Source organism: Bradyrhizobium sp. MI1.3 (assembly GCF_055811695.1).
Genome location: NZ_JBVVPQ010000002.1, coordinates 153662 through 210643, shown reverse-complemented (window position 1 = coordinate 210643; position 56982 = coordinate 153662). Strand labels below are relative to the sequence as shown.

At 64.4% G+C, this 56982-nt stretch carries 51 protein-coding genes and 1 pseudogene (2 of these 52 only partly in view); 25 read left to right on the top strand and 27 right to left on the bottom strand.

From position 1 onward, the window contains the following. The 4 genes from kynA to AC0L3A_RS02140 form a co-directional block, all read right to left on the bottom strand. Nucleotides 1–307: the 5' portion of a tryptophan 2,3-dioxygenase gene (gene kynA, locus AC0L3A_RS02155; RefSeq protein WP_007591854.1), read on the bottom strand. Its footprint begins 533 nt before the window's first position; 307 of the gene's 840 nt are visible here — the first part of the coding sequence; its start codon is at nucleotides 305–307; its stop codon lies off the left edge, out of view. 33 nt (nucleotides 308–340) lie between these two features. After that, nucleotides 341–1150, bottom strand: coding sequence for an alpha/beta hydrolase (locus AC0L3A_RS02150; protein ID WP_007591860.1), 810 nt, complete (start codon nucleotides 1148–1150; stop codon nucleotides 341–343). Between the two features lie 244 nt (nucleotides 1151–1394). Further along, a complete protein-coding gene (locus AC0L3A_RS02145) occupies nucleotides 1395–2672 on the bottom strand; it encodes an ArgE/DapE family deacylase (protein ID WP_007591861.1) in 1278 nt (425 codons plus the stop codon). 54 nt (nucleotides 2673–2726) lie between these two features. Then, nucleotides 2727–3452, bottom strand: a complete 726-nt coding sequence (locus tag AC0L3A_RS02140; RefSeq protein WP_007591862.1) for a pyridoxamine 5'-phosphate oxidase family protein — start codon at nucleotides 3450–3452, stop codon at nucleotides 2727–2729. A 74-nt stretch (nucleotides 3453–3526) separates the two neighbouring features. On the opposite strand from AC0L3A_RS02140, the gene pdxR reads away from it, so the two are divergent. Continuing rightward, complete coding sequence (pdxR, locus tag AC0L3A_RS02135) at nucleotides 3527–4999, top strand: MocR-like pyridoxine biosynthesis transcription factor PdxR (RefSeq protein WP_473253523.1); 1473 nt, start codon at nucleotides 3527–3529, stop codon at nucleotides 4997–4999. Nucleotides 5000–5066: 67 nt separating this feature from the next. Next, entirely contained in the window at nucleotides 5067–5315 is a 249-nt protein-coding gene (locus AC0L3A_RS02130) for a DUF6719 family protein (protein WP_007591866.1), read from the top strand. A gap of 3 nt (nucleotides 5316–5318) precedes the next feature. Here the strand turns inward: AC0L3A_RS02130 and AC0L3A_RS02125 are convergent, their stop codons facing one another. Both AC0L3A_RS02125 and AC0L3A_RS02120 read right to left on the bottom strand, forming a co-directional pair. After that, a complete protein-coding gene (locus tag AC0L3A_RS02125; protein ID WP_007591868.1) occupies nucleotides 5319–5681 on the bottom strand; it encodes a hypothetical protein in 363 nt (120 codons plus the stop codon). A 35-nt stretch (nucleotides 5682–5716) separates the two neighbouring features. Then, nucleotides 5717–5881, bottom strand: coding sequence for a hypothetical protein (locus AC0L3A_RS02120; protein WP_007591870.1), 165 nt, complete (start codon nucleotides 5879–5881; stop codon nucleotides 5717–5719). Between the two features lie 418 nt (nucleotides 5882–6299). On the opposite strand from AC0L3A_RS02120, the gene AC0L3A_RS02115 reads away from it, so the two are divergent. Continuing rightward, the gene (locus AC0L3A_RS02115; protein WP_219684780.1) at nucleotides 6300–6509 is read left to right on the top strand and encodes a hypothetical protein; all 210 of its coding nucleotides are present in this window, start codon (nucleotides 6300–6302) and stop codon (nucleotides 6507–6509) included. Between the two features lie 53 nt (nucleotides 6510–6562). Here AC0L3A_RS02115 and AC0L3A_RS02110 read toward each other — a convergent pair whose 3' ends face one another. Further along, complete coding sequence (locus AC0L3A_RS02110) at nucleotides 6563–7111, bottom strand: CreA family protein (RefSeq protein ID WP_007591873.1); 549 nt, start codon at nucleotides 7109–7111, stop codon at nucleotides 6563–6565. 209 nt (nucleotides 7112–7320) lie between these two features. Here AC0L3A_RS02110 and AC0L3A_RS02105 point away from each other — a divergent pair, with 209 nt between their 5' ends. The 4 genes from AC0L3A_RS02105 (at nucleotide 7321) to AC0L3A_RS02090 (ending at nucleotide 11347) form a co-directional block, all read left to right on the top strand. Continuing rightward, entirely contained in the window at nucleotides 7321–8934 is a 1614-nt protein-coding gene (locus AC0L3A_RS02105; protein WP_473253538.1) for a L,D-transpeptidase, read from the top strand. Between the two features lie 92 nt (nucleotides 8935–9026). After that, complete coding sequence (locus AC0L3A_RS02100) at nucleotides 9027–9596, top strand: glutathione peroxidase (protein WP_473253522.1); 570 nt, start codon at nucleotides 9027–9029, stop codon at nucleotides 9594–9596. Between the two features lie 165 nt (nucleotides 9597–9761). Then, entirely contained in the window at nucleotides 9762–10787 is a 1026-nt protein-coding gene (locus AC0L3A_RS02095; RefSeq protein WP_007591880.1) for a polysaccharide deacetylase family protein, read from the top strand. A gap of 8 nt (nucleotides 10788–10795) precedes the next feature. Next, the gene (locus AC0L3A_RS02090; RefSeq protein ID WP_473253521.1) at nucleotides 10796–11347 is read left to right on the top strand and encodes a dihydrofolate reductase; all 552 of its coding nucleotides are present in this window, start codon (nucleotides 10796–10798) and stop codon (nucleotides 11345–11347) included. A gap of 11 nt (nucleotides 11348–11358) precedes the next feature. On the opposite strand, the gene AC0L3A_RS02085 is transcribed toward AC0L3A_RS02090, so the two are convergent. Both AC0L3A_RS02085 and AC0L3A_RS02080 read right to left on the bottom strand, forming a co-directional pair. Next, nucleotides 11359–11811, bottom strand: coding sequence for a DoxX family protein (locus AC0L3A_RS02085; protein ID WP_219684776.1), 453 nt, complete (start codon nucleotides 11809–11811; stop codon nucleotides 11359–11361). A 322-nt stretch (nucleotides 11812–12133) separates the two neighbouring features. Further along, nucleotides 12134–14443 (bottom strand): NADP-dependent malic enzyme, encoded by a 2310-nt coding sequence (locus tag AC0L3A_RS02080; RefSeq protein ID WP_007591886.1) that lies wholly within the window; start codon nucleotides 14441–14443, stop codon nucleotides 12134–12136. 245 nt (nucleotides 14444–14688) lie between these two features. On the opposite strand from AC0L3A_RS02080, the gene AC0L3A_RS02075 reads away from it, so the two are divergent. After that, nucleotides 14689–16659: a hypothetical protein gene (locus AC0L3A_RS02075; protein ID WP_473253519.1), complete on the top strand. Its 1971-nt coding sequence runs from the start codon at nucleotides 14689–14691 to the stop codon at nucleotides 16657–16659. Between the two features lie 157 nt (nucleotides 16660–16816). Here AC0L3A_RS02075 and aspS read toward each other — a convergent pair whose 3' ends face one another. Beyond that, on the bottom strand, nucleotides 16817–18589 hold the full coding sequence (aspS, locus tag AC0L3A_RS02070; RefSeq protein ID WP_473253518.1) for an aspartate--tRNA ligase: 1773 nt from the start codon (nucleotides 18587–18589) through the stop codon (nucleotides 16817–16819). Nucleotides 18590–18783: 194 nt separating this feature from the next. Here aspS and AC0L3A_RS02065 point away from each other — a divergent pair, with 194 nt between their 5' ends. The 5 genes from AC0L3A_RS02065 (at nucleotide 18784) to AC0L3A_RS02045 (ending at nucleotide 24444) form a co-directional block, all read left to right on the top strand. Further along, nucleotides 18784–20262 carry a protein adenylyltransferase SelO gene (locus tag AC0L3A_RS02065; RefSeq protein ID WP_007591895.1) on the top strand — a complete coding sequence of 493 codons (1479 nt, stop codon included), beginning with the start codon at nucleotides 18784–18786 and terminating at the stop codon, nucleotides 20260–20262. A 169-nt stretch (nucleotides 20263–20431) separates the two neighbouring features. Beyond that, nucleotides 20432–21283, top strand: coding sequence for a phosphodiesterase (locus tag AC0L3A_RS02060; RefSeq protein ID WP_473253517.1), 852 nt, complete (start codon nucleotides 20432–20434; stop codon nucleotides 21281–21283). A gap of 1 nt (nucleotide 21284) precedes the next feature. Beyond that, nucleotides 21285–22235: a carbohydrate ABC transporter permease gene (locus AC0L3A_RS02055; RefSeq protein ID WP_035992818.1), complete on the top strand. Its 951-nt coding sequence runs from the start codon at nucleotides 21285–21287 to the stop codon at nucleotides 22233–22235. Beyond that, nucleotides 22232–23101 carry a carbohydrate ABC transporter permease gene (locus AC0L3A_RS02050; protein WP_007591903.1) on the top strand — a complete coding sequence of 290 codons (870 nt, stop codon included), beginning with the start codon at nucleotides 22232–22234 and terminating at the stop codon, nucleotides 23099–23101. Before AC0L3A_RS02055 ends, AC0L3A_RS02050 begins: the two co-directional genes overlap by 4 nt. A gap of 11 nt (nucleotides 23102–23112) precedes the next feature. Next, entirely contained in the window at nucleotides 23113–24444 is a 1332-nt protein-coding gene (locus tag AC0L3A_RS02045; protein ID WP_007591904.1) for an ABC transporter substrate-binding protein, read from the top strand. A 101-nt stretch (nucleotides 24445–24545) separates the two neighbouring features. Here the strand turns inward: AC0L3A_RS02045 and AC0L3A_RS02040 are convergent, their stop codons facing one another. Further along, nucleotides 24546–25544, bottom strand: a complete 999-nt coding sequence (locus AC0L3A_RS02040) for a zinc-dependent alcohol dehydrogenase family protein (RefSeq protein WP_007591905.1) — start codon at nucleotides 25542–25544, stop codon at nucleotides 24546–24548. Between the two features lie 103 nt (nucleotides 25545–25647). Between AC0L3A_RS02040 and AC0L3A_RS02035 the strand changes: the two genes are divergently transcribed. Beyond that, nucleotides 25648–26547 (top strand): LysR family transcriptional regulator, encoded by a 900-nt coding sequence (locus AC0L3A_RS02035; RefSeq protein WP_473253516.1) that lies wholly within the window; start codon nucleotides 25648–25650, stop codon nucleotides 26545–26547. A 373-nt stretch (nucleotides 26548–26920) separates the two neighbouring features. Further along, nucleotides 26921–28072 carry a ribonuclease D gene (gene rnd / locus AC0L3A_RS02030; RefSeq protein WP_007591909.1) on the top strand — a complete coding sequence of 384 codons (1152 nt, stop codon included), beginning with the start codon at nucleotides 26921–26923 and terminating at the stop codon, nucleotides 28070–28072. Between the two features lie 188 nt (nucleotides 28073–28260). Here the strand turns inward: rnd and AC0L3A_RS02025 are convergent, their stop codons facing one another. From AC0L3A_RS02025 to AC0L3A_RS02005, 5 genes are all read right to left on the bottom strand, one after another. After that, complete coding sequence (locus AC0L3A_RS02025; protein ID WP_007591914.1) at nucleotides 28261–29643, bottom strand: aspartate aminotransferase family protein; 1383 nt, start codon at nucleotides 29641–29643, stop codon at nucleotides 28261–28263. A 158-nt stretch (nucleotides 29644–29801) separates the two neighbouring features. After that, nucleotides 29802–29972 carry a hypothetical protein gene (locus tag AC0L3A_RS02020; protein ID WP_007591915.1) on the bottom strand — a complete coding sequence of 57 codons (171 nt, stop codon included), beginning with the start codon at nucleotides 29970–29972 and terminating at the stop codon, nucleotides 29802–29804. A gap of 30 nt (nucleotides 29973–30002) precedes the next feature. Next, on the bottom strand, nucleotides 30003–30566 hold the full coding sequence (locus tag AC0L3A_RS02015) for an isochorismatase family protein (RefSeq protein WP_007591916.1): 564 nt from the start codon (nucleotides 30564–30566) through the stop codon (nucleotides 30003–30005). Nucleotides 30567–30591: 25 nt separating this feature from the next. After that, the gene (locus AC0L3A_RS02010) at nucleotides 30592–31212 is read right to left on the bottom strand and encodes a GNAT family N-acetyltransferase (RefSeq protein ID WP_007591919.1); all 621 of its coding nucleotides are present in this window, start codon (nucleotides 31210–31212) and stop codon (nucleotides 30592–30594) included. Next, the gene (locus AC0L3A_RS02005; protein WP_473253515.1) at nucleotides 31199–31816 is read right to left on the bottom strand and encodes a hypothetical protein; all 618 of its coding nucleotides are present in this window, start codon (nucleotides 31814–31816) and stop codon (nucleotides 31199–31201) included. Before AC0L3A_RS02005 ends, AC0L3A_RS02010 begins: the two co-directional genes overlap by 14 nt. A gap of 71 nt (nucleotides 31817–31887) precedes the next feature. Here AC0L3A_RS02005 and AC0L3A_RS02000 point away from each other — a divergent pair, with 71 nt between their 5' ends. Next, nucleotides 31888–32928 carry a LysR family transcriptional regulator gene (locus tag AC0L3A_RS02000; protein WP_219683173.1) on the top strand — a complete coding sequence of 347 codons (1041 nt, stop codon included), beginning with the start codon at nucleotides 31888–31890 and terminating at the stop codon, nucleotides 32926–32928. A 79-nt stretch (nucleotides 32929–33007) separates the two neighbouring features. Here the strand turns inward: AC0L3A_RS02000 and AC0L3A_RS01995 are convergent, their stop codons facing one another. Continuing rightward, a complete protein-coding gene (locus AC0L3A_RS01995; RefSeq protein WP_473253514.1) occupies nucleotides 33008–34168 on the bottom strand; it encodes an autotransporter outer membrane beta-barrel domain-containing protein in 1161 nt (386 codons plus the stop codon). A 377-nt stretch (nucleotides 34169–34545) separates the two neighbouring features. Here AC0L3A_RS01995 and AC0L3A_RS01990 point away from each other — a divergent pair, with 377 nt between their 5' ends. Then, complete coding sequence (locus tag AC0L3A_RS01990) at nucleotides 34546–34752, top strand: cold-shock protein (RefSeq protein ID WP_007591938.1); 207 nt, start codon at nucleotides 34546–34548, stop codon at nucleotides 34750–34752. A 95-nt stretch (nucleotides 34753–34847) separates the two neighbouring features. On the opposite strand, the gene purN is transcribed toward AC0L3A_RS01990, so the two are convergent. Then, nucleotides 34848–35501, bottom strand: a complete 654-nt coding sequence (purN, locus tag AC0L3A_RS01985; protein ID WP_219683175.1) for a phosphoribosylglycinamide formyltransferase — start codon at nucleotides 35499–35501, stop codon at nucleotides 34848–34850. Next, nucleotides 35501–36574, bottom strand: a complete 1074-nt coding sequence (gene purM, locus AC0L3A_RS01980) for a phosphoribosylformylglycinamidine cyclo-ligase (RefSeq protein ID WP_473253513.1) — start codon at nucleotides 36572–36574, stop codon at nucleotides 35501–35503. The genes purN and purM overlap by 1 nt, the downstream gene beginning before the upstream one ends. A gap of 155 nt (nucleotides 36575–36729) precedes the next feature. Between purM and AC0L3A_RS01975 the strand changes: the two genes are divergently transcribed. The 4 genes from AC0L3A_RS01975 to ppx all read left to right on the top strand — a co-directional run bounded on the left by AC0L3A_RS01975 (nucleotide 36730) and on the right by ppx (nucleotide 41905). Next, nucleotides 36730–37272 (top strand): CDP-alcohol phosphatidyltransferase family protein, encoded by a 543-nt coding sequence (locus AC0L3A_RS01975; protein ID WP_027517558.1) that lies wholly within the window; start codon nucleotides 36730–36732, stop codon nucleotides 37270–37272. A 116-nt stretch (nucleotides 37273–37388) separates the two neighbouring features. After that, entirely contained in the window at nucleotides 37389–38066 is a 678-nt protein-coding gene (locus AC0L3A_RS01970) for a P-loop NTPase family protein (protein WP_354163462.1), read from the top strand. 128 nt (nucleotides 38067–38194) lie between these two features. Continuing rightward, entirely contained in the window at nucleotides 38195–40387 is a 2193-nt protein-coding gene (locus AC0L3A_RS01965; protein ID WP_007591948.1) for an RNA degradosome polyphosphate kinase, read from the top strand. Nucleotides 40388–40402: 15 nt separating this feature from the next. Then, complete coding sequence (gene ppx, locus AC0L3A_RS01960; RefSeq protein ID WP_473253512.1) at nucleotides 40403–41905, top strand: exopolyphosphatase; 1503 nt, start codon at nucleotides 40403–40405, stop codon at nucleotides 41903–41905. A 59-nt stretch (nucleotides 41906–41964) separates the two neighbouring features. On the opposite strand, the gene AC0L3A_RS01955 is transcribed toward ppx, so the two are convergent. Both AC0L3A_RS01955 and ndk read right to left on the bottom strand, forming a co-directional pair. Then, nucleotides 41965–42825: a TerC family protein gene (locus AC0L3A_RS01955; protein ID WP_473253511.1), complete on the bottom strand. Its 861-nt coding sequence runs from the start codon at nucleotides 42823–42825 to the stop codon at nucleotides 41965–41967. Between the two features lie 44 nt (nucleotides 42826–42869). Then, nucleotides 42870–43292, bottom strand: a complete 423-nt coding sequence (gene ndk / locus AC0L3A_RS01950; protein ID WP_007591953.1) for a nucleoside-diphosphate kinase — start codon at nucleotides 43290–43292, stop codon at nucleotides 42870–42872. Between the two features lie 310 nt (nucleotides 43293–43602). Here ndk and AC0L3A_RS01945 point away from each other — a divergent pair, with 310 nt between their 5' ends. The 3 genes from AC0L3A_RS01945 (at nucleotide 43603) to AC0L3A_RS01935 (ending at nucleotide 46187) form a co-directional block, all read left to right on the top strand. Next, complete coding sequence (locus tag AC0L3A_RS01945) at nucleotides 43603–43860, top strand: sulfur globule protein precursor (RefSeq protein ID WP_219683178.1); 258 nt, start codon at nucleotides 43603–43605, stop codon at nucleotides 43858–43860. A 219-nt stretch (nucleotides 43861–44079) separates the two neighbouring features. Beyond that, a complete protein-coding gene (locus AC0L3A_RS01940; protein WP_007591955.1) occupies nucleotides 44080–44253 on the top strand; it encodes a hypothetical protein in 174 nt (57 codons plus the stop codon). Between the two features lie 71 nt (nucleotides 44254–44324). Beyond that, entirely contained in the window at nucleotides 44325–46187 is a 1863-nt protein-coding gene (locus AC0L3A_RS01935) for an ABC-F family ATP-binding cassette domain-containing protein (RefSeq protein WP_473253510.1), read from the top strand. Between the two features lie 156 nt (nucleotides 46188–46343). Here the strand turns inward: AC0L3A_RS01935 and AC0L3A_RS01930 are convergent, their stop codons facing one another. The 6 genes and pseudogenes from AC0L3A_RS01930 to AC0L3A_RS01905 all read right to left on the bottom strand — a co-directional run bounded on the left by AC0L3A_RS01930 (nucleotide 46344) and on the right by AC0L3A_RS01905 (nucleotide 55849). Further along, nucleotides 46344–47798 carry an HlyD family type I secretion periplasmic adaptor subunit gene (locus AC0L3A_RS01930; protein WP_473253509.1) on the bottom strand — a complete coding sequence of 485 codons (1455 nt, stop codon included), beginning with the start codon at nucleotides 47796–47798 and terminating at the stop codon, nucleotides 46344–46346. Beyond that, a complete protein-coding gene (locus AC0L3A_RS01925) occupies nucleotides 47785–49917 on the bottom strand; it encodes a type I secretion system permease/ATPase (protein WP_473253508.1) in 2133 nt (710 codons plus the stop codon). The genes AC0L3A_RS01930 and AC0L3A_RS01925 overlap by 14 nt, the downstream gene beginning before the upstream one ends. Nucleotides 49918–49946: 29 nt before the next feature. Then, nucleotides 49947–52792: pseudogene (locus AC0L3A_RS01920) on the bottom strand (beta strand repeat-containing protein). Between the two features lie 437 nt (nucleotides 52793–53229). Then, complete coding sequence (locus AC0L3A_RS01915; protein WP_198288228.1) at nucleotides 53230–53724, bottom strand: hypothetical protein; 495 nt, start codon at nucleotides 53722–53724, stop codon at nucleotides 53230–53232. A gap of 166 nt (nucleotides 53725–53890) precedes the next feature. Next, nucleotides 53891–54343, bottom strand: coding sequence for a DNA polymerase III subunit chi (locus AC0L3A_RS01910; protein WP_007591963.1), 453 nt, complete (start codon nucleotides 54341–54343; stop codon nucleotides 53891–53893). Nucleotides 54344–54349: 6 nt separating this feature from the next. Next, a complete protein-coding gene (locus AC0L3A_RS01905; RefSeq protein WP_473253507.1) occupies nucleotides 54350–55849 on the bottom strand; it encodes a leucyl aminopeptidase in 1500 nt (499 codons plus the stop codon). Between the two features lie 339 nt (nucleotides 55850–56188). On the opposite strand from AC0L3A_RS01905, the gene lptF reads away from it, so the two are divergent. Next, nucleotides 56189–56982, top strand: partial view of an LPS export ABC transporter permease LptF gene (gene lptF / locus AC0L3A_RS01900; protein WP_007591970.1) — the 5' portion only. 376 nt of this gene lie beyond the right edge of the window; 794 of the gene's 1170 nt are visible here — the first part of the coding sequence; it begins with the start codon at nucleotides 56189–56191; the stop codon falls past the right edge of the window.

The window sequence follows — 56982 nt, the reverse complement described above, 5'->3', positions numbered from 1 at the left end:
GCAGCACGTCCCAGGCGCCGTTGAGCTGCTCGAAGATACGCGACATCCGTGCCAGCATCTTCATCGCAGGCTGCACCTCATCCTTCGCGATCGAACGGCGTGCGGCGCTGAGCTCGTGGATGGCGAGCCGCATCCACAGTTCGGTGGTCTGATGCTGGATGATGAACAGCATCTCGTCATGCGCTTCCGACAGCGGATGCTGCGCGCCGAGGATCGCGTCCAGCGCCAGATAGCTGCCATAGGACATGCGCCGTGCGAAATCGGTCTCGGCGCCTTCGCTTGCGGGATCGTATTGGCTGGACGTCATGGCAGGCCCTTTCGATCGATCTTTGAGGCCTGGTCAGTCGAGGCCGATCAGGCGCGCGGTAATTGGCGACGACGGATCCTTGAGAGCGTCGATCACGGTGAAATGGTTCAGTCCGGGATCGACGACAAGACGCGTCGGCACGTCGAATCCAGTCCAGACATTGGCCATCAGATCGGACTGGCGGATGAATTCGGGCCGCTCGTTGCCGCCGACCCAGGCGGTCACGGGCGAAGGCCCGCGCGGTAGATGCAGCGCGGCGCTTTCCAGCGTCGCCTCCTCCATCGTCATGCGCAGGGTGTCGTTCATCCTGGTCTTGAGCAGCGGACGCAGATCATGCAGGCCGCTGATGGACAGCGTCCCAGCGATGCGGTTGAAGACGGCGGGATCGAGCCGGCTATCATCGCACAGCATGCGCGTGACGAGATGACCGCCCGCGGAATGGCCGGCGAGCCGGATCGGCCCCGCGACCAGCGCGGCCGCCTTGGCGATCGCTGCGGTGATTTCCGCCGTAATGTCGGAGATGCGCGCGGCCGGCGTCAGCGTGTAGCTTGGCATTGCCACCGCCCAGCCATGATGGCGCGCGCCTTCGGCGAGATCAGTCCATGTCGATTTGTCGAAGCGCATCCAGTAGCCGCCGTGGACGAACACAACGAGGCCCTTGCTGTCGCCGTCGGGCAAGACGAGGTCGAGGCGCTGGCGCTCGCCGGAGCCATAGGCGATGTCGGCGCGAAACTCCTTCAGCCCGGCCCGATAAGCCGCCGCCCGCTCCGCCCACAGCGCCGGTATCTTGTCCGAGCCCGGGATATGGGCCGAATTGGCGTAAGCGTCATCCCAATCGCGCATCGTTGCTTCCTCGGACTCGTCCTGCGGACCGGGCGTTAGTCTGCCACCGGCGCGGGCGGCATCCTAGTCTTTATTTTAAGCTTAAAGGATTTTGGAACGCCGGTGGATTGGGCAGCGGACCGGCAGGATATTTGTTTCGTCATTGCGAGGAGCGTAGCGACGAAGCAATCCAGACTGCCCCGGCGGGGGATACTGGATTGCTTCGCTGCGCTCGCAATGACGGCCGAGAGAGCCGAGCCTGTCGCTACCCCTTCTCGACCCCGCACCAATCCGCAATGAACAGCGCCATCGCCTTGGTCGTCTTCTTCAGCGAGTCCAGATCGACATACTCATTGAAGCCGTGCATCTCGCCGCCACTCGCGCCGAAACACAGGCTCGGGATACCGTGATTGAGGCCGTAGAAGCGGGTGTCGGTGAGCGCGGTGAAGACGAGGTCTTCGATCTGGCCGCCATAAACGGTGCTGAAGGCCTTGCCGAACGCCGCCTCAGGCGCGGCGGCCTCGGTCAGCTCATAGCCTTCCGACAAAAAGCCCGACCATTCGACCTCCGGCGGATTGTTGGCGAGGAAGCGGTGGTTGCGCGCGGCAGCAGCAACGCAGGCCATGATCTCCTTCTGGTGATCGGCGATCGACCAGCCCGGCAACACGGCAATCCGGCAATCGACGTCGCACCAGGCCGGCACGCTGGAGGCCCAGTCGCCGCCCTTGATGATGCCGGGGTTGAAGTTGATGGGATGGTTCAGCGTCTTGAAGTGACGATCGGCTTTCGCGCGCTCGTTCCACTCGATCTCGAGTTTTTGCAGCGCCTGGATCAAATGATAGGCCGCCATGATTGCGTTCGCGCCGGAGCCGGCGAAGGCGACATGGGTCGGATGGCCCTTCACGCGCAGGCGGAACCAGATCACGCCAACCTGCGAGCGCACCATCTTGCCGCCGGTCGGCTCAGGAATGAAGCAAGCATCCGCACGATAGCCCCGTTGAAGCGTCGAGAGCGCGCCGACGCCGGTGCTCTCCTCCTCGATCACGGACTGGAAGTGAATCCGCGCCGTCGGCCTGAGGCCCGCGGCCTTGATCGCATCGAGCGCGGAGAGCGCTGCGATGGTGCCCGACTTCATGTCGCAGGCACCGCGACCGAACATCTTGCCGTCCTTGATGACGGGCGAGAACGGCGGGGTGTCCCACAATTCCAGCGGCCCCGCGGGCACCACGTCACAATGGCCCTGCAGGATCAGCGATTTGCCCGCCTCAGTTTTGGGCCGGTACGTGCCGACCACAGTGCGCGCCTTCGAAAAATCATGCTCGATGGGACCGAAGCCGCGCAGATCCTTGAGGTCGTCGACATTGATGTGCCAGTCGTCGACCTCGTAGCCGCGCGCGCGCAGGAGGTCGCCGATCATGTCCTGGCATGGCCCCTCCGCACCGCGGGTCGAGGGGATCGCGACGAAATCGCGTGTGGTCGCGAGCTGGGCTTCGAAGCCGGCATCGACGGCGTCAAGAATCCTCTGCTGCGTTTCGGCATTCATCAGGCAACTCCAATCGGGCATTGAGATCATCGATGGAGCGCAAGCTAGCCGATTTCAGCCGTTCGGGTACTCTGCAAAATAGGCATCCCGCAATGCATCTTCGAGCGGCCGGCCCTCCGAATAGCCATTCAGCGTCGCCGGCCTGCTCACGCCGTCGAGCAGCCGCGGGCAAGGTTCTGGCGCGCCAATCACCGTGCGCACCGGGATGCGCTCGGCATAGATCGGCAATTCATAGTCCTCCTCGTCGTCGGCGACGCCCTTGGCGCGGATCTTCGCGGAGGCTTCCTCGATTTCCATCGCGATGAAGGAGGTCGCCTTGATCTCCTGTGTGTTGCTCGCCCGCAGGCTCGCAGTGCGATCCGGGAAGAAGCGGTCGACCATCGCGATGACCGCGCGTTCTTTCTCCTCGGGATCGGTGACGAGATAGGCGGTGCCGAACGCCATCACGGCGCGGTAGTCGGCCGAGTGATTGAACCCACATCGCGCCAGCACCAGGCTGTCGAGATGGGCGACCGTCAGGCACACACGCTCGCCCCGGGTCTGGTTGCGCAGCATGCGGCTGGCGCTCGAGCCGTGCCAATACAGCTTCGTCCCTTCGCGCCAGAAAAAGGTCGGCGTGCAATAGGGTTGGCCGTCGATCGCGTAGGAGACGTGGCAGAGCATCGAGGAATCCAGGATGCGATGAACGGTGTCGTAATCGTAGAAGCCGCGATCGTGACGGCGCTTCACCTGGTTGCGCGCAGATGTCGGATAGGAATTTTGGTTCTCGGTCTGGCTCACGGCCGCTCCTGTCGGATTGGAACACTTCCAGGGCAGTTGTAGCCGCGGATTTGGTCTGCGATAGTGCCAATTCCATGCGAAAAATTCCGACCAATTCTGTCCCCTCGCCGGCCAAGGCCGAGCTGCCGCTCGACCTCGCGGGACCGCACATCACGGCTGGCGCCTCGTCGGCGCACCGGCTGTATCAGGCACTGTGCGAGATGATCGTCGGCGGTCTGGTGAAACCCGGCGAGCCGCTGCCGCCGTCGCGCACGCTGGCCAAACAGACCGGCTTTCGCCGCAATGCCGTCGTCACCGCCTATGAGCGGCTGATCGCCGACGGCTTTGCCGACGCAACCGTCGGCTCCGGCACGTTCGTCGCCGCGCGCATCCCCGCGCGCGCGGCCGAGCCGAAGCGGCCGAAGATCAGCGTCGAAACGCCGGGGCAAGGCGCGTTTTCGCTCGGCTGCACCCATATCGACGCGCGCGCCGTGCAGCGTTTCCGCGCCTTTGTCGGCCGTCGCATGCGCGCCTTCGGCGCGGAGCATCTGCACTATGGCGATCCCCGTGGCAGCCGCGAGCTGCGTGCGGCGATCGCCGATCATCTGTTGTCGGCGCGGGGCCTGCGCTGCGATCCCGATCAGATCATGCTGACGTCAGGCACGCTGCACGCGCTGCGCATCGTGCTGAGCGCGATCCTGAAGCCCAACGACCAGGTCTGGTGCGAGGATCCAGGCTACCCCGCTGCGCGCAGAACCATCGCGCATTGCGGCTATCGCGCCGTGTCCGTTCCCGTCGACGCGCACGGCATGCGGGTCGCCAGAGGCCGCGCAGCGGGGCCGTCCGCGCGCGCAGCCTATGTGACGCCGTCGCACCAGTTTCCGCTGGGTGTGCAGATGTCGATGCCGCGGCGGCTCGAGCTGCTGGACTGGGCCAGGCAAGCCGGCGCCTTCGTGCTGGAAGACGATTACGACAGCGAATTCCGCTACGACGGCGCTCCGCTGATGTCGCTGGCCGGCATCGATCACCTCCAGCGTGTGATCTACATGGGCACGTTCGCCAAGACGTTGTTTCCAGGTCTGCGCATTGGCTATTGCGCCCTGCCCGAGCGCTTGATCGCGGATGTCACCGCCGCGCGGGCCGCCCTCGACCGCTTTCCCGGCACACTGATGGAGGGCGCGGTGGCCGACATGCTCAATTCCGGCGCCTTCGCAGCGAACCTGAAGCGCGTGCGCAAGCTTTACCGCGAGGCGCGCGACGCGCTGGCTGGGACGCTCGAAGCCGCATCCGACGGCGTGCTGTCGGTGCCGGTCCCATCGCAGGGTCTGCACCTTGTCGCCCGGTTCGATCCCTCGGTCGATCTGCTGGTGGCGGCAGACGCCAAGCAGGCCGCCGGCGCCGAAGGCTGGCTGTTGGCCGACACGTATTCACGCTCACGTCCACTGCCCGGTTTCGTGCTGGGATTTTCCGGCCACGCGATTCCGAATCTCGTGGCATCCGCCGAGCGGCTCGCGCGGGAATCGCGAGCGGCCTTGCGTGCGCGGCGCAAGCCGGCCCGGCGGGCATGACGAACGTTCACTATGAGAATCGGCTGCCGCTCCCTACATTGCGGCATCCATGCCGGGAGCTCACACCATGCTGCTACGCCGCGCGACTTGCCTCTCGCTCCTGATCTTCATCGCGCTCGCCGCGACGGCGCGCGCAGGCTCGGTCGGGCGCGAGCAGGACATCGTCGATCTCAAGCTCGGCCAGCGCGTGCAAGTCGACGACGGAACTTGTCCCGCCGGACAGGTCAAGGAAGTGCGCGGCGCCAAGATGACCGACAAGGGCGTCGCACGGACCAGCACCTGCGTGTCGCGGTTTGGCCCGAAATCGAAGCGATGAGCGCTATTTCGCCGGATCGAACATGCATTGCAGGGTCGGCTTGGCGATCTTGGTGAAGGTCGGGCCGATTTCGGTCTGCTTTGCGGCCGGCACCCAGTCGGTCTCGATCGTCGGCACCCCGGTCTCGCTGATGCCGCGCAGCAGGGCCTCGCGGAGATCGCGATCCTCGACGACGGCGGCAGCATGATCGTGCAGACAGCCGCAAACCTCTTCCGGATGCTCCCACCGCCCGAGCATCCGCGGCGCGCATTGCCTCACGAACTCGGTACGGGGATCTGGTAATCTGGAGGGAGAGCGCACCTGCGCCTGAACGGCACTGATCGTCAGAAGGGATATGAACGCCGCGGCGCAGATACGAGCAAGCATGATGGCCTTTATCGGCTGATTTTTCTTGTTGGCGATCAGAAGCGCGCGGCAACCACGATCGGCTGGGGCGCCGGGGTCATGATCGGCGAACCGCTATACTGGAAAGTGCCGATACCGGGGACATTTCCGTCCGGCGAGCCTGCGAACGAGGAGCCGGCGAGCACGAAAGCGAAAGCAAGGATGAGGCTGAGCGTGCGCATGGAGTTCTCTTCCGAATTCGGTGGCCGGCGTGCGCCGTCGTCGTTGTGAGGTTGATAACCATGGGCGGTTTCGCGCGTGATGCGCCAAAGCCGGAAAATGGTTTCATCTCCGTGAGAATTGTTTCGTCCGGTTCGGGGCGACGACATATTCGACGGAAAATCTCAATCTTTTCAGATGGGTCGTGCGCCTACCCAATGTGGCCTGGCAGGTTCCGGGCGAGTTCGGATGCGCGCCGGAACGCTGGCGCCGTCATGATCCCGCCTCACACCCTTCACATGCGTTTTACGTTTTTCTGCTGAAGAGAAGCCGAACGAAGGCTGGGTCCTGTCGAACCGAGGACGTTTCGACTGCGACCCAAGCTATCGAGACCGAGACGCCCGGGCATCGCCGAGCGCGTTCATGTGAGGAACGGCCATCATGACGGCGCAGAATCGCGCAACGGCGCGCGATGCGGACCAACGAACGGACCGCCGGGAGCAACGGCCTGTTCGCAGCAGCGCCAATTCCCCCGGCGAAATGGCGCTGCAATCGAGCCGTGGCTTTGAGGCCACGCCGCAATCATTCGTGCGGCTGACCGGTTCGCATCTTGCAAAACCGCGCGCCAGCCGCGCTGACATCATCGAGTGAACGCAAGAGCGTCACTGTGAACGCAAACCCCTCACTGAGTGAACGCAAGCGCGTCACTGAGTGAAGAACTCTCCACACTTCTGGACGTTCGCGTCCGCCGGGCCCCACGGCATGACCGGCACGGTCGAGGTCGAGTTCTTCGGTGAACCCTCGATCAGCCTGTCCGAATAGACCATGTAGACCAGCACGTTGCGCTTGGCGTCACAGCCGCGCACGATCTGCATTTTCTTGAAGAACAGCGACCGTCGCTGGCGGAACATGTCGTCGCCTTGCTCCATCTTGTTCTTGAACTTGATCGGGCCGATCTGACGGCAGGCGAGCGAAATGTCCGAGACCTCCTCGGCAAGGCCCAGCCAGCCCTTGAAGCCGCCCTTCTCCGGCACCGTGAAATGACAGGCCACGCCCTCGACTTCAGGATCGTCGAGGCCGTAGGTCGCAAGCTTGTCGTTCGGGCTCATCCATTTGAACACGGTCGAGCGGCGGAAGATCAAATCCGGCTCGTCCGCGGCGAAGGCGGACGCTGCCGGCCCGGTCAGCGCCAGGAGGAATAAAGCGAGGCCTTTCAAGCGGATGCTGGAAAGACTGGGGAAACGAGATGACATGAAGTTCTCCGGTAACAAGTCCCAGCAATGTAGGCATCGGGCGACCGATCAGGAAGACGACCGGCAAGCTGACACGGCCGCCGTTTACCGCTCCGTGAGGCTTTTTTGCTACTCTTTGGACAAAATTAGGCTGATCGCAGAACCGCCGTGCTGGTGAACGCGTATCCCCTCTGAGAGACTAACATCTGATTTGGATTATGGATTCGATGATGAACAGCGTGAACGGGTCTGGTTTTTCTGCCAAACCGGCGCGATTTTGGCAGGTCGCCGTTTTGACGGCGGCGGGTGCGATCGGCACGGCGAGCCAAGCGGACGCGGCGTTTTATTACTGGACGGATTATTCCGACGGGTCCTATGGCCGCCAGGAGCGCCATCCCGACGTCCCGCGCCAGAAGCCGCAGAAGCGCGCTACGGCCGGCAAGAAAGACCTTGTTGCCGAAAAGGAAGCCGGCACGAAACCGCAAGGTCCTCTCGTCATCGTCGTCTCGATCGATCGGCAGAAGGTCACGGTCTACGACACCAACGGCGTGTTCGCGGAATCCCCGGTGTCGACGGGCATGAAGGGCCATTCGACGCCGATGGGTGTGTTCAGCGTCATCCAGAAGCACAAATTTCACCACTCCAACATCTATAGCGGCGCGCCGATGCCGTACATGCAGCGGATCACGTGGTCGGGCGTTGCCATGCACGCCGGCGTGCTGCCGGGCTATCCGGCCTCGCACGGCTGCATCCGCATGCCGATGGCGTTCGCGGTGAAGATGTGGAACTGGACCAGAATGGGCGCGCGCGTGATCGTTTCGCCCGGCCAGATGTCGCCGCAGAACTTCTCGCATCCGCTGCTTGCCTCGGTACGCGTGCCGCCGCAACCCGCGGCCAGCCTGGAGCCGCAGACCAATGCCGGCGACAAGGCCGACAAAGGCGCGGCAAATACCACGGCCACCGAAGCAAAGCCTGTTGAAACGAAGACCGCCAGCGCGGACGGCGTGCTCGAGCTGCGCTCGTCGGTCGGCCACACCGTGATGTCGGATGTGACCACCGGATATGCCCCGGCCCGCGAGGAGGCCGCGGCATCGGACGACCAGACCGAGACAACGGCAAGGCCCGAGACCAAGACTGCAGAAACGGCGGACGCGGCCAAGCCCCAGCCCGGAGACGCCGTGCAGCCCGCGAACACTGAAGCGAAGCCTGTCGAGGCCGCGGAGACGCCGAAGTCCGAACCCGCAAAGTCCGAAACCGTGAAGTCCGAGCCCGCGAAGACGTCCGATGCGCCGGCCATAGCGCAAGCGCAGGCGGCCACGCCCGACGTCAAGAAGGACGAAACCCGTATTGCCGATCCGGCGCCCGCGGCAAAACCTGAAGCGCCCAAGCGAGCGGGCCAGATCGCGGTCTTCATCAGCCGCAAGGATTCCAAGCTCTACGTGCGGCAGAACTTTGCGCCACTGTTCGACGTGCCTGTCACGATCGCCGCGAGCGATCGGCCGCTCGGCACGCATGTCTTCACCGCCGAGGTCGACAAGGCCGATTCCAATGCGCTGCATTGGTCGGTGGTGTCCTTGCCAGTGTCCGTCCGCTCTGCCGCGCGGGAAGATGACGGCCGCATGACGGGCCGCCAGCGTGGCGCGGCCGTGATTCCCGTCGCCGCAAAGCCTGTGGTCACGCCGGATAGCCCGTCCGAGGCCCTCGACCGCGTCTCGATCCCGGCCGACACGATCGCGAAGATCAACGAAATGCTGACGTCAGGCGGCTCGATCATCGTCTCCGACCAGGGCATCAACCAGGGCGAGACTGGCGAAGGCACCGATTTCATTGTCCGCCTGTACTAGTGCGCTTCATCGCGGCAGATAACGCGGTGTTGACGAGGCCGCTCACAGCGGCGGGGTAACATGCGCCCCGGATCATTTCGGGGGACGCCGTCATGATGAACCGCAGGAACATGCTCATCGCCGCCTTTGCAGGCACGCTGACACCGGCGACGCGTGCACTGGCGGATGGCGGCATGAGCCGAATCTCCGCCTACGCCTTCTCTTTCCCGGCCTTATCAGGCGAAGACATCCGCCTTGCGGCATTCACCGGCCGAGCGCTGCTGGTGGTCAACACCGCTTCGCTCTGCGGTTACACGCCGCAATATGCCGGCCTGCAAGACATCTGGGGCGAGTTTCGCGAACGCGGCCTCACCGTCATTGGCGTACCCTCCAACGACTTCGGCGGACAGGAGCCCGGCGGCACCAGCGAGATCTCGGAAACCGTCCACCACCAATACGGCGTTACCTTCCCGATCGCGGCCAAGGCCGTCGTGGTAGGTGCGAAGGCGCATCCGTTCTACAAATGGGCGGCAGAGGCGCGCCCGCGAGAAGTTCCTCGCTGGAACTTCCACAAATATCTGACCGGCCGGGACGGTTATATCGCCGATGTCTTTGCATCTACGGTCGAGCCGGCCGACACGCGGGTCAAGACGGCGATCGCGAAGGCACTGGCCGACACTTGACGCCACGCGTTCCCAACCCGGTTGGGCACAATTGGGCTAGCGCGCCAAACAGCCGTTGCAATGGCGAGGGCCCACCATCTAGGCTAGGATCGTTAGGGGCAGGATGGTTTTGCCGGAGGCGAAAAGCCGCGGCGGAACAACGGGATCAATCTCGAGGACAACACCATGCGTGTGGCGGCAGGACTGATATTGGCAAGCGCGATGTCTCTGGCGATGACGGGCGCGGCATGGTCGCAGGCCCCGGCTGCAAAGCCCGCTGCCGCGACGCAGGCCGCACCGGCGGCAACACCGGCTGCGGCTGCGCCCGCTGCAGCTCCCGCACCCGCTCCTGCAGCAGCCGCCGCGCCGGCGGGCTTCGTCAATCCTCCCCCGCCTAAACAGGCGCCGCAGCCCGCCCGCGCCGCCTGCAACACGCCGGGCGCGCTCGGAGTCGCCCGCACCGTCGAGATCGACACCACGGGTGGTCCCGGCTTCGGCTTCGAGCATTTCAAGGAGCTCGATTTCCTGCGCGACCACGAGGTGGTGCTCACCTTCGACGACGGCCCCTGGCCCAAGAACACGCCCGCCGTGCTGAAGGCGCTCGCCGACGAGTGCACCACCGGCATCTTCTTCTCCATCGGCAAGCACGCGACCTACGAGCCGGAGATCCTCAAGCAGGTCTACGCGGCCGGCCATACCGTGGGCACCCACACCTGGTCGCACGCCAACCTCAACAACAAGAAGCTCACGGAAGCGCAGCGCAAGGAAGAGATCGAGAAGGGCCTTTCCGCGGTGAAATGGGCGCTCGGCGGCATTTCGCCCTCGCCTTTCTTCCGCTTCCCGGCGCTCCAGCATCCGCCGGAGATGGTCACCTATCTCGGCAACCGCAACACGGCGATCTTCTCCTGCGACATCGACTCCTTCGACTTCAAGGCCTCGAAGCCCGAGAAGGTGATCGAGACCGTCATGAAGAAGCTCGACAGCAAGGGCAAGGGCATCATCCTGATGCACGACTTCCAGAAGCACACTGCGGAAGCGCTGCCTGAATTGCTCAAGCGCCTGAAGGCCGGCGGTTACAAGGTGGTGGCGATGCGCGCCAAGTTCCCGGCCTCGACGCTGCCGGAATACGACCAGGAGCTGCTCAAGGACGTCAAGCTGCCGACGGTGAGCAACCGGCCGGTCAACAGCGTCGTGACGACGGTCTCCGAATAGCCGCGCCATTGTCCTTTCGGATCGAAGGCTACGTCATCGTCTCCGCGGACGGCATGCTCGCGGACGCTGACCATGTCATGCCCGATAGCCTGAAGTTCGAAGGCGACAAGCTGTTCTTCGAGCAGGCGCTCGAGCGCGCGGCGCTGATCGTGCACGGCCGTCACTCGCACGAGCAGCAGCCGAATTCAGCCAAGCGCAAGCGCCTGGTCCTGACCCGCAAGATCAAGGCTCTGACCGTCGATCCCGAGATGCCAAACGCGACCTTGTGGAATCCGGATCACGCCAGCTTCGAAGACGCCTGCGCCTTCGCCGATGTCGCTTCCGGTACCGTCGCAATCATCGGCGGGCCCGTCGTGTTCGACATGTTTATGGATCGCTACGACACGTTCTGGCTGTCGGAAGCCCCGCATCTGCGGCTGCCCGGCGGCGAAGGCTGTTTTGTCGAAGTACCGGGGCGCACGCCTCAGGAGGTGCTGGCCTCACACGGGATGAAGCCGGGCGCGCCGTATCTGCTCGACGCCTCGTATGACGTGACTGTCACGCCGTGGCGCAGGACGTAGTGGTTTGACCGTCACACGTCCCCGTAGGCCGCCTCGGCCGGACGCGTAGCGCGGCCGTAGCCGATGATCATGAACAGCGCGCCGATGATCGACAGGTTCTTGAGCGCGTCGACCAGCATCTTGCCGTTGTCAGGGGGCACCTGGTTCCAGAAGTCGTAGAACAGGAAGGTCGCGACCGCGACATAGATGATCATCAACATCGCGAAGAAGCGCGCGCCGAAATTCAGCGCGATCATCACCCCCGCGATGATCTCGAGCACGCCAACCGCGATCGCCAGCAACTGCGGCGTGGTCATGGCCGTCGCCGTCTCGATCTGCTTGGCGTAAGGCGCAATCATGTCGGGCACCACGACCTTGGCGGCGATGAAATCAACGGTCGCCTGCATGGCAAACAGTCTTGCCGCACCCGTGTAGATGAACAGCACGGCGAACAGGATCCGCCCAAAAGTCACGAACGCTGGCATGATCGGCCTCTTTGCTCAGGCTTTTTGAAACCGGATTTTTGCGAAAGCATCGGGGGGATTATGGAGAGTCGTGCGCCGGTTTACAAACGGGGAAATGGACGAATGCGAGTAATTCAAAACTAGCGCCAAGAGCTTCTTCCCCTCTCCCCTTGCGGGAGAGAGTGGCTCGCCGCGAAGCCGCGAGACGGGTGAGGGGTTTCTATCCGCACGGACAACTCTCGAGATTTCGTCTCGCGGAGAGAACCCCTCATCCGGCGCTTCGCGCCACCTTCTCCCGCAGGGGAGAAGTCATGGCACCTACCGCGCGGCTAGAGCCCCCGCCTTAGGTAAACAACGTTGGCTGCTGCCGCGACGCGCGCTCCTGCGCTTCCACCACAGCCACCGCGGTCATGTTGAGGATGCCTCGCGCCGTCACCGACGGGGTGAGGATGTGGGCCGGGCGCGCCGGGCCGATCAGGATCGGGCCGACAGGAAGCGCGTCCGCCAGCGACTTGATCATCTGGTAGGCGACGTTGGCGGTGTCGAGGCTTGGCATGATCATGATGTTGGCTTCGCCCTCGAGGTTCGAGTGCGGCAGCACCATTTTGCGCGCGGCGGCCGAGAGCGCGGTGTCGCCCTGCATCTCGCCGTCGGCCTCGAGTTCCGGATGCTTCTCCTTCAGGAGCTGGGTCGCCCGGCGCATTTTGCGCGAGGATTCCGTGTCGTAGCTGCCGAAATCCGAATGCGAGACGAAGGCGATCTTCGGCTTGATGTTGAAGCGTTGGACGTGGACCGCCGCGAGCGAGGCGATCTCGGCGAGCTCTTCGGCGCTCGGATTGGGCCGCACCTGGGTATCGGCGATGAAGAAGGCGCCCTTGCTCGTGATCAGCAGCGCCAGCGCCGCATAGTCGCTGATCCCCGGCGTAAACCCGACGATCTCGCGGACATGGCGCAGATGGCTCATGTAGCGGCCCTCGACGCCGCAGAGCATGGCGTCCGCCTCTCCGCGCACCACCGCGAGCGCCGCGATGACGGTGTTGTTGGTGCGCACCACCGTGCGCGCCGCATCCGGCGTCACGCCGCGGCGGCCGGCGACCTCGACATAAGACTGCACGTAGGAGCGGTAGCGCGGATCGTCCTCGGGATTGACGAGGTCGAAGTCCTTGCCGGCCTTGATCGACAGGCCGAAGCGCTTGATGCGCGCCTCGACCACCGACGGGCGTCCGACCAGGATCGGCGTCGCCAGCTTTTCTTCCAGCACCACCTGGGTCGCGCGCAGCACGCGCTCATCCTCGCCTTCGGCGTAGATCACGCGCACCGGCTGGGTCTTGGCCTTCGCGAACATCGGCTTCATGACGAGGCCGGAGCGGAACGCGAAGCGCTCGAGCAGCGCAGTGTACTCGTCGAAATTGGTGATGGGCCGGGTCGCGACGCCCGATTCCATCGCGGCCTTCGCCACCGCCGGCGCGATGCGCAGGATCAACCTCGGATCAAAGGGACTCGGAATCAGCGAGCCCGGGCCAAACCCTTGCGTCTCCCCGGTATCGAAGCCTTGCGCGACCGCATCGGACGGCGCCTCGCGCGCGAGCTGCGCGATGGCCTCCACGGCGGCGTGCTTCATCTCCTCGTTGATGGCGCTGGCGCCGACATCGAGCGCGCCGCGGAAGATGAAGGGAAAGCACAGGACGTTGTTGACCTGGTTCGGATAATCGGAGCGGCCGGTGCAGATCATGGCGTCGGGACGCACCTTGCGCGCCTCCTCCGGCATGATCTCCGGCGTCGGATTCGCGAGCGCCATGATGAGCGGCTTGTCGCCCATCGCCTTGGCCATCTCGGGCTTGAGCACGCCCGGTGCGGAGAGGCCGATGAAGATGTCGGCGCCGCCGATCACGTCGGCCAGCGTGCGCTTGTCGGTCTTCTGCGCATAGACCGCCTTCCAACGGTCCATCGTGGTGTTGCGGCCTTCGTGAACAAGGCCGTCGATGTCGCAGACCCAGATATTCTTGCGCTGAGCGCCCATCGACACCAGCAGGTTCAGTGTCGCGAGCGCGGCGGCCCCTGCCCCCGATGCCACGATCTTGACGTCCGACAGGTTCTTGCCGTTCAGGCGCAGGCCGTTGGTGATCGCGGCGGCGACGATGATCGCGGTGCCATGCTGGTCGTCATGGAAGACCGGGATCTTCATGCGCTCCTTGAGCTGCGCCTCGATCTCGAAGCATTCCGGTCCGCGGATGTCCTCGAGATTGATGCCACCAAAGGTCGGCTCGAGCGCGGCCACGGTCTCAACCACGCGTTCGATGGTGTCGGCCGCGATCTCGATGTCGAACACGTCGATGCCGGCGAATTTCTTGAACAGGACCGCCTTGCCCTCCATCACCGGCTTCGAGGCCAGCGGGCCGATATTGCCGAGGCCGAGCACGGCGGTGCCGTTCGAAACCACGGCGACCAGATTGGAGCGGATCGTCAGCGTCGCCGCTTCCGCCGGGTTCTTGGCGATCTCCATGCAGGCGGCGGCGACGCCGGGCGAATAGGCCAGCGCGAGATCGCGCTGGTTGGCGAGCGGCTTGCTCGCCTGGATCTCGAGCTTTCCGGGGCGCGGCAGCCGATGATAGGCCAGCGCCGCCTGGTGGAGATCATCAGAATAGGACGACATGCGGTGTCTTGCCTCGCGTTACCGGCCTCAAACTACGTTGTCCTGACCGGCTTGCCTTGGGTTGGTATTTCCGGGTCATGGAAACGGGATGAAGCACGCCGGGCGCCCCGGTGGCAACATCCGATTGCGGCCCCATCAACAGGGCGCGCGGTCAAATATCTGATAGCGCTCACTTTCCCTGGACCGCGCGTTGCTTTGCGAATATGGCAGGTTGCGTCCTGCAACGCGAGCAACTGGAGCTGGGAATGAAGCGAATCCTGATCGGCCTGATCGTCGTGGCCGTGATGGCCGCGGGCGGATGGTTCGGCTTCAGCTTCTACGTTCAGCATCGCGTCGCCGCCGAGATCGAGGCGGCCTTCGAGCAGATCCGCGCCAGTGGCGGCAAGGCGAGCCACGGCAAGGTGGCGTTCGATCTCGTGACCCGGACGCTGACGATCGAGGATATCGCGGTTGAGCCTACCAACCAGCCGCAGGCTCATGTCAAGATCGCCGCTATCAAGGGCGTCGGCATTCGCCAGGTCGAGGAGACACGCTTCGCGGCCGACAGCATCGATATCTCCGGCTTCGAGGTCGCGCTGGACGAGGTCGGCCCCGGCAAGCTGAAAGTCTCCTACAAGGTCCCGCAGTTGACCATGCGGGACTACGTCGGTCCCATTCATGCTCAGAACGCGCCGACGTCAGGCTCCCTGATCGACATGTACCGCTTCGCGCTCGATCAGTACGCAAATGTGACGGCTTCTTCCGTCATAGCGCCGACCCTCGCATTCGCCTTCGATGCGGGCAGAAGCGCCGGAGGTAGTGGCGAGGTCGCCTATTCGGGTCTCGCGATCCAGAAGCTCGCCCAAGGCAAGATCGCCGCGATCAAGGCGGAGCGCGCCAGCTTCACGATCAACGTGCCGCAGCCAGGCAAGGCGGACAAGCTGACTGGCGAGGTGTCCGACATCATCATCAATGATTTCGATTCGACCGCGATCGCCGCCGCGCTCGATCCCCAGAAGGCGAACGACGACAGCTATCATCGTGTCTACGGGCAGATGTCCACCGGCACTTATGTCGTGACGTCGACGCTCGGCATCCGGATGCAGGTCGACGGGATCGCCATCACCGACATCGCGGTGCAGCCATCGAAATTCCGGCCGGCCGAGATCCTGGCGCTGCTTCCGGCGGACAGCACGGTCCCGCCGACGCCGGCGCAATCGCGCAATCTGATGGAAAAGCTCGCCGGTTTCTATGAAGGCCTTCGCGTCGGCAAGCTCGAGATCGGCACCATGTCGATGACGACCCCGCAAGGGACGCCCCGGCTCAGGGCCATCAGATACCAAGAAGGCGGGTTCGCGCTCGAAGGCCTGGATGCGCCGACGCCGCAAGGGCAAATCAAGGTGGAGCGCTTCGCACTCAAATCGCTCAGCATCACGAACCTGATGCGCTGGGCAGCGAGCCTCACCACTCCCGGGCGGGCGCCCTCGCCGGATCAGATGCTCGGGCTGTTCGGCGTGCTCGCAGGCGCGGAGATCAAGGGCGTGACGGCGCCGTTCAAGACCACCAAGGAGCTGGTCATGATCGACACACTGAGCCTGGACTGGGGGCAGCTCGTCGGCTCGATCCCGAGCAAGGCGCATGTGGTTGCCAAATTTGTCACGCCGGCCGATCCATCCGATCCAAAACAGCTTCCATTGATTGCCAGCGGGATCGACAAGCTCGCAGTCGACCTCGATCTCGGCGCTGCCTGGACCGAACAGTCCAACAGCTTCGTTCTGACGCCCGCGACGCTCGACATCGGAGGCATCGCAAGAGCGCAATTGCGTATCGCGCTCGGCAACGTACCACGCGAGGTGTTTTCGGCCGATCCCGCCCAGCTCATGGGCCAGGCGGCCCGGATCGAGGCGGGCACGCTCGAATTCTCATTGCGCGACAGCGGCGTCGTCGATCTCGTCGCGGCACAGTTCGCGCGCATGCAGAAGGTCAGCCGCGATACCGCACGCCAGGCGCTCGTCGAGAGCATCAAGGCTAGACGCGAGCAATTTGCTTCCGCCAATCCGGATGCGAACGCGGCCGTGGACGCGATCGCCCGCTTCGTCGAGACGCCGGGCCAGACGCTTTCCATTAAGCTGTCCCCGCGCGCGAAGGCACCGCTGATGCAATTGATGCAGCTCTTGCAAACCGACCCACAGAGCGCGCTTGCGCAGTTCAGGATCGACGCGTCGACGGGGCTGTAGTTGGATTTCGTGTCCCGGACGCGCTGCAGCGTGTAACGCTGCTGCGCAGAGCCGGGATCCAGAAGCCTGCTGCTCGCTCAGACATGGGCCCCGGCTCAGCTGCGCACCACTGCGTGCTGCGCTGCGTCCGGGGCACGAACATCTTCCCGCGCAAACTTCACTTCTGCGGCAGATTCACCTTCACGTGCAGCTCCCGGAGCTGCTTGGGGCTGGGCTCCGACGGCGCGCCCATCAGGAGGTCCATGGCCTGCTGGTTCATCGGGAACAGCGAGATCTCGCGCAGATTGTTGGTGCCGCACAAGAGCATGACGATGCGGTCGACGCCGGCGGCCATGCCGCCATGCGGCGGCGCGCCGTACTGGAAGGCGCGGTACATGCCGCCGAAGCGATCAACGACTTCCTGCTCGCCGTACCCTGCGATCTCGAACGCCTTCACCATCGCTTCCGGCACGTGGTTGCGGATTCCGCCCGAGGCGATCTCGTAGCCGTTGCAGGTGATGTCGTACTGGAACGCCTTGATGGTCAGCGGATCCTGGCCCTTCAAGGCATCGAGACCGCCCTGCGGCATCGAGAACGGGTTGTGCGAGAAGTCGACCTTCTTGTCCTCCTCGTTGTACTCGTACATCGGGAAGTCGACGATCCAGGCCAGCTCGAACCGCTCCTTGTCGGTGAGGTTCAACTCCTCGCCGACCTTGTTGCGGGCCAACCCTGAAAACTTCCAGAACTTGTCGGGATCGCCGGCGACAAAGAAGGCGGCATCGCCTTCCTTCACGCCGATCTGCGCGCGGATCGCGGCGGTGCGCTCAGCACCGATGTTGTTGGCGAGCGGACCGGCACCCTCGCCGCCCTCGCGCCACATGATGTAGCCAAGGCCCGGCTGTCCCTCGCCCTGCGCCCATGAATTCATGCGGTCGCAGAAGGCGCGCGAGCCGCCACCCGGCGCCGGGATCGCCCACACCTGGTTCTTGGGGTCCTCCAACATCCGCGCGAACACCTTGAAGCCGGAGCCGCGGAAGTGTTCGGAGACGTCCTGCATCTCAATCGGGTTGCGCAGGTCCGGCTTGTCGCTGCCGTATTTGCGCAGCGCCACGGCGAAAGGAATCCGGCGCCAGCCCTTGGTCACCGGCTTGCCCTTGGCAAATTCCTCGAACACGCCCGTGATGACAGGCTCCATCGCGGCGAAGACATCTTCCTGCGTGACAAAGCTCATCTCGACGTCGAGCTGATAAAACTCGCCCGGCAGGCGGTCGGCGCGCGGGTCCTCGTCGCGGAAACAGGGCGCGATCTGAAAGTAGCGATCGAAGCCCGACATCATCAGGAGCTGCTTGTACTGCTGCGGCGCCTGCGGCAGCGCGTAGAACTTGCCGGGATGGATGCGCGACGGCACCAGGAAGTCGCGCGCGCCCTCCGGCGAGGACGCGGTCAGGATCGGCGTGTTGAACTCGAAGAAGCCCTGCCCCTCCATCCGCCTTCGCATCGACTTGATGATTTCGACGCGCGTCATGATGTTCTGGTGCAGCTTCTCGCGACGGAGGTCGAGGAAGCGGTACTTCAGGCGGATGTCTTCAGGGTATTCCTGGTCGCCGAACACCGGCAGCGGCAGGTCGCCGGCCGGGCCCAGCACCTCGATCTCGCTGACATAGATCTCGATCTTGCCGGTCGGCAGATCGTCATTGTCGGTGCCTTCGGGGCGGCGGCGGACTTTGCCATCCATCTTGACCACGAATTCCGAACGCAGCTTCTCGGCCTGCGAAAACGCCGGCGAGTCCGGATCGACCACGCACTGGGTCAGGCCGTAGTGGTCGCGCAGGTCGATGAACAGCACGCCGCCATGGTCGCGAACGCGATGCACCCAGCCCGAAAGGCGGACCGTCTCGCCGATGTTGCTCTCGCGGAGCGCGCCGCATGTATGTGACCGGTAGCGATGCATGGTCGTCCCAAATTCAATGTCGGAGGATCGAATCGAACCGCCGAAACGGCCGGTCCAACGTTGCGGCAGGGTTTACCTCGGGAGGACGGGGGCGGCAACCAAGGGAACGGCCCGTTTTCGGCTGGAAGTGCCCATTTTTGCCCAATCTGGGCTCAAGCCTTTGCCATCAGGCGTTCCACCCCTATCTTGAGGTCATGACAGTCCATTTCCCGTTCCAGAACTCCTATTCGGCACTGCCGGACAGCTTTTTCGCCCGGGTCGCACCGACGCCGGTGGCGGCGCCCCGGCTGATCAAGCTGAACCGGCCGCTGGCGGTCCAGCTCGGGCTCGATCCAGATGTGCTGGAGACCCCTGAAGGCGCCGAAATCCTGGCGGGCAAGACGGTTCCCGCCGGCGCCGATCCCATCGCCATGGCCTATGCCGGCCACCAGTTCGGACAGTTCGTGCCCCAGCTCGGCGACGGACGGGCGGTGCTGCTCGGCGAAGTCGTCGACAAGGACGGCATCCGCCGCGACATCCAGCTCAAGGGCTCGGGCCCCACCCCGTTCTCCCGCCGCGGCGACGGCCGTGCCGCGCTCGGGCCGGTGCTGCGCGAATACATCGTCGGCGAGGCGATGTTCGCACTGGGCATTCCGACCACGCGCTCGCTCGCGGCCGTCGTCACGGGCGAACATGTGCTGCGCGAGACGGCGCTGCCGGGCGCGGTGCTGACGCGCGTCGCCTCGAGCCATATCCGCGTCGGCACCTTCCAATTCTTCGCTGCCCGCCGCGACACCGAGGCGGTCCGCCGGCTCGCCGACCACGTCATCACCCGCCATTATCCGGAGCTGCTTGGCGCCGAGCGGCCCTATCACGCGCTGCTGTCCGGCGTCGTCGCGCGCCAGGCCGAACTGGTCGCACGCTGGCTGCTTGTCGGCTTCATCCATGGCGTGATGAACACCGACAACTCTTCCATCTCCGGCGAGACGATCGATTACGGTCCGTGCGCCTTCATGGATTCCTACAATCCGTCGCAGGTGTTTTCCTCGATCGACGAGATGGGCCGCTATGCCTACGCCAACCAGCCGCGCATCGCGCTGTGGAATCTGACGCGGCTTGCCGAATGCCTGCTGCCGCTGTTCTCCGACGATCAGGAAAAGGCGGTTGCCGAGGCCCAGGACATTCTCGGCGCCTTCTCCGAGACGTTCAGCGACACCTATCAGGCGGGCCTGCGCAAGAAAATCGGCCTGTTCACGGACCGCGACGGCGACGACGTGCTGATCCAGGACCTGCTGGATGCCATGGCCAAGAACCAGGCCGACTTCACCCTCACCTTCCGCAAGCTTGGTGATGCTGCGGCTGACGAGACCGGCATCGCCGACGTCCGCGCGCAGTTCATGGACCCCGACGCGTTCGACGACTGGGCGGGACGTTGGCGCGAGCGCACGGTGCTGGAGCCGCAAACCGGAGCCGAACGGCAGGCCGCCATGCATGCCGTCAATCCCATGTTCATCCCGCGCAATCACCGCGTCGAGGCCGTAATTCAGGCGGCGGTAAATGATGACAATTACGCGCCGTTCGAGGAGTTGGTGAAGGTGCTGGCGAAGCCGTTCGAGGACCAGCCGGACTACGCCGCCTACGCCGATCCCCCGCTGCCGGACCAGCGGGTGCTGCAGACGTTTTGCGGGACGTAGCGACGAACTCGGTGCGTAGGGTGGATTAGCCGAAGGCGTACTAAGCCGAGCTTGTGGACGCCTCGCGCCACCGGAACCGCTGTCATCAAACTGAAACACTCGCACTCTAACGGCCTGTCAGGGTCGTCTTGCCGGAGGCGCCCACCCTCCAACGATCCTGACAAGTGCCATGCCTTTCAAGTTCATCCACATCACTGACACGCATCTCGCGAATCCCGGGCTGAAGCTCTATGGCCTCGACCCGCGCGCCCGACTGGATGCTGCGATTGCCGACATCAACAAGCATCACGCCGACGCGGCCTTCGCGGTCGTGACCGGCGACCTCACCCATTGGGGCGAGGCTGAATCCTACGCCAATTTCACCGACGCAATGGCGGCGCTGAAAATCCCCTACATCGCCATGGTCGGCAACCACGATCGCCGCGTCACCTGCCTCGATAGCCTGAAGGCGGCGCCGCGCGATCCCAACGGCTTCGTGCAGGGCACCCGCACCACTGAGCACGGGCTGTTCGTCTTCCTCGACACGCTGGACGAGACCAGCCATGCCGGCGAGATGTGCGCCAAGCGCCTCGGCTGGCTCGCGAGCACGCTCGCGGCCGCGCCGGCCGACATGCCGTTCGTCGTGTTCATGCACCATCCGCCGTTCACGGTCGGCGTCCATGCGATGGACGAAATCTCGCTGGCACAGAGCGCCGAATTCGCCGAGGTGATCGCACCCTATCGCTCGCGCATCCGCCACCTCTTCTTCGGCCACGTGCACCGGCCGATCTTCGGCAGCTACGGCAAGATCCCGTTCTCGACGCTTCGCGGCACAAACCACCAGGTCTGGTTCGAGCTCGACGCTGCCGCGGCCGAGCATCTCGCCAGCCACGAGCCGCCGGCCTACGGCGTGGTGCTGATCGACGGCGAGAACCTGGTCGTGCACAGCCACGACTTCCTCGACACCAGTCTGCGCTTTCCCTTCGAGCCACCGGGGGGAGTGGACGGCCGCGACTATGCGCTCAATACCCCGGCGCGATGAGATGAGCTTCGCAGAACCCGCGGCTCTCCCGGTCGCGGCCTCGGCGCCGCCGCGCCTGCATATCCTGAATCGGTTTTCTCACCGCTTCAAAACCTCCCTGCCCGCCTATCTGCTGCTGCTGCCCTCGCTCGTCTTCCTCGCGCTGTTCACCTACGGTGCGATGGGCCGCGTCCTCGTCGACGCGCTCTATCAGCGCGCCACGCCCAGGGCGCCGGTTCGTTTCGTCGGTCTCGACAACATCGCAGCGGTGCTTGCTGACCCCGCCTTCACCGGCGCGGTCGTCAACAATCTCGTTTATGCCGTCGGCACGGCGATCCCGAGCATTGGCCTCGCGCTGCTGTTCGCGCTGGCGCTGTCGCGCACCAACGCGTTGACCAGTGCACTGCGCGCCGCGCTGTTCCTGCCGGTGCTGATCCCGATGGTCGCGGCCTCCGCGCTGTTCCTGTTCATCTTTCTGCCCAATGTCGGACTGCTCGACTATTACATCGGCCGTTTCCTGCCGGTGCTGCCGAATTGGCTCGGCGATTCCGACATCGCGCTCTATGCCATCATGGTCATCACGATCTGGAAGAACGCCGGCTATTACATGCTGTTCTTCCTGGCCGGCCTCCAGGCGGTGCCGGAAGATGTCATGGAAGCCGCCCATCTGGACGGCGCAGGGCCGTACCAGCGGCTGCGCCACATCATCCTGCCCGAGCTCAAGCCCACCTTCCTGTTCGTCACGGTCATCGCCACACTCAACGCGGTCACGCAGGTCGACCACGTCTTCGTCATGACCAAAGGCGGGCCGTCCAACGCGACCAATCTCGTGCTGTTCTACATCTACCAGCAGGCGGTCGAGCACTACGACATCGGCAAGGCCTCGGCAGCGACACTGCTGACGCTTGCGGCGCTGATGGGCCTCACCGCGCTCTCCTTCCGGACCATGGCGAACCGCGAGGGCGGGGCATGAAGCTGATCGGTAAGCTCTTCAAGGACGCCCCGCTCGCCACCCGCCGCGAGATCACGCCAAAGCTCGGCTTTGCGCTGACCGTGCTGCTCGCGGTCGTCTGGCTGATCCCGTTCCTGTGGATGGGCGTGGCGACGCTGCGCCCGGCATCCGACGGCATCAATCTGATGGCCGAGTTGATGCCGAGCCTGAAGCCGACGCTCGACAATATCAGGGACGCCTGGGAGATCGGCGATTTCCCGCGCTACACCCTCAACACTATCATGATCTGCACCGGCATCCTGTTGGTGCAGGTCGTCACGATCACGCTGGCGGGCTTTGCCTTTGCCCGGCTCGACTTCGCCGGAAAATCGCTGATCTTCTATCTGTTCCTGATGCAGCTGATGCTGGTGCCGGTGCTGCTGATCGTGCCCAATTTGAGCCTGGTGGCGCAGCTCGGCCTCTACGACACGCTCACCGGCGTGATGATGCCGTTCTTCGCTTCCGCCTTCGGCACCTTCCTGATGCGGCAAGCGTTTGAGGCTATCCCGACCGAGCTGGAAGACGCTGCCCTGATCGACGGCGCCAGCCTGCTCCAGCGCATCCGCCACATCTACGTGCCACTGTCGATGCCGAGCTTCTCGGCCTTCGCCATCATCTCCGTGACCAGCCACTGGAACGACTTCCTGTGGCCTCTGATGGTGATCAACTCGCCGGACAAGCGGCCGCTCACGGTGGGACTCTCGGTGTTCACCGCGACCGCGGAAGGCACGCAGGCCTGGGGCACCATCGCCGCCGGCACGCTGATGGTGATCGCACCGCTGCTCATCACCTTCCTGATCTTCCAGAAACGCTTCATCAGCTCTTTCGTCACCTCAGGCATCAAATAGGAGATTTCTCGATGCTGTTTTCCCGCAGGATCATGCTTGGCCTTGCCATTGCAGGCACTTTGGCAAGCGCCCTCACCTTCCCGGCGCTGGCCGAAGGCCCGACCGAGATCGACCTGTTCTTCCCCGTCCCCGTCGACGGCAAGCTCGCCCGCGACATGGGCACCCTGATCAAGGAATTCAACGAGACCCACCCCGCGATCAAGGCGACCGCGGTCTACACCGGCTCTTATGACGACACGCTGATCAAGACGCGCGCCTCGATCAAGGCCGGCAAGCCGCCGGCTGCCGTGATCATGTCGGCGAACTTCCTGCTCGATATGCAGATCGAGAACGAGCTCACCAACCTCGATCCCTTGATCGCCGCCGACGGCACCACCAAGGAGCAGTTTCTGGGCCAGTTCTTTCCGGCGCTGCAGGGCAACGCGGTGATCAACCGCTCAGTCTACGGCGTGCCATTCCATAACTCGACGCCGCTGCTCTACATCAACGCCGACAAGGCCAAGGAAGCGGGCCTCGATCCGAGCAAGCCGCCGCAGACCTGGGCTGAATTGACCGACTGGGCCAAGAAGCTCACCAAGCGCGAGGGTGACAAGGTGACCCAATGGGGCATCGCGATCCCCTGCGCCTACGATTATTGCGGCTGGATGATGGAAACGCTCACCATGACCAATGGCGGGCGCTACTACAACGAGGAGTTCGGCGGCGAGGTCTACTACGACACGCCCTCGATGCTGGGCGCGCTGACCTGGTGGAACGACCTCGTCACCAAGCACAAGGTTCACCCGCCCGGCGCGACGCCTGGCCCGGCCGTCAGCACCTCCTTCATTTCCGGCAATGCCGCGATGATGATGCTCTCGACGGGCTCGCTGACCTATGTGCGTGACAACGCCAAGTTCGCCTACAAAGTCGCCTTCATCCCGCGCAACGTCCGCAACGCCGTGCCGATCGGCGGCGCCTCGCTGATCGTTCCGGCGGGCCAGGAAGCCGACAAGCAGAAGGCCGCATGGACGCTGATCAAGTGGATGACCTCGCCCGAGAAGAGCGGCTGGTGGAGCCGCGCCACCGGATATTTCGCCCCCAACATGGCCGCCTACAAGACGCCCGACATGGTCGAATTCCTGAACAAGAACCCGGACGCCAAGACCGCCGTCGAGCAGCTCGAGGTCGCAAAACCGTGGTTTGCGACCTACAAGACCGTACCCGTGCGCAAGACGCTGGAGGACGAGGTCATGCTCGTCCTCAACGGCAAGAAGCAGCCGAAGGAGGCGCTCGTCGCCGCCCAGAAGGCCGCCGACGAGACGCTGAAGCCGTACAATGCGGAGACGTCGCTGAAGCTGCCGTAAGGGCCTCGAAGCTTCGTAGGGTGGATTAGCCGAAGGCGTAATCCACCGAGGCAGTTCCGCGTGTGAGAAAAGTGGTGGGTTACGCCTTCGGCTAACCCACCCTACGGTCCTCCAATCGTTACCACGATCTTGCCGAACTGCTCGTTTGACTCCAGATAGCGATGCGCTTCGACGATCTCCTCAAACTGAAACGTTTTGGCGATGATCGGCTGCAATGCACCGTCCCGCAGCCCGTCGAGGATGAAGGTCTTCGCCTTAGCAAGCCGCGCGGGATCGCGGATGATCTCGTGCACGAGATAGCCGCGTAGCGTCAGGCTTTTGGTCAGGACGCTGAAAAGCGGAAATGGCGTCGGCTCGGGGCTCAGGCCGCCATATTCGATGAGAACGCCACCCGGCGACATCGCGGCGGTGAGCGGCTCAAATATGGGGCCGCCGACCGCATCGAACACCACGCGAACGCCGTTTGAGCCGACGATGTCCTCCAGGCGCGACCGGATGTCCTCTTCCACCGAGGCGATGACGTCGGCGGCGCCAGCATCGCGCAAGGCCTGCCGCTTGATCGAGGTTCGCGTCACTGCAATCGGGATCGCACCGATCCGGTTCGCGATCTGAATTGCTGCAAGCCCGACACTGCTCGACGCCGCCGTAATAACCACCGCCTCCCCTCGCTTTAGCCCAGCAATATCGACCAGAGCGCCGAACGCCGTTAGATATTGCATCCATACCGCGGCCGCCGCGTCGAAGCCGAGCTCGGGCGGGTGCTTCACGACGAACTCCGCCGGAAACGTGATGAGCTCGCCATAAGCGGGCCATCGCACCATCGACACGGGCGGCACGATGCTGACGGCCTCGCCCGGCAAAAAGCCGCTCACGGCTTCGCCGATCGCCTCGACGATGCCCGCGGCCTCGAGACCAAGGCCGGACGGAAACGTCGCGGTCTCGATATAGGTCCCCTTCCGCAAGAGCGCTTCCGCACGATTGAGCCCAAGGGCCTTGACCCTGATCTGCACCTCGCGCCTCCCTGGCGGCGCGACGTCGACGGTCTCGATGCGCAGCACCTCGGGGCCACCATGTCTGTGGAAGCGAACGACGCGCGCCATGAACACACTCCAAAACAATTGAATTGAATGGAGCTATGGCAACCGGGCGGCACTGGATAAAGGGTTCAGAGGGGTGAACAGTCGAAACCAGGAGTTTGCAATCATGGACCGCCTGACCAGCATGGCCGTCTTCGTCAAGGCGGTCGATGTGGGTTCGTTCGCCGCCGCCGCCGATGCGCTCGAAATGTCGGGGCCAATGGTCGGCAAGCACGTTCGTTTCCTCGAGGAGCGCCTGAGCGTCCGCCTCCTCAACCGCACCACACGGCGCCAGAGCTTGACCGAGACGGGCCAAGCCTATTACGAGCGCTGCCGCACTGTGCTCGCTGAAGCCGAGGCCGCCGACGCCGTCGCTTCCGACGAATTGTCCGAGCCGCGTGGCCGGCTCCGCGTGACCATGCCCGCCCTGCTCGGCCGGCACTGCATCGCCCCCTTGCTGATGAAGCTTGCGCGACGATATCCCGATCTGGAGCTCGATCTCTCGTTCGGCGACCCGATCGCTGACATCATCGAGGGCCGCTATGATCTTGCGATCCGGACCGGCGATCTGCACGATCAATCCGGCCTGAAGACGCGGCGCATCGCAAGCCAGCGCATGGTGGTGTGCGGCGCGCGCTCGTATTTGCGCGCCAACGGCAAGCCGAAATCGCTCGACGATCTTGCCCAGCATCAGGCGATCATCTATCGCCGCTCCGGACGCGTCCGGCCGTGGCTGTTTCCCCGCAAGGGCCAGCCTCCGAGCGAAATCATGCCGACGGGAAGGCTCAGGTTCGACGATCTCGATGCGATTGCGGATGCCGCGACACAGGGGATGGGACTGGCCTGGCTGCCATACTGGCTGGTCCGCGAACGCCTACGCGCCGGTACACTCATCAATCTGTTGAGCGGTCAGCCGGGATTCCTCTACGACTGCCATGCGCTCTGGCCCCGCTCGCCCCGGATGCCGCCGAAAGTTCGCGCCGCCGTGGACGCCTTGGCGGCCGCCCTGCCGAAGCTCATGACCTGACGCCGGATGCCACGACGCTGCACGGCATGGCGCACCCGTTAACCCCGCGTCCACCATCCGGCCCGGCCTTCCGCCGGTAACCACGAGAATTAACAGACCCTCAATTCGCCCCAGACAAGTTTAGCAATGTTTCTGAGGGGTTTTGCCGTGGATCTGTTGGTTTTCGAGTTCCTGGGACTGGCCTTGGTCGCCATGTGCGTGGTCGTGGTGGCCCTGCCTTGTACGCGCAAACCCTCCCGGCGGGTCCGCTACGAATAGGATTTTCGTCGGTAAATGCGATTCCGGCCCAAATGCAAGGCTCGAATTCGCTTCGAGCCCCTTGACATCACAGCGCTTTCGGCAGAACGGCTGATGGACTTGTCATGGGCCGTTCATGGATCTGATTACCACCACCGCTGACCTTGCGGCTGCCTGCAGCCGGTTGGCCAAGCACCCCGTCATTACCGTCGATACCGAGTTCCTGCGCGAGACCACCTATTACCCGCTGCTGTGCGTGGTGCAGATGGCCAGCGCCGAGGAAGCGATCGTCATCGACACCCTGGCGGCGGGCATCGACCTCAAGCCGTTCTTCGAGCTGATGGCCAATGAGGCCGTGCTGAAGGTGTTCCACGCCGCCCGGCAGGACATCGAGATCATCTGGCATCAGGCGGGCATCATCCCGCATCCGGTGTTCGACACCCAGGTCGCGGCCATGGTGCTCGGCTACGGCGACAGCATCGCCTACGACGCGCTGGTCGAGAAGGTCACCGGACACCGCCCGGACAAGACTCACCGCTTCACCGACTGGTCGCGCCGGCCGCTGACCAAGGAGCAGATGCACTACGCCGTGTCCGACGTCACGCATCTGCGCGACGTGTTCGCAGCCCTCGATGCCGACCTCAAGAAGCGCCGCCGCAGCGAATGGGTCTCGATCGAGATGGAGGTCCTGACCTCGCCCAAGACCTACGACTTCCACCCCGAGCGCGCCTGGGAACGGCTCAAGACGCGGGTGCGCAAGCCCAAGGACCTCGCGGTCCTGATGGAGGTCGCCGCCTGGCGCGAGCAGGAGGCGCAAAGCCGCGACGTGCCGCGAGGCCGCGTGCTGCGCGATGAGGCCGTCAGCGACATCGCGACCCACGCGCCAAACACGATCGAGAAGCTCGCGAACCTGCGCTCGGTGCCGAAGGGTTTTGAGAAATCCAAATGGGGCGCCGACATCGTCGCCGCCGTCGAGCGCGGCCTGGCGCGCGATCACGCCACGCTGCCGAAGCTGGAAAAGCCGCGCAACAATAACAATGGCGCCGCGATCGTCGAGCTGTTGAAGGTGCTGTTGCGCATGACCGCGGAGCGCCATGCGGTCGCCAGCAAGGTGATTGCGACCGTCGACGATCTCGAGGAGATCGCGGCCGACGACGAGGCCGACGTGCCGGCATTACGCGGCTGGCGCCGCGAGCTGTTCGGCGAGGCCGCACTGAAACTGAAGCGCGGCGAGCTGGCGCTGGCGGTCGAGAAAGGCCGCGTGATCGGGGTTCAGCGGGCGGAATAGGCCGCCATCTCTCCCCAGCGTCGTCCTGGCGAAAGCCAGGACCCATCACCCCAGGGAAGAGTTTGGCGAAGACTCGTCGTTCGGGGCTCCTACCATCCCCATCGAGAGACCTCGCGGTATGGGTCCCGGCCTTCGCCGGGACAACAGGGTGGGTGCGGCGGAACGCTCCGCCTGCATTGACACTTCCCTTACGCCGGCGTCAGCTTCGCCACTTCCGGCTTCATGTCATCAAGCACACCTGAAATCGCCGCGACCAGCTCGTCGATCTGAGCTTTGGTGACGATCAGCGGCGGGCAGATAGCGATGGCGTCGAGCATGTTGCGCGAGATCACGCCGCGCTCCTGCAGCATGCGGCTGGCCATGCCGCCGACGGCGCCCGGCGTTGCCGCCGCGGTCTTGCGCGCCTTATCCAGCACCAGTTCGATCGCTGCGATCATGCCGACACCGCGGACCTCGCCGACCAGCGGATGACTGGTGAGTTCACGCAGCTTGCCTTGCATGTAGCCACCGAGCTCGGCGGCGTGCGCAACCAGTCCCCGCTCCTCGATGATCTTCAAATTCTCCAGCGCAATCGCCGAGCCGACCGGATGGCCGCCCGCGGTGAAGCCGTGGCCGAGCACGCCGATCTTGTTGCTCTCATCGGCGATCGGCTCGAACATGCGATCGTTCATCATGATGGCCGACAGCGGGAAATAGCTCGAGGTGATCTGTTTGGAGACCACGATCGCGTCGGGCTTGATGCCGTAGGTTTCGCAGCCGAACATCTTACCGGTGCGACCGAAGCCGCAGATGACCTCGTCCGCGACCAACAGGATGTCGTATTTGTTCAGCACCTTCTGGATTTTGTCCCAATAGGTCGCCGGCGGCACGATGACGCCGCCCGCGCCCATCACCGGCTCGCCGAAGAACGCCGCGATCGTGTCCGGGCCTTCCTTCTGAATCAACGCATCGAGCTCCTCGGCTCGCCGCGTCGCGAAGGCTTCCTCGCTCTCCCCGGGCGCGCCGTCCTTGTAGAAATGCGGCGAGCCCGTGTGCAGGATGTTCGGGAGCGGCAAGTCGAAAGAGCGGTGGTTGTTCGGCAGGCCGGTGAGGCTGGCGGACGCAATGGTGACGCCGTGATAGGCGCGCATCCGGCTGATCACCTTCTTGCGCTGTGGCTGGCCGAGCGCATTGGAGCGATAGGCAATCAACTTCAGAACGGTGTCGTTGGCCTCCGAGCCGGAGTTGGTGAAGAACACCTTGCTCATCGGCACAGGCGCAAGCGCGACCAGCTTCTCGGCGAGATCGATCGAGGGCCCGTGCGATTTGGCGGAGAAGGTATGATAGAATGGCAGCGCCAGCATCTGCTTGTGCGCGGCGTCGACCAGCCGCTTCTCGTTGAAGCCGAGCCCGACGCTCCACAGGCCTGCCATCGCCTCGAAATAGCGCTTGCCCGACGCATCGAACACGTAGGGGCCCTCGCCGCGCTCGATCACCAGGGGACCGGCCTGCTGATGGGCGCGCGCGTTGGTGTAGGGATGGAGCTGATAGGCCACATCCCGGGCCTCTTGCGAATTGGGCAACATGGACATTTGCGGGCATCCTTGAAAGCGTCACGTCGCCGGCGCGGCCAGCGTCATCACTCGATGATCCAGCTCCTTGGCTATTGCCACCGCGCAAAACTTGCAACGTCAATTCGTCGGCAGCAAGCGCTCACCAGCGTTGCACAAAGCCGCACATCGGGCAGCTGTCACGCCGCGCCGTCGTCATTCCCATCGCCATCGGCCGCAGCGGCCTCCCGCACCTCCACCAGCGCCATCGAGAGCAGATACACCGTCGTGGGCAGACCAAGACGGCGCGCCGCCTCGGCGGCACGCGACAGGTCGCTTGCCAGCTCCTCGAGCTGATCTCCCCGTGACAATGTCCCACTCCATCCGTCGATCGCGGCCGCCTACACCGCAACGGCGCCGCTGGTTCTGATCAGCTCGGCGCTGGACTGGATTGTAGCAAAATTCCCGATCACATTCACTACTGCATGCTTATAGGCGGCAGCATCGCCTGTCCCCGGCTGCCGGCAGGCCACCGCGTCGGCCACCACCTGGAAGCGATGGCTGCGGTGAAACCCGTCGATAGCGGTGGCCAAGACAGTTTCGTCGAGGGAAAAGCCAGCGAGCACGCAACGGACATTGCGGATATTGGACATGTAGTCCACAAACCGCGACGAACTGTAGGCTGACGGCAGCGGGTGCTCGAACGTCATTTCTCCCGGCCGCGGCTTCGCCTCCGCGATCCAATCGGTCAGCCTGGATGCCGGATTGAACCAGGCCGCCTGCGCGATGCGCTTCAGATGCATCACCGGCCAGAGATTGTCGCGCCACAGCGTCAGCAGTTCCACGCAGCGCGCCGTGGCGGCATCGCCGTCGAGGATGACGTGGCGACGTCCGGGGGTCAGATATTCGACCTGGAGATCCGCGCAGACCAGGATCGGCGGATCGTCTGTGACGGAAACCAGCATGGGTTTGCGCGCAGCTGCAGCAGTTTCAACGGCCAGCGAGCGCGACGTCCCGCAGCGGCGACGTCACGGCCCGTCCTGCCGAGGCGTCGAGCACGCCCGGCCGGTCCCAATCGCCCTCGGGGCGGATGATCACGTACGGATCGCTGTCCAGCGTAATGGCATCCGGGCCCGGTTCGATCTCCAGCAGCATTTCCGTGTAGGAGAAGTCGGAAAAGGTGATCTTGCGATTGTGACCGAGCGGCTTGGCCCCGAAATGAGCCCAGAAATCGACCAGCCGGTCCTGCGCCTGGCCGTAGATCTTGCGAAAGCCCTTGCGCTTCACATAGTCGACGCTCGCCTGTACCAGCTTGAATGAGACCCGCGAGCGCCGATATTGGTGCCGCACCGCAAGCCGTTCCACCTTGGCGAAATCGCCGAAGAACCGCACCCGTAGACAGCCCGCAGGCTCGTTGCCGACATAGCCGATGAAATGCGCGGCGACCATGTCGTTCCCGTCGAACTCCTCGTCGAACGGGCAATCCTGCTCGGCGAGATAGACGGCTGAGCGGATCGAGGTGACCAGCATGAGATCGCTGAGATCGCGTGCGAGGCGAATGGTGATGGCGCGGGAATCGGGCTTCGCGAGAGGAATCCTAGTACCGTGCATCTGCAAAACTCCTTGCTTGGATGATCGCGCCCGGCATGCGCATCGGCTGCCGATGCCAGGGCCGCTCGTAGCACCAGAGGTCGGGTTGGAAGCTTGGAACAGGCTCGAAGCCTGTCGCCTTCATGATATCGCGTCCGGCCACGGTTGACGGCTGCGCATAGCAATCCGCGTTGCGAAACCTTAGCTGTCTAAGATGAGCCGCGGCCTTGCCGAGACCGGCGACGCCACGCCCCGTCGTCGCGATCGCCCAGATGTAGATGGCGGAAACGTCTTCCTTCGCGGACGCGAGATGGCACGTCTCGGGCGCGGTGAGGCAGATCTCGTCGAGCAGCAGCGCATCATGCCCGCGATCGTTGAGAAACAGGAAGGCCATGCCGCCGACGAGCTTGCCCTTCCGGCTGAAAGTCAGGATGCTCTCGGGATCGAAGGCGAAATATTTTGCAAGCTCAGTCGCCCCGATCCGAACGCCCGGCACCAGCCGGTGCGCCAGCTGCGAAAGCGCGGCGATTTCGGAAAATTGGGCACGACGGACGTCGACATCCGGACTGAGCGGCAGCGCGTCGAAATCATGCCTTGCGGCAAACGAGCCCCTTTCCATACCCATGTCACCCCTCTATCGTTCGCGGCTTTCGTGCCCCGCTATGACCAAGAGCTTAGCGGCTGGGGATCAGGCGTATGCAGCAGTTATTGCACCGGGGTGCTGCGATAATGCAGCACCGTGAAGAAGCCCTGGACATGTCCTGGGACGATTTGAAACTGTTTTTAGCTTGCGCAAAATATAAAAGTTTCCGCAACGCCGCCGAGGAGCTCGGGCTCACCTCCACCACCTTGATGCGCAGGATCGACCGGCTCGAAGAGAGCATCGACTGCAAGCTGTTCCTGCGCGACCAGAGCGGGCTCACGCTCAGCGACGAAGGCAGCGCGATGATCGCCGACGTGGCGCATATGGAGCGTCATGCCTTCAACGTGTTCCGGCGAGCCTCGCGATCGTCGAACGACATGTCAGGCACCGTGCGGGTCGCGGTGACCGAAGGTCCCGGCAATTTCTGGATCCTGCCGCGACTGATCGACTTCCAGAAGACCTATCGCAAGATCACCGTCGACCTGCGCTGCGCGATGGAACAGGCCGACGTCGCGCGGCTCGAATCCGATATTGCGATCCAGCTCGAGCCGCCGACCAATCCCGATCTGATCGTCGCCAAGCTCGGCCGGCTGCACATCTATCCCTTCGTGTCCAAAGAGTACGAAAACCTCTACGGCGTGCCGGCGAGCCTGGCCGAGCTGAAGAACCACCGCATCATCAAGCAGAGCGCTCCGCAGGTCGACGACGGCGCTTATGCCCGGGTGCTCGGACTTAAGTCGCTCGAGGGCATCGTCGGGATCAAGACCAATTCCTCGGTCGGCGTGCTCTACGCGGTGGAGCGCGGCGCCGGCATCGGATTCCTGCCGACGGTCTCGATCGCGCTCGGCGCCCCGCTCGTCGCCGTCGATCTCGGCGTCAGCCACCACGCCGATCTCTGGCTTACCTATCACAAGGAGTTCCGCGCCTCCGAGCGCCACAAGATCGTGGTCGATTGGCTGAAGAAAATCTTCGATCCCAAGGCCCACCCCTGTTTCCGCGACGAGTTCATCCACCCGAACGCGCTGGCGCCGATGATGACGGTCGCGCGCGAGGGTTTTGGATTGACGGGCTATGTCGCGGCAATGCCGACTTAAAGCTTGAGCATGATCTTTTCGGGAAACCGCTTCGCAGTTTTCCGGATCCTCCTCTGGGCCGACGCGGGCAGGCTTCGCCTCACCACCGATGTTCGAAGCCGACCGCGCCCTGGTGCGACGTCAGCTCCTTGCGGAACTTGCCGTCGTAATTGACGTAGAGCCGCGCCGTGTTGGTCAGGCTGAGCGAGGCCGAGGCGCCGGCATCCGTGCCGTAACGGCTCTCGCCGATGCCGGGCACGACGATGCTCTGACTCCCGAGGCTGACTTGCACCGATCCTAGGTTCTGATGGAAATTGTCGACGAACTTGCCGTAGGCGGACAGGTCCAGGATCTTCTGGTCGAAGATGAAGTAGCGCCCGATCTCGGCTCCGATCATGACGCGCGCGCGCGAGAGCGCCGTCGAGCCGACATTGAGTGGATCGAGGCCGCCAACCTCCTGGAACGCGACGCTGGTGGCGCGGACATATTCCAGTGCACCCTTGGGCACGATCCGCATCTGATCCTTGGTCCAGTAATAGCTGATCTCGGTCAGCGCGCCGTCGACTGCGGCGCGATAACCCGCGGTCGCAAGTCCCAGGCCGGTGTCCCGGCTGGAGCGGACCTTGCCGAAGCCGTGCACCACCGCGAACGCCCAGGTCCAGGGGCCCTTGTCGACGGAGCCGCTGAAGCCGAGTTGCGTCAGGTCCAGCGTGGCGGACTGAAGTGCGAGCGGCACATCGATGTCGGTGTGGCTCTGGTCGACGGAGAAGCCGAGATTGACACCCGGCGCGAGCCGCGCGCCAAGGCCTGCGACACCGCCAAACGTCTTCCGCTTGTCGCCGACAAAGTCTCCTTGTGCATCCGTCCGGACCGAGATGCCGTAACCCTCGAACCAGGTGCGGTAGCGCGGATCTTCCGCGCCCGCCGATGCGCCGCCGCCGCCGGGATTGGTCCGGAACGCCCGGTTGACGCCGCCAGAAGCCTGGCTGCCGAGCCGCTCCAGGAAATTCGAGCCGAGATTGAGCGCGCTGTTGCCGGCCGACTGGTCGTAATTGGTCGCGGTCGGCATCGGAATCGGCGTCGGTGACGGCGTTGGTGTCGGGGTCGGCGTAGGCGTAGGCGTAGGCGTCGGACTTTGCGCAAAGCCTGATGTCGTCGACAGTACCATGATGAGCGCAAACGCCACGGCAGCCGCGATCCAACGGACGCGGTTCAGCCTGATCGCCTGCCGTGTCTCTGAGGGCTGCGACGTGCAGCACATGGCGACAAATCCCGAAGCAAAGGGCGGCGCGCAAAAATGCAACAGGAGCGGCGCACGCGTGCCGCGATTTGTGCCGAACTGTTACTGAGGGTCAACCGGCTGGCGCGTCCAGGCAAAGGCATTGCTTCCGATTGTGGTTCCGCGGCCACAGGTCGCAAATTGCGGACGGGCACTCCGGTCGGGCTCTTGAAATTCGCGCGCGGCTTGCTAACGGGCGATTTTCATGTTGCAATATCGGACACAATCGGAATTGGCCGCTCGACTGTGCGTTTCGCGACATTGAACTCAAGACTCGAACAGACTACCGGAGGCCCGTTTGTGGCGTGGCACGCGAAAAGCGGCCGCGTCGTTTTTGTATCTAGCGGAGGAGACTGAGGATGCCGCAAAAGGGCACCGTCAAATGGTTCAACCCGACCAAGGGCTATGGGTTCATCAAGCCGAACGGCAGTGATAAGGACGTCTTCGTCCACATCTCCGCCGTCGAGCGCGCCGGACTCTCGACCCTTAATGAAAATCAAGTGGTCGAATACGACCTCGTGGAGAACCGCGGCAAGGCATCCGCGGAGAACCTCAAGGTTTCCTGATTGCTCTCGCGGTCTGCGCAAGAGATCATGACGTTGCCCCCGGCTCTGCCGGGGGTTTTTGTTTGGGATGAAAGTATTCCGAGTGCGACGGCGCTTCACCGCACCAACGGCGCAACCAGAAAGTTCTCCGACGGCCCGCTGCCCGCGGTCTTGCACACATCGCCCTCGATCCGGACCTTGCCCGTCGCGAGCAGGCTCAGTGCTGCGGGATAGATGCGGTGCTCGACTTCGAGGATACGCTCCGACAGCGTGTCCGCCGTGTCGTGGTCGCTGACGGGAACGGCGCCCTGCATCACGATTGGACCGGCGTCGGTCTCGGGGATCACGAAGTGCACTGTCGCTCCGGACAGCTTGACGCCGGCGCGCAACGCCTGGCCGTGCGGGTCGAGACCGGGGAACGATGGCAGCAGCGAGGGATGGATGTTGAGCATCCGCCCGTACCAGGCCTCGGTGAATTCGGCCGTGAACAGGCGCATGAAGCCGCCGAGGCAAATCAGCTCGATGCCGTGCTGATCGAGCGCTGCTTGCAGCACCTTCTCGAAGCCGGCGCGGTCCTTGCCGAACGGCTTGCTTTCGATCACCAGCGTCTTCACGCCGCTCGCTTTGGCCCTTTCCAACCCCTGCGCATCGGCCTTGTTCGAGATGACGAGCGAAATCTCCGCCGGAAAATCCGGCGCGGCCGCGCCCTTGATCAGCGCAGCCATGTTGGAGCCACGGCCGGAAATCAGGATGGCGACGCGGCGTTTCATCACAGCGCCAGATCGAGATGGCCGTTATAGACGACGCGGTGCTCGCCCTCGGCGGGGATCACGGTACCGAGCTGTGCCACGATCTCACCGGCGTCGGCGAAGACCTCCACGACCTCTTCGACCTTGTCCGGCTCGACGATCGCGATCATGCCGATCCCACAATTGAAGGTCCGCAGCATTTCGAGCTCGGCGATGCCGGCCTGCGCGGCCAGCCATTTGAACACCGGCAGTACCGGCAGGCGCGCCAGATCGATACCGACGCCGAGATGCTTCGGCAGCACGCGCGGAATGTTGTCGGTGAAGCCGCCTCCGGTGATGTGGGCAAGCCCCTTCACCGCGCCGGTCTCGCGGATCGCGCGCAGGCAGGATTTGACGTAGAGACGCGTCGGCGTCAGCAACGCGCCGCCGAGCGTCATGACGGGCGCAAACGGCGCCTGCGCCCCGAAGCCGAGGCCGGATTGTTCCACGATCTTGCGCACCAGCGAGAAACCATTGGAGTGCACGCCCGACGAGGCGAGCCCGATCACGGCATCGCCGGCGGCGATGTCCTTGCGCGGCAAGAGCGTGCCCCGCTCCGCGGCGCCGACGGCAAAGCCGCCGAGGTCGTAGTCGCCGTCCCTGTAGAGGCCGGGCATCTCGGCCGTCTCGCCGCCGATCAGGGCGCAGCCGGATTCGCGGCAGCCTTCGGCGACGCCGGCGACAATCGACGCGGTCGCCTCCGGATCGAGCTTGCCGCAGGCAAAATAGTCCAGGAAGAACAGCGGCTCGGCGCCCTGCACCACGAGGTCGTTGACGCTCATGGCGACGAGGTCGATGCCGATCCCGCCATGCAGGCCGGTCTCGATCGCGATCTTGACCTTGGTGCCGACGCCATCGGTCGCGGCCACCAGGATGGGATCCTTAAAACCGGCTGCCTTGAGATCGAACAGGCCGCCGAATCCCCCGATTTCGGCGTCGGCGCCGGGCCGTGCGGTGGCGCGCACCATCGGCTTGATCAGGTCGACCAAGCGGTTGCCCGCATCGATATCGACGCCTGAATCGGCGTAAGTGAGGCCGTTTTTGCGGTCGGTCATGCCCGATTTCCAGTGGGTTTGCGGCTGGTTACGTCGAATTCCGGGGACGCGCAATGGCTCGCATGGCGCGCCGCCGTATACTATGTAGAGATATCAACCGGTTCAGCCTGCAAAGGGCCGAATTCGAGGTCAGGCCGGGTGCCGGGAAGCGCCGTGTGAGTATACCGAACATCATTACTTTGGGCCGCATCATGCTGGTCCCGATCATCGTCTGGGCCATCGTGTCGAGCCAAATGGAGGTGGCGTTCGCCGTCTTCCTGATCGCCGGTATCAGCGACGCGGTCGACGGCTTCCTTGCCAAGCGCTTCAACATGACGAGCGAGCTCGGCGCCTTGCTCGACCCGCTCGCCGACAAGGCGCTGCTGGTCTCGATCTACATGGCCTTGGGCATCTGGGGCGCGATTCCGCGCTGGATCGTCATCCTGGTGGTCTCGCGCGACATCATGATCGTCGCCGCCGTGATCATATCGTGGCTGTTCGACCGCCCTGTGGAGATGAAGCCCTCGAAGGTATCCAAGCTCAACACTGTGGCCCAGGTGGCGTTCGCAGCGCTGGTGCTGGCCGCCCTCGCCTTCGGCTTCAAAGCCGGTCCTTATGATATAATCCTGATGGGCCTCGTCACGATCTTCACGCTCTCCTCCGTGTCGCTCTATCTCGTCGAGTGGTTGCGGCACATGAGCACGATCGAGGCCAAGTAGCAGCACGATCGAGGCCAAATGAGTTGGGAAGCGGCCCCGCAAAGGCCAACTCCCGTTCGATTAAGTCGCATCTCTTCAAACCAAGCCGGCATATGCCGGCACGGAGCAAAGCAAGCGTGCCAGGCCGCGTTCATCCCCGACAATTGGCGTTTTCGCTTCCGCATGCGGAGAGCCTGAGCCGGGACAATTTCCTCGAAGGCCCCGTCAACGCCGCCGGTCTTGCCCTCATCGACGCCTGGCCGGAATGGCCGAACCGGATCATGTGGCTGGCCGGCCCGGAAGGAAGCGGCAAGAGCCATCTCGCCGCGATCTGGGCCGAGGCCTCAGGCGCCCGCTCGACCACGGCCAATGGGCTGACCGCCGAAGCCGTCCCGGCTGCGCTCGCCACCGGCGCGCTGGTGGTCGAGGATCCCAAGGCGAGGGAATTCGATGAGCGCGCCCTGTTCCATCTGATGAATCTGGCCCGCGAGGACGGCGCCTACGTCCTCTTCACCGGACGCGAGGCGCCCGCCTCTCTCGAGATCGAGCTCGCCGACCTGCGCTCGCGGCTCCGCGCTGTCCCCGTTATCTCGCTGCTGCCGCCTGACGACCAGCTCTTCCGCGGCCTGATCGTCAAATTCTGCGCCGACCGCCAGCTCGCCATGGACGAGAGCGTGGTCAGCTACCTCGCCACTCGCCTGGAGCGGTCCTCGGCCGCCGCCCGACGGGCTGTGGACCTGCTGGACAGCGAGGCCCTGCGCCTCGGCCGCCCCGTCACCCGGGCCCTGGCGGCCGAGCTGCTCCGGGATGTCTGACCAAGGCGGCTTGACGCGGCCGGGCCGCGGAACATCAATGTCATCGAAACGTCATCGCTCTAACACATGCTCCCGCGGGTTTTGCGCGTAAGTCGCAAATTGGGGCGAACTGGATGGATCGACTTCTGATGGATTCTGCGCAAGCTGTTGAAGTTAAAGAGAAAGCCCCGGAAGCCGAAGGCCCGCCGGCGATCGCATCGAGCCCCGAGCGGTTCATCAATCGCGAGCTCTCCTGGCTGCACTTCAACCGCCGCGTCCTGGAGGAATCGGTCAATCCCAGCCACCCTATGCTGGAGCGGGTGCGATTCCTGTCGATTTCAGCGAATAACCTCGACGAGTTCTTCATGGTCCGCGTTGCCGGCATCAAGGCCCAGGTGCGCGAAGGCATCGCCGAGCGCAGCCCCGACGGTCTGACCCCGTCCGAGCAGCTCGCACTGATCAACCGGACCGTCTCGCAGCTTGCCTCCGACCAGCAGGCAATCTGGCGCGACCTGCGCGGCACGCTCGCCGACGAGGGCATCGTGCTGGTCGAGGGCAAGGAAGTCACCAAAGCGGAACGAACCTGGGTCGAGGACTACTTCCTCAGCAACGTGTTCCCGCTGCTGACACCGCTCGCGATCGACCCGGCCCACCCCTTCCCGTTCATTCCGAGCCTCGGCTTCACCATCGCGCTCCAGCTCACGCGCGCCGCCGACGGCAAGCAGATGAACGCGCTGATCCGCATGCCCGGCAAGATCGACCGCTTCATCCGCCTGCCGGCCGAGGGCAAGATAGTCCGGCTGATCTCGCTGGAGCAGGCCACCGCACTGTTCATCAACCGCCTGTTCCCTGGCTACAATCTTCACGGCCAGGGCGCCTTCCGCGTCATCCGCGACTCCGAACTCGAAATCGAGGAAGAGGCCGAGGATCTCGTCCGCTTGTTCGAGACCGCGCTGAAGCGCCGCCGCCGCGGCTCGGTGATCCGGCTCGAGATCGATGCCAAGATGCCGGAGCAGCTGCGCAGCTTCGTACAGCACGCGCTGTCGACCGCCGACGACGAGGTGTTCCTGGTCGATGGCGTGCTCGCTATGAACGAGCTCTCGCAGCTCACCCGCCTCGACCGGCCTGACCTCGAATTCACCCCTTACGTGCCCCGCCATCCCGAGCGCGTGCGCGAGCAAGGCGGCGACATCTTCGCTGCGATCCGGCAGAAGGATCTCGTCGTCCATCACCCCTATGAATCCTTCGACGTCGTGGTGCAGTTTCTCCAGCAGGCGACGCGCGACCCCGACGTCGTCGCCATCAAGCAGACGCTCTACCGCACCTCGAGCAACTCGCCGATCGTGCGCGCGCTCGTGGAAGCTGCAGAAGCCGGCAAATCCGTCACCGCGCTGATCGAGCTGAAGGCCCGCTTCGACGAGGAGGCCAACATCCGCTGGGCGCGCGACCTCGAACGCGCCGGCGTGCAGGTCGTCTACGGCTTCCTCGAACTGAAGACCCACGCGAAATTGTCGATGGTGGTGCGCCGTGAAGGCGGCAGCCTCACGACTTACGTCCACACCGGCACCGGCAATTATCATCCGGTGACCGCGCGCATCTACACCGACCTCTCCTACTTCACCTCGGACCCGACCATCGGCCGCGATGCCGCCCGCGTGTTCAACTTCATCACCGGCTATGCCGCGCCGAGCGATCTTGAAAAGATGGCCGTCTCGCCGCTGACCTTGCGCAAGCGCATCATCGAGCACATCCAGGGCGAGACCGCGCATGCGCGCCACGGCCGGCCCGGTGCGGTCTGGATGAAGATGAACGCGCTGGTCGACCCCGACATTATCGACGCGCTCTACGAGGCCTCACAGGCCGGCGTGCAGGTCGAGCTTGTGGTGCGCGGTATCTGCTGCCTGCGGCCCGGCATTCCCGGCCTGTCGGAGAACATCCGCGTCAAGTCGATCATCGGACGATTCCTCGAACACGGCCGAATTTACTGCTTCGGCATGGGCCAGGGCCTGCCGAGCGCGAAAGCGGCTGTGTATATCTCCTCGGCCGACATGATGCCGCGCAATCTCGACCGCCGCGTCGAGGTGCTGTGTCCGCTGCAAAATCCCACGGTGCATCAGCAGGTTCTCGAACAGATCATGGTCGCCAATCTCAAGGACAATGAGCAGAGCTGGCAATTGTTGCCGGACGGGTCCTCAACGCGTATGAAGACCGCGAAGGGCGAGGAGCCTTTCAACGTCCACAACTACTTCATGACCAATCCGAGTCTGTCTGGCCGTGGTAAGTCGCTCAAGGAATCCTCGCCGCGCCGCCTCACGCGCCGTAATGAACGTCATCAATCCTGATCCGGGATCGTCGACGTGAAGCGGCCGCGCAAGCGCGGCTCGAGCGTCGCGGTCATCGACATCGGCTCCAACTCGGTCCGTCTCGTCGTCTACGAGGGACTGACGCGGAGCCTCATTCCCATCTTCAACGAGAAGACGCTGTGCGGGCTTGGGCGCGAGGTGCAGAGCACGGGCCTGCTTGCGCCCGACGCCGTCGACAAGGCGCTGACCTCGCTCAAGCGCTTCCGTGCGCTGTGCCGGGTGATGCAGGTCGGACGGGTGTTTGCGATTGCGACCGCCGCCTGCCGCGACGCCTCCAACGGCCCCGACTTCATCGCGAAAGCCGAGCGAATCTGCGCGGTGAAGATCGAGATCCTGTCGGGCCCGCGCGAGGCGCGGCTGTCGGCGCTTGGGGTGATCTCCGGCATCCATCATCCCGACGGCATCGTCGGCGACCTCGGCGGCGGCTCGCTCGAACTGATCGACGTGCGCAAAAACACCGTGCGCAGCGGCGTGACGCTGCCACTCGGCGGCCTCGCGCTGCAGGACCTCGCGCATAAATCCCTGAAACGCGCCGACCGCATCGTGCGCGAAGCGCTCGACGGGGTGCCGCAGCTCAAGGCAGGTACTGGCCGCAGCTTCTACGCGGTCGGCGGTACCTGGCGCGCGCTGGCGCGCATCCACATCATCCAGAGCGGCTACCCGCTCCAGGTGATGCACGGCTATTCGATTTCGGCTGCCGAGGCGCTCGATTTTTCCCGACGTCTCCGCCGGCTTGCGGCCGCCGGCATGCTTGCAGACATCGAGATCGTCGCCGACGCCCGGCGCCCGCTCCTCACCTATGCGGCACTGGTGCTCGAGCACATCATCCGGGTGGCGAAGCCGAAGACCATCGTGTTCTCGACCTTCGGCGTGCGCGAGGGCCTGCTGCACGAGAAGCTGCCGGAGTCCGAACGCAACAAGGACGGACTGATCTGCGCGGCCGAGGAGCTGAACCAGCTGCTGTCTCGTTCGGCAAAGCACGCGCGCGAGTTGATCGCCTGGACCGACCGCCTCGCGCGCGTGGTGAAGCTGCGCGAGACCGAGGAGGACCGCCGTCTGCGCCACGCCGCGTGCCTGTTGTCCGACATCGGCTGGCGGGTGCATCCCGACCATCGCGGCGAGCAGACGCTGAGCCTCGTCGTCAACGGCAATTTCGGCGCGATCACCCACACCGAGCGCGCCTTCGTCGGCCTGTCCGTGTTCTATCGCTATGCGGGGCTCAGCGAGGAGAACCAGCCGCCGGTCGCCATGCAGGAGCTGCTGACGCCGGCGCAACTCGAACGCGCCCGCCTACTCGGCGCGGCCTTCCGCGTTGCGCATCTGATCTCGGCGGCGCGTCCGGGCGTCTTGCCCGCGACGCATTTCCGCAGCGTGGGCCGCAAGCTGTTGCTGGTGTTCGAGCACCGCCTCGGCGATCTCGTCGCGGATCGCGTCGGCAGCCGCTTCCGCGCGCTCGCCCGCCTGATCAACCGCGCCGGCTCGATCGTGCGGCGCTAGCGCATGATCCGGAAAAGCCTGAAGCGCTTTTCCGAAAAGATTATGCTCGAAAGATAAGCCTATTCCGCCGAGGCCTTGGCGTGGCGCTCGGAGGACTCCAGCGCGGCCGCGCTCATGCTGCGCCGACGCCAGATGGAGCCGACGGCCAGCACGACGACGACGCCGAGAGCTGCGCACAGATATTCGCCGCCTCCGCCGCCATGGGCGAATTGCGGCGGGATGCGCAAGGCGCTGAGCACGTTGTCGAGCGAGGCGCCGAACGGACCGTCGAACAGCGTGTGCAGCCTCGGCGCGATGCCGGGATCGGTAGCGATCACCTCGCCCGCAATCCAGCCGAGCAGCGCCGCGCCGGCCCACACCAGAACCGGCACCTTTGCGAGCAGCGCCATGATCAGCGCCGCACCGGCGACGATCAAGGGCACGCTGATGGCAAGACCGAGCACCAGCAAGGGCGCGCTGCCATTGGCGGCCGCGGCCACCGCAATGACGTTGTCCAGGCTCATGACGATGTCGGCGACGACGACGATCTGCACGGCCTGCCACAGATGCGAAGCCGACTCGACGCCGTCCTCGTCCTCCTGTTCCGGCACCAGCAGCTTTGCCGCAATCACGATCAGCGCAAGACCGCCGACCAGCTTGAGGTACGGCAGCTCCATCAGGCTCGCGACGATGCCCGTGAAGATGATCCGCAGCAGCACCGCGGCGCCGGCACCCAGGATCATGCCCCACAGCCGATGCCGCGGCTTGAGGCCGCGGCAGGCGAGCGCGATCACCAGCGCATTGTCGCCGGACAAGAGGATGTTGATCCAGATGATCTTGCCGACCGCGACCCAGAAGGTCGGTTCGGCCATCTCAACGCGGAACTGGGTGAAGAATGCCCCGATCGTAGCGGGATCGAAGATCTGCCAGAGCCAGTTCACACTACGTCCTTTCGCCGCGTCTCGTTACCTGATCGGCTGACGGATCAGCCGACGATCTCGTTGCCCGAGAAGAACTGCGCGATCTCGATCGCGGCGGTCTCCGGCGCATCCGAACCGTGCGCGGAGTTCTCACCGATCGACTTGGCGTAGAGCTTGCGGATGGTGCCGTCAGCCGCCTTGGACGGATCGGTCGCCCCCATCACGTCGCGATACTTGGAGACGGCACCCTCGCCTTCCAGCACCTGGACCACCACGGGGCCCGACGTCATGAAGTCCACGAGCTCACCGAAGAAGGGGCGCGCCTTGTGGACCGCATAGAAGGTCTCGGCCTGTTCCTTGGTCATGCGGATGCGCTTCTGCGCGACGATGCGCAGGCCCGCCTTCTCGATCACGGCGTTAACCGCACCGGTGAGGTTACGCGCTGTGGCGTCGGGCTTGATGATCGAGAAGGTGCGTTCGATGGCCATGATCTTGTCCTTGAAGAGAAAACGGTGGTTCGGAGTTGCCGGGCTTATATCGGCGCCTTCGCCATACGGCAAGCGACCGCCAAAACCGCCTCGCGGGCGCTTGGCCGCAGGCCAGGAGTCAGAATGCCAACATGGATTACGACGATTTCACCTAAATGAACCCAATCTGAAGGCCTCGTCAGGGTTTGGTTCAGCCTCGCTCGGATAACCTCAGGTCCATCGAAACCAAAGCCTCCTCCCGAGGCGGACCGTTTCGGCGGCCTTTCCATCGACGCGATAGCCCCGCGTCGGCAGTTTTGAGGAGATCACCATGTTGAGGAAACTTTCGCTCGCCGCTGTTGCCGCGGTTGCGCTTGGTGCCGCGCTGGCACCGACCTCCGCCTCTGCGCACTGGCATGGTGGCGGCTGGGGCTGGCACGGCGGCGGCGGCGGCTGGCATCACGGTTACGGCTGGGGTGGCCCGCGCTTCTATGCCCCCGTCTCCTACGGCTATGGCGGCTGCTATGTGCGCCGGCTGGTCCCGACCCCCTGGGGACCCCGCTGGCGGATGATCAACCGCTGCTACTGAGCCCGACAGCACCTTTCCAAAGGTACCTGAGCCCCCCAAGGTACCTTCCAAGCGAAGCCCCGGCGTCCCCCAGCGCCGGGGCTTTGTATTCGGAGGGGGACATTGCGCGGCTTCACACAATTTTTGCTAGAATGCCGCGCAATCGCCGCGAGTGGCGAAACCATTTGGGGGCCAAGGACTTGGTACCGTGTTGCTTCTTTGAGAACACGGAACCCTGCGATGGCTGGCCCTTTTGCCAATGACAGCGAGCAAATCGACCGGCGCACCAGCCGCTCGATCTCCGATGCCGTGGCCGAACGGCTCCAGCAGAGCCTGCGGCCCGAAGCCAGGCTTCCGACGCACCTCGAGCAACTCCTCAATGAGCTGAAGCAGCGCGAGCGCGATTCGCACTGAGTTGACACGCACCGGCTTGCAGACACGGAAAAACGGGTTGCGTTTGATCGCGGGTGCGGTGACAAGGCCGCATGCTTTCCATCACCGACCTCTCCATCCGCCTCGCCGGACGCCTTCTGATTGACCAGAGTTCCGTGCAGATCACGCCGGGATCGCGCGTCGGCATGGTCGGTCGCAACGGCACCGGCAAATCGACCCTGTTCAAGGTGATCCGCGGCGAGCTCGCGGCCGAGCACGGCACGGTGACCCTGCCGCCCCGTTGGCGCGTCGGCAGCCTCGCGCAGGAAGCGCCGAACGGCCCCGAGAGCCTGATCTCGGTCGTGCTCAAGGCCGACCTCGAACGCGACGCGCTGCTCACCGAGGCCGAGAGCGCGACCGATCCGCACCGGATCGCCGAGATCCAGACCCGGCTGGTCGACATCGACGCGCATTCGGCACCGAGCCGTGCCGCCGCCATCCTGTCCGGCCTCGGCTTCTCCGCCGCCGACCAGCTCCGTCCCTGCGCCGAATTCTCCGGCGGCTGGCGCATGCGCGTCGCGCTTGCCGCAACGCTGTTTGCGGCGCCGGACCTGTTGCTGCTCGACGAGCCCACCAACTATCTCGACCTCGAGGGCACGCTGTGGCTCGAGGATCACCTCGCGCATTATCCGCGCACGGTGATCGTGATCAGCCACGACCGTGATCTCCTTGAAAGCTCGGTCGACCAGATCCTGCATCTGGAGCGCGGCAAGCTCACGCTTTACAAAGGCACCTACTCCTCGTTCGAAGAGCAACGCGCCATGCGCGAGATGCTCGATGCCAAAGCGGTCAAGCGCCAGGAAGCCGAACGCGCGCGCCTGCAAGCCTTTGTCGACCGCTTCAAGGCCAAAGCCTCGAAAGCCCGCCAGGCGCAGTCCCGTGTGAAAATGCTGGAACGGCTGAAGCCGATCACGGCGCTGGTCACCCAGGACGTGCGCGAGATCAGCTTTCCCGCGCCCGAGAAGATCCTGTCGCCGCCGATCATCGCCGCCGACAACGTCGTGGTCGGCTACGATCCGAACACGCCCGTGCTGAACCGCGTCACCTTGCGCGTCGACAATGACGACCGCATCGCGCTGCTCGGCTCCAATGGCAACGGCAAGTCGACGTTGGTGAAACTGCTCGCCGGGCGCCTCGCTCCATTCTCGGGCAAAGTGACCCGCGCCGACAAGCTCTCGATTGCCTATTTCGCGCAGCACCAGCTCGACGAATTGAACGAGGATGCCTCGACCTACGACCACGTCCGCAAGCTGATGGGCGAGGCGCCCGAAGCGAAAGTACGCGCCCGCGCCGGCGCCATCGGCTTTTCCGGCAAAGCGGCCGACACCAAGGTTGGAAAATTGTCGGGCGGCGAGAAGGCGCGGCTCCTGCTGGGACTTGCGACCTTCTTCGGCCCCAACATGATCATCCTGGACGAGCCGACCAACCATCTCGACATCGACAGCCGCGCAGCGCTTGCGGAAGCGATCAACGAATTCCCCGGCGCGGTCATCATGGTCTCGCACGACCGCTATCTGATCGAGTCCTGCGCCGATCAACTCTGGATCGTCGCCGACCGCACCGTGACCAATTACGACGGCGACCTCGACGAATATCGCCGCCTGGTGCTGTCCGCGCGCAATGGCGAGCCCGCGCCGCGCGAACGCAGCGCGGCGAGCGAGAAGCCGCAGCGTCCGAGATCGGACAATCGCGGCTCGCTGAAGAAACGCATCGCGGAAGCAGAAACCGAGATCGCCCGCGTCAGCGAGATCATCAGCAAGATCGACACCGCGCTCGCCCTGCCCGACATCTTCAGCCGCGACCCCAAGCAGGCCGCCCAACTGTCGAAAGCACGCGCCAATGCGGCCGACGCGCTGGCACGTGCCGAGGAGCAGTGGCTCGAGGCGAGCACGCAGTTCGACGAGGCGGCGGGCTGACGCCTCCGCGACCGGGCCGACATCAAAATCGCAAAAACAACCCCATGCACAGTACCGGTATTTTGCTACCTGGTGATTAGCCGTTCAATAACCTGTTCTTTGCCGCACCGACTGAGCCGGCGCGTCTCGCGAAGCTTCGTCAGCATCATGTGGGAACTAGCGCTCCCGCATGATCTCGTGCCGGTAACGCTGCAGCGGCGATAGCAGGTAGCTCAGGATGGTGCGCGAACCGGTCCTGATTTCGACGGTCACCGCCATTCCCGGGGACAGGTTGACGAGGCGGTCGTCCACCTGCATCTGGGTGCGATCGAGCGAGATACGGGCGCTGTAACTCAACTCCTGCCCGCTGGGCTCGCTGCTGTCGCGTTGCGTCGCGAGCGCACGGTCGCTCCCGCGCTCCTGCGGCCGGTCGCGGATGATGGCGTCCTGCGAGACGCTCACGACCCGGCCTGCGAGAAGCCCGTAGCGGGTGAAATTGAAAGTATCGATCTTGATGGCGGCGCCCTGCCCGGCCTCGACAAATCCGATATCGCGGTTGGAGATCATCGCCTCGATCTCGAGCCGCGTATCGGTCGGCACGATCACCAGCAGCGACTGCGCGGGCGTGACCACGCCGCCCACAGTGTGGACCGCGAGCTGCTGCACGACGCCGTCGACCGGCGACGTCAGTTGCTGAAGCCTCGTCCTCTGCTGCGCCTTGATCAGATCGCGTGCGACGCCATTGGCCTTCTGTTCGCTCTTGGCAAGCTCGTCGGAGAGACTTTTCCTGTACTCGGCCAAGGCCTGGATGCGAGTCTCCCGGATCGCGGCGACGGCCGCCTCGGCCTCCTTCAAGCGGCTGCTCTGGACGCGAAGCTCCTCCTGCTGCTCGATCTGGAGCTGGAGGGTCTCATAGTAGGTCAGCTTCGAGCCGATCTCCTTCTCCATCAGCGTCTTGCGAATCTCGACACGCTGCTGGGTGACCGGCAGCAACGCATCAAGCTTGTGAATCGTCGCCGCAATCGTCTGATGTTCGGCCTCCTTCTGCGCTTCCTGACGCGCCAGCGCCGCGAGCTTGGCCCTGTTCTCGCTGACCTGATTGGCGAGGAGCTGTCGCTGCGTCGCGACCAGCATGGGATCGGCGTCCTCTGGTACGACGAGATCGGCGGACACCTCTTCGCCGCCTGCCAATGCGGCGCGGAGGCGCGCGACGTTGAGCCGCTCGGCCATGAGATCGTCGTGCAGACGATCGCGCTCCGCGGCGTTCACGGTCGGATCGAGCTCGATCAGCAGGTCGCCCGATTTGACCGATTGGCCGTCCTGCACGTGAATGGCGCGCACCACGCCGGTCTCGAACGGCTGGACCACCTTGCTTCGCCCGCTCGACACGACCTTACCGGTTGCGGAGGCCACGATGTCGATCGTGCCCCAGGCCGACCAGGCCATCGCCGCGCAGACAAGCAGCATCAGGACCATGGCGATGGCGCGGCCGATCGGCGATGGCGGTGTCTCCGTGATTTCCAGCGCCGCCGGCAGGAAGGCGACTTCCTCGGCGCGCCGGCCCTTTCCATCCCGGAACGGGATCACGGTCTGCTCCGGCCGGGTGGCCGGCACAGTGCTAGCCGACCTCATAAATGCCTCCCTGGAGACGATGCAGGGCGGCGTAGCGGCCGCCGGTCTTGATCAGCGCATCATGCGTGCCGTCCTCGACCAGACGGCCGCGTTCCAGGGTGAAGATGCGATCGGCGCCGCGGACGGTTGAGAGACGGTGCGCGATGATCAGGACGGTGCGGCCTTTCGCGATCTCCTTCATGTTGTCATGGATGATCCGCTCGCTTTCATAGTCGAGCGCGCTGGTGGCTTCGTCGAAGATCAGGATCCGGGGATTGCCCACCAGCGCGCGGGCGATCGCGATGCGCTGGCGCTGCCCGCCCGAGAGCGTTGAGCCGCGCTCTCCGACCACCGTATCGTAGCCCTCGGGGAGCTCCAGAATGAAATCATGCGCGCCCGCCAGCTTCGCCGCGTCGATAATGCGGTCCATCGGCAGGCTCGGATCGGCCAGCGCGATGTTGTCTCGCACCGACCGGTTGAACAGCATGTTGTCCTGGAGCACGATTCCGATCTGCCGACGGAGCCCGGCCGGGTCGGTCGTCATCAGATCCATTCCGTCGACGAGCACGCGGCCGCCTTGCGGAACGTAGAGCCGCTGCACCAGCTTGGCGAAAGTGCTTTTGCCCGAACCGGACGATCCGACGATGCCGACGGTTTGTCCGGCTGGAATATCGAATGAGACATCGTGCAGGATCTCGGGCCCATCGAGCCGGTAACGGAAAGAGACGTGCTCGAAGCGGACGTTGCCCCGGATCGGCGGCAGCCCCGCGCGGGCGGCGGAGTAAGCCGGCTCCGCCGCGCTGTTGAGGATGTCGCCGAGCCGCGCGATCGACAGCCGCGCCTGATGAAAATCCTGCCAGACTTGCGCGAGCCGCAGCACCGGGGCCGACACCCGCCCCGCGAAGATGTTGAAGGCCACGAGCTCGCCGACGGTCAGTGCGTCACCGATCACCAGCCTGGCGCCGACATAGAGAATGCCGGCAGTGACGACTTTGCTGACGAGCTGCACGAGCTGGCTTGCCGTGTTGCCGAGGCTGGTGACACCGAAGCTCGCCGAGACATAACCGGCGAGCTGCTCTTCCCAGCGACGCTGCATCTGCGGCTCGACCGCCATCGCCTTCAGCGTTTCGATACCACTGACGCTCTCGACCAGGAAAGCCTGGTTCTCGGCGCCGCGGCGGAATTTCTCGTCCAGCCTGCGGCGAAACAGCGGCGTCGCCACGGCCGAGATCGCGATGTAAAACGGGAACGACGCCAGCACGATGAAGCTCATCTGCGCCGAATAGGCGAACATCACCGCGAGGAACACCGAGGTGAAGACCATGTCGATGAGAAGCGTCAACGACGAGCTGGTGATGAAATTGCGGATGTTCTCGAGCTCACGGACCCGCGCCACGGAATCGCCGACGCGCCTGGCCTGAAACCAGGCCATCGGCAGCGCCAGCAGATGGTGAAACAGACGTGCCCCGAGCTCCACGTCGATGCGGTTGGTCGTGTGCGCAAACAGGTAATTGCGCAGGATCCCGAGCACGGTGTCGAACAGGGAGACGACGACGAGGCCGATGACGAGAACGTCGAGCGTAGACAGCGAGCGGTGTACCAGCACCTTGTCAATCACGACCTGGAAGAACAGCGGCGAGACCAGCGCAAAAAGCTGGAGGAAGAACGAAGCCGCCAGCACCTCGCCCAGCAGCCGCCGGTATTTGCCGATCGCGCCGATGAACCAGGTGATATCGAAATGCCGTCCGAGGTCTGACAGCCCGGCGCGCCGGACCATCAGGATCAAGCCGCCGTCCCAGATCGCGCACAGCTCGTCGCGATCCATCAGCACCGGGCGCTGCGCCTCCGGAGACTGCACCAGCACCTTGTCGGCGGAGGCCTTTGCGATGACCATGAAGCCGCCGTCCCGCAGCATTGCGATCGCAGGCAGCGGAGTGTCCGACAGACGGCTCCACTGTGTGCGATAGGTTCTGGCTTTAAGTCCGAGAGACCTGGCGCTGCGGACGATATCCGCTGCGCCGAAGCTTGCCGCGCCCAGCCGGTGCCTGAGCTGCGCGCGATCGGCCGCAACACCTTGCAGATGCAGCAGCGTCAGCAACGCATCGAGCCCCGTATCGGAGGAGACCGCGTTGGTCATCATGAGCGTTCTCCGGGCCGATGCCGCCGGCTTCAGGCGTGCTGGGGCGGTGCGAGCACCTGGCTCTGCGTCGCGTGCGGATCGGGCAGCGGCATCTCGCCGTTCCCCTCACCTGCCGGGACGAAGCTGGCCGCCATGGCCTGGTTGAGCAGCATCGCGGCCGCAAACGCTCCGCCCTGGATGACGACGTTGTTGCCGGTGCCGCCGTCCAGGATGTCGAGGCCGCCGCCGCCGATCAGCACGTCATCACCGGCACCACCCGCCAGCGAGTCGTTGCCCGGGCTGCCGATCAGCACATCGTCGCCGTTGCCGCCATTGGCAACGAGCTGGATGCCGCTGTGCAAGCCGGAAGCCGTGATGACGTCGTCGCCATCGAGACCGTTGATAACGATCCTGTCGCCCGCGCCGGCATCGGTGATGTTGATGTCCTGGCCAAGCCCCGACACCGTGATGATGCCGTCGTGCTCGGTCACCGTGATGACGTCGTTGCCGCCGGTTGCGTTGATGGTCACGGTATCCGCGGCGCCGTCATTGGCGCCGAGATCGAGGTCGACCTGGCTGACGCCGGTGCCGGAGAGGTCACCGACCGCAATGTTGTCGGCACCGCCGAGGGCATTGAAGTCGACATGTTCGACCCCGTTCAGGTCCATCGCAATGGCGGCAACATCCCGCGTGAACAGCACCCGGCCGCCATTGGCCGAGATGTTGATGGTCTCGTTGATATTGGCGCCGTTGAATGCCAGCGTGTCGGTGCCCTTGCCGCCTTCGACGGTGTCGCTGCCGTCGCCGGGATTCCAGACGAAGGTGTCGTCGCCCGCACCGAGATTGGCGAAATCGTTGCCGCGTCCGCCGTTCACGATGTCATTGCCGGCACTGCCTGTGATGGTGTCGTTGCCGTCGCCGCCGTTGATATTGAGGCTGAACGACTGTCCCGCCTTGATGGAAGACGCATCGATAACGTCATTGCCTTGTCCGCCGTTGATGCCGAGCACATCACCGGCGTCCGCGTGTGCAATCGTCACCTGCGCAGCGAGGCCGTTGACCACGATCGATCCGCCGGCGGTCACGACCGATATGTTGTCGTCACCATTCGTGCCGTTCACGGTCACGAGGTCCGCCGCGCCATCGCCGCTCTGGCTGCCGGGGCCGGCGCTGAGGTCGATGGCAACCTGCGTGATTCCTGTCCCGCTCAGATCGTTGACGGTGATGTTGTCGGCGCCGCCTGCTGCCGCGATCTGCACGTGCTCGACGCCAGCGAGGTCCATGACGATAGCACCGACGTCACGGGTAAGTAGCGCACGGCTTCCGTTCGCCGAGACCGACATGTTCTCGGCCACGTTGGCGCCGTTGAACACCAGCGTATCGGTTCCCGCGCCGCCTTCGACGACGTCGCTGCCGTCACCGGGATTCCACGTGAAGATGTCGTCGCCTGCGCCAAGAAGCGCGACGTCATTGCCGCGGCCGCCGATGACCTTGTCGTTGCCGTCGCCGCCGATCAGGGTGTCGGCTCCCTGGCTGCCGGTGATGGTGTCGTTGGCCGCGCCGCCGTCGATGGTCAGCCCGATCGCCGCGCCGAGCGTGGATGCATCGATGACGTCGTTGCCGCCGAGCGCCTGAACGACCAGCCGGTCGTTGCCGGCCTCTGCATTTGCGATCGTCACGAGCTCCGGCAGCCCCGTGACCGTGACCGTTGTGCCCGTGGCTGTGACCTCGATGTGCTGATTGCCGTTGCTGCCGTTGACGGTCACCGTGTCAGCTGCGCCGTCGCCTTGCGTCCCTCCCGGAACGGCTCCGAGATCAACCAGCACCTGCTTGACGCCGGTCCCGGTGAGATCGCCGACAGTGATGTTGTCGGCGCCGCCACGCGCATCGAATTCGATCTGCTCGACGCTGTTGAGATCCATCGTGATGTTGGCGACATCGCGGGTGAAGCGCACCCGGCCGCCATTGGCCGAGATGTCGATGGTCTCGTTGATGTTGGCGCCATTGAAAAGCAGCTTGTCGCTGCCCGATCCGCCTTCGACCGTGTCGCTGCCGTCACCGGGATTCCAGATGAAAGTGTCGTCGCCACTCCCGAGCTGGGCGACGTCGTTGCCGCGTCCGCCATTGACGATGTCGTCCCCGCTGCCGCCGATGATGAGGTCGTTGCCATCGCCGCCGGTAATCCTGTCGTTGCCGGCGCCGCCATCGAGCCTCAGCGAGATCAGGCTGCCGAGCCCGTTGCCCGCGGTGATGACATCGTCGCCGCCCCACCGTGCAGGACGAGATTTTCCGTCGTGCCGATGTCGAGCGAGAACGGCACCGCGCCCGTCCCGTCGAGCCGCACACGGGTGCCGTTCGCCGTGATCGTGAACGTCTCGGCGGCGTTGCTTCCGTTGACCTGAGCCGTATCGTTGCCCTCACCACCCTCGAACAGGTTGGTGCCGCCGCCCGGATTCCAGACCATGACATCGTCGCCGGCCTCGCCGAACAGCTGATTGTCGCCGCTACAGCCGTCCAGGACGTCGTTACCCGCTCCGCCGAACAGCAGATCGTTGCCGCCGCCTCCCTTGATCAAATCGTTGCCGGCCTGACCAAACAGGAGATCGGCTCCCGAGCCGCCCGTGATCCTGTCATTGCCGTCGCCGCCGAAGATGTGCACCGCCGGCATCGGGCCGTGGCATTCGTCGACGGTGATCGTGTCGTCACCGCCTTGACCGAAGATGTCGATCGCAGTGGTGTTGTCGACGGTGGGTTCGCCACCAACCGTTTTCACGTGCCCGTTATTGACCAGGATGCGGCCGGACTTGTCGCGACTTATCACAAGGCCGTTATTCGCGCTGTCGCCGAAAATGGTGAGCTGCCCCGTAACCGGGGAAAACACAGAGGTAATGGACATCCAAATGATCCTCCCGACCTAGCCCCTCCCTTCGATGCGTAGCAGCCGCGCACATGACATTCTTGAACCGTTGCTTGAGACGCGCGTGATTATTCTGGAGATTTCCTCCAGTTTTGCTTCGGGGCAGTTTTCGAAAGCGAATGCGAAGGCTCTCTCATCACGAATCGCGTGATCACGGATCACGCGTAACGCCCCCGTGACTTTCAACGCGCGCGGAAAAACGCGGCTCGAGGCAATGAAGACGCTTTGGGCGAAGGTCGGCATCCGCGATGTCGAAACTCGCGAACAAGATCGCCGGCGAGCGAGAACGGAGAGATCACGATTCACGCCCGCCCATCGCAATCAATGGATGCAAAATCGCTTGACGATAGGGGCAAGCATGCGCGGCCGATCGCAGCGACAGCTGCAACCAGCATCAGGGCAAAAGGCCAAACCCGTTACGCCGCCGACTTCTTCTTCGGCTTCGGCTTGGTCGCCTTCGGCATGACCGGCGCCTCCGGCGTGCCCTCGATCGAGGACAGGCGGCCGGCCGTGAAGGTGTAGATGCCGGCGCGCGGACCGGTCGTCCAGGTCACGACCGCAACGCGCCTGCCGGCGGCATCACCGGAGAGGTTGACGCTCGAGGGCGCGCCGATGCCGCGCACCACATCGCATTCGGTGTGGCCGAGCGCGACGGTGCCGCCCATGGGAGCCGGCGCGGTCGTCGACGCATTCGCATCAGCCGGCCCGGGCGGCGGCGCCATGCCGGCACAAGCCCCGTCGGCGCTGACCAGATCCTCGGCCCCAACCGGCTTGTCGGGGGTTAGCGGCGGCGACTCGATCGAGATGCTTTTGATGAACAGGCGGCTGGGCGTGTTGAACCACTGGGCATCCCTGGACAACAGATCGGTCCCGCCCGAACAGCCCGCGACCAGCGGGGCTATGGCCGCCAACGCAACTATGAGCGAGCTGGGAAGCTTTTGATGTCGCACGATAAACTAATTTCCCCGAGTGAAGGATCGGCCCTAAGCAATTGTACCAACACCACTTTGCGGCACGAAGGTGACAAAAGCCATCATCCCCCGAAAAGTGCAAATTATCATTAATTGCGAGCGACCGCTAATTCCGCTTCTGCCATCGGCCCCGCTCGTCGGCCTGCCAATAGGTGACATCAAATCCCCGCGCCTTGCAATCCGTCCAGGCGCTGCGGGCGAACGCAAGTGCGTCCGGATCGTCCCCGTCGAACAGCAGCACCATGCGCTCATAGCCCTGCGCGTCCTGCGGCAGCGCGGCGTTGTCGACGAGGAAGCGGACATTGGCACCGTTCGGATTGTCATCCTCGACCGCCAGCACGATCGGCTGTTCGGCGGCGTCGCTCACCCGCCAGGTCGCGTGCGGCAGGAAGGAATCGTCGCGATAGGTCCACAAATGGGCGTCGAGCGCATCGGCGCGCTCCGGCGAAGTCGACTGCACCACGACGCGCCAGCCGCGCTCGAGCGATTTCTCGAGAAGGGGCGGCAACACGTTCTCCACCGTCATGTTTTGCAGATGGTAGAAAAGGACTTCAGTCATCTCGGGTCATTTGCGCTCGTAATGGTCGGCGACCAGACGGTCGAGCAAGCGAACGCCATAGCCACTTCCCCAGCTGTGGTTGATGTCGGTCTTCGGCGCGCCCATGGCGGTCCCGGCGATATCGAGATGCGCCCAGGGCGTGCCGTCCACGAAGCGCTGGAGGAACTGCGCCGCGGTGATCGAGCCGCCATGGCGTCCGCCGGTGTTCTTCATGTCGGCGAACTGGGAGTCGATCAGCTTGTCGTATTCGGGGCCAAGCGGCAGGCGCCAGACCTTCTCGCCGCTCTCGATGCCGGCCGCCAGCAGCCGCTCGGCAAGCTCGTCATTGTTGGAGAACATGCCGGCATGCTCGGTGCCGAGCGCGACCACGATGGCGCCGGTCAACGTCGCCAGATCCACCATGAATTTCGGCTTGGTTTTCTTGGCGACGTACCAGAGCACATCGGCAAGCACCAGGCGGCCTTCCGCGTCGGTGTTGATGATCTCGATGGTCTGTCCCGACATCGAGGTGACGATGTCGCCCGGGCGCTGCGCGTTGCCGTCCGGCATGTTCTCGACGAGGCCGATGGCGCCGACGACGTTGACCTTGGCCTTGCGTGCGGCGAGCGCATGCATCAGGCCGACGACGCAGGCAGCGCCTCCCATGTCGCCCTTCATGTCCTCCATGCTGCCGGCCGGCTTGATCGAAATGCCGCCGGTGTCGAAGCAGACGCCCTTGCCGACGAAGGCAACCGGCGCCTCACCCTTCTTGCCGCCGTCCCAACGCATGATCACGGTGCGGCTCGGCCGCGCCGAGCCCTGGCCGACGCCGAGCAGCGCGCCCATGCCGAGCTTGTCCATCGCCTTGACGTCGAGCACCTCGATCTTGACGCCGAGCTTGCGGAGCAAGCCTGCGCGGCGCGCGAACTCCTCTGGAAAAAGCACGTTCGGCGGCTCGTTGACGAGGTCGCGCGCAATGATCACGCCGTCCACGATCGCACCGGCCGATGCAAACGCCTTCTTCGCGGCGACGACATCGCCGACAGCAAACGAGACGTCGGCGCGCGTGCCGCCCTCCTCGCCGTCCTTCTTCTTGGTCTTGTAGCGGTCGAACTTGTAGGTGCGCAGCCGCAGGCCCGAGGCGATCGCGACCGCCTGCTCGCTCGTCATGGCGCCATTGGGCAGTTCCGCCATGATGGTCATGGCCGCCACCCCGGCCGGAAGCTTGCTCGCCGCCACGCCGCCGAATTTGAGAAAGTCGTTCGCCTTCAGGCCGGCCGCCTTGCCGGCGCCGATCACGATCAGGCGGGTGGCCATCACGCCCTCCGGCGCAAGGATGTCGAGCGCAGCGCCGCTTTTGCCCTTGAAGGCGGCGGCGGTGGCCGCCCGCTTCACGAGTTCGGTGGCCCCGCCGAGGGCCTTGGCGGTCGCCGGGCCGAGCTTCAGGCTGTCGTCGCAGAACACGACCATGATGCCACGGACGGCGGCAGATAATGGAACGAAGCCGACCTTGATGGCATCGGACATGAGTAACTCCTCAAAAACGTTGCGCTTTTACCGATCGGCAGTCCCGGCCACGGGCCGGAGCTGAACGGCGATTCACTGGGCGTAACGCACTATGGGCCACCGGCCCGGTCGATGCCAAGCACCCCCCGTGGCCGAGGGGCCACAACGAGGGAAATATTAACCATATATTGAGGGTGCCACGGGGCAGCCATTTTGTTGACGGATCAAAGGGATGGTACTGAGAGAGTAAGCCGGCGGATGAGATGGTTGACCGACCTTGGGGATCCCCTTGCGGGGATTGGTTGGACAGCCGGAATTCCGGCCGGCATTGGGGACTTGGTGGGATTCGTGCGGTAGCGCATGGGGTCAATCGATAGGTATATCTTCCGCACGACGCTCGCGTCGTTTGCGCTGGTCCTGGTCAGCCTCACGGGCGTGATCTGGATTACGCAGGCGTTGCGCGGCATCGACTTGATGACGAGCCAGGGTCAGACCATCCTGACCTTCCTCGGCATCACCAGCCTCGTCGTGCCCGCGCTGGTCCTGATCATTTCGCCGATCGCGCTGATGATCGCGATCTCGCATACGCTGAACAAGCTTGCGACCGATTCCGAGATCATCGTGATGAATGCCGCCGGCTTCTCGCCGTTCCGGCTGTTCTATCCGTTCTTCTACGCCACCTGCGTGGTGGCGCTGCTGGTCGCCTTCATCGCGGCCTATCTCGCTCCCGATGGCATGCGGCGGATCAAGCAGTGGGACGCCGAGATCACCGCCGACGTGCTTACCAACATCCTGCAGCCCGGCCGCTTCGCCCAGCTCGACAAGAACCTGACGATCAGGATTCGCGAACGCCAGCCCGGCGGCATCCTCGCTGGCATCTTCATCGACGACCGCCGCGATCCGAACGAGCGGGTCTCGATCGTCGCCGAGCACGGCGAAGTCATGAAGAACGAGAACGGATCGTTCCTGGTGCTGGAGACCGGCAATCTCCAGCGCTTCGAGGCCGGCAAGCGCGATCCCGCGCTGGTGGCGTTCGGCCGCTACGGCTTCGACATGTCCAAGTTCTCGGGCCAGGGCCGCGACGTCACCCTCGGCATCCGCGAGCGTTATCTCTGGGAGCTGCTCTCGCCGTCCGAAGACGACCCCGTCTACAA

Bases quoted from the DNA above. Each gene is read 5' to 3' on its own strand.
- AC0L3A_RS02095 (WP_007591880.1), top strand. From the start codon at position 9,762: ATGCGTGTGGCGGCAGGACTGATATTGGCAAGCGCGATGTCTCTGGCG.
- AC0L3A_RS02025 (WP_007591914.1), bottom strand. From the start codon at position 29,643: ATGTCCATGTTGCCCAATTCGCAAGAGGCCCGGGATGTGGCCTATCAG.
- AC0L3A_RS01940 (WP_007591955.1), top strand. From the start codon at position 44,080: ATGGCTGGCCCTTTTGCCAATGACAGCGAGCAAATCGACCGGCGCACC.
- AC0L3A_RS02005 (WP_473253515.1), bottom strand. From the start codon at position 31,816: ATGGGTATGGAAAGGGGCTCGTTTGCCGCAAGGCATGATTTCGACGCG.
- AC0L3A_RS02015 (WP_007591916.1), bottom strand. From the start codon at position 30,566: ATGCTGGTTTCCGTCACAGACGATCCGCCGATCCTGGTCTGCGCGGAT.
- AC0L3A_RS01995 (WP_473253514.1), bottom strand. From the start codon at position 34,168: ATGTGCTGCACGTCGCAGCCCTCAGAGACACGGCAGGCGATCAGGCTG.
- AC0L3A_RS01905 (WP_473253507.1), bottom strand. From the start codon at position 55,849: ATGTCCGATGCCATCAAGGTCGGCTTCGTTCCATTATCTGCCGCCGTC.
- AC0L3A_RS01965 (WP_007591948.1), top strand. From the start codon at position 38,195: ATGGATTCTGCGCAAGCTGTTGAAGTTAAAGAGAAAGCCCCGGAAGCC.
- AC0L3A_RS01910 (WP_007591963.1), bottom strand. From the start codon at position 54,343: ATGACTGAAGTCCTTTTCTACCATCTGCAAAACATGACGGTGGAGAAC.
- AC0L3A_RS01930 (WP_473253509.1), bottom strand. From the start codon at position 47,798: ATGAGGTCGGCTAGCACTGTGCCGGCCACCCGGCCGGAGCAGACCGTG.
- AC0L3A_RS02060 (WP_473253517.1), top strand. From the start codon at position 20,432: ATGCCTTTCAAGTTCATCCACATCACTGACACGCATCTCGCGAATCCC.
- AC0L3A_RS02115 (WP_219684780.1), top strand. From the start codon at position 6,300: ATGACGGCGCAGAATCGCGCAACGGCGCGCGATGCGGACCAACGAACG.
- pdxR (WP_473253523.1), top strand. From the start codon at position 3,527: ATGCGAAAAATTCCGACCAATTCTGTCCCCTCGCCGGCCAAGGCCGAG.
- AC0L3A_RS02085 (WP_219684776.1), bottom strand. From the start codon at position 11,811: ATGCCAGCGTTCGTGACTTTTGGGCGGATCCTGTTCGCCGTGCTGTTC.
- AC0L3A_RS02130 (WP_007591866.1), top strand. From the start codon at position 5,067: ATGCTGCTACGCCGCGCGACTTGCCTCTCGCTCCTGATCTTCATCGCG.
- AC0L3A_RS02000 (WP_219683173.1), top strand. From the start codon at position 31,888: ATGCAGCAGTTATTGCACCGGGGTGCTGCGATAATGCAGCACCGTGAA.
- AC0L3A_RS02105 (WP_473253538.1), top strand. From the start codon at position 7,321: ATGAACAGCGTGAACGGGTCTGGTTTTTCTGCCAAACCGGCGCGATTT.
- AC0L3A_RS02080 (WP_007591886.1), bottom strand. From the start codon at position 14,443: ATGTCGTCCTATTCTGATGATCTCCACCAGGCGGCGCTGGCCTATCAT.
- AC0L3A_RS02150 (WP_007591860.1), bottom strand. From the start codon at position 1,150: ATGCGCGATTGGGATGACGCTTACGCCAATTCGGCCCATATCCCGGGC.
- AC0L3A_RS02145 (WP_007591861.1), bottom strand. From the start codon at position 2,672: ATGAATGCCGAAACGCAGCAGAGGATTCTTGACGCCGTCGATGCCGGC.
- ndk (WP_007591953.1), bottom strand. From the start codon at position 43,292: ATGGCCATCGAACGCACCTTCTCGATCATCAAGCCCGACGCCACAGCG.
- AC0L3A_RS02110 (WP_007591873.1), bottom strand. From the start codon at position 7,111: ATGTCATCTCGTTTCCCCAGTCTTTCCAGCATCCGCTTGAAAGGCCTC.
- AC0L3A_RS02075 (WP_473253519.1), top strand. From the start codon at position 14,689: ATGAAGCGAATCCTGATCGGCCTGATCGTCGTGGCCGTGATGGCCGCG.
- AC0L3A_RS01925 (WP_473253508.1), bottom strand. From the start codon at position 49,917: ATGATGACCAACGCGGTCTCCTCCGATACGGGGCTCGATGCGTTGCTG.
- AC0L3A_RS02100 (WP_473253522.1), top strand. From the start codon at position 9,027: ATGATGAACCGCAGGAACATGCTCATCGCCGCCTTTGCAGGCACGCTG.
- purN (WP_219683175.1), bottom strand. From the start codon at position 35,501: ATGAAACGCCGCGTCGCCATCCTGATTTCCGGCCGTGGCTCCAACATG.
- AC0L3A_RS01945 (WP_219683178.1), top strand. From the start codon at position 43,603: ATGTTGAGGAAACTTTCGCTCGCCGCTGTTGCCGCGGTTGCGCTTGGT.
- rnd (WP_007591909.1), top strand. From the start codon at position 26,921: ATGGATCTGATTACCACCACCGCTGACCTTGCGGCTGCCTGCAGCCGG.
- aspS (WP_473253518.1), bottom strand. From the start codon at position 18,589: ATGCATCGCTACCGGTCACATACATGCGGCGCGCTCCGCGAGAGCAAC.
- AC0L3A_RS02120 (WP_007591870.1), bottom strand. From the start codon at position 5,881: ATGCGCACGCTCAGCCTCATCCTTGCTTTCGCTTTCGTGCTCGCCGGC.
- AC0L3A_RS02125 (WP_007591868.1), bottom strand. From the start codon at position 5,681: ATGCTTGCTCGTATCTGCGCCGCGGCGTTCATATCCCTTCTGACGATC.
- AC0L3A_RS02035 (WP_473253516.1), top strand. From the start codon at position 25,648: ATGGACCGCCTGACCAGCATGGCCGTCTTCGTCAAGGCGGTCGATGTG.
- AC0L3A_RS02050 (WP_007591903.1), top strand. From the start codon at position 22,232: ATGAAGCTGATCGGTAAGCTCTTCAAGGACGCCCCGCTCGCCACCCGC.
- AC0L3A_RS01935 (WP_473253510.1), top strand. From the start codon at position 44,325: ATGCTTTCCATCACCGACCTCTCCATCCGCCTCGCCGGACGCCTTCTG.
- purM (WP_473253513.1), bottom strand. From the start codon at position 36,574: ATGACCGACCGCAAAAACGGCCTCACTTACGCCGATTCAGGCGTCGAT.
- AC0L3A_RS01990 (WP_007591938.1), top strand. From the start codon at position 34,546: ATGCCGCAAAAGGGCACCGTCAAATGGTTCAACCCGACCAAGGGCTAT.
- AC0L3A_RS02055 (WP_035992818.1), top strand. From the start codon at position 21,285: ATGAGCTTCGCAGAACCCGCGGCTCTCCCGGTCGCGGCCTCGGCGCCG.
- AC0L3A_RS02045 (WP_007591904.1), top strand. From the start codon at position 23,113: ATGCTGTTTTCCCGCAGGATCATGCTTGGCCTTGCCATTGCAGGCACT.
- AC0L3A_RS02040 (WP_007591905.1), bottom strand. From the start codon at position 25,544: ATGGCGCGCGTCGTTCGCTTCCACAGACATGGTGGCCCCGAGGTGCTG.
- AC0L3A_RS02065 (WP_007591895.1), top strand. From the start codon at position 18,784: ATGACAGTCCATTTCCCGTTCCAGAACTCCTATTCGGCACTGCCGGAC.
- AC0L3A_RS02010 (WP_007591919.1), bottom strand. From the start codon at position 31,212: ATGCACGGTACTAGGATTCCTCTCGCGAAGCCCGATTCCCGCGCCATC.